The sequence below is a fragment of the Pseudomonas sp. NY15181 genome (assembly GCF_048068055.1).
Taxonomy (GTDB): Bacteria; Pseudomonadota; Gammaproteobacteria; order Pseudomonadales; family Pseudomonadaceae; genus Pseudomonas.
On record NZ_JBLUPT010000005.1, the window covers coordinates 163,253 to 219,248 of the forward strand.

A 55,996-nucleotide genomic window follows, 5' to 3' on the forward strand; every position below is an offset into this window, starting at 1 on the left:
GGACCTGGGCGGTCGCTTCACCAGCTTCGACCCGGCCACCGGCCAGCCCCTGCGCGAAGTGCCGGCGGCCACCGAGGAAGACGTCGACCACGCCGTGCGAGCGGCGCGCACCGCGTTCAATCGCGGCTGGGGCCAGAGCCGGGGCGCCGAGCGTGCCGAGTGGCTGGAGGCGCTGGCCGGCGAGCTTGAGCGCAACCAAGACTCACTGGCCGAACTGGAGGTGCGCGACAACGGCAAGCCGCTGCCTGAGGCGCAGTGGGACGTGGCCGACGCCATCGGCTGCTTCCGCTACTACGCGGAGCTGGCGCGGGAGCTGGACGAGCGCCAGGACCAGCTGCTGGCGCTGCCCGACGAGCGCTTCCGCTGCCGCATCCGCCAGGAGCCGGTGGGCGTAGCGGGGCAGATCATTCCGTGGAATTACCCGTTGCTGATGGCTTCGTGGAAGGTCGCGCCGGCCCTGGCGGCGGGCGCCACCTGCGTGCTCAAGCCGTCCGAGCTGACGCCGCTGAGCGCCCTGGAACTGGCAGCGGCGGCGGATGCCGTGGGCCTGCCGGCGGGAGTGCTGAATGTGCTGCCGGGCCTTGGCGCGGAGGCCGGCGGGCCACTGAGCCAGCATCCGGGCGTGGACAAGCTGGCGTTCACCGGCAGCGTGCCGACCGGTTCGCGGATCATGTCGGCGGCGGCCCAGGACATCAAGAACGTCAGCCTGGAGCTGGGCGGCAAATCGGCCTTCATCGTCTTCGACGACAGTGACGTCGAGGCGGCGGTGGAGTGGATCCTCTTCGGCATCTTCTGGAACCAGGGCCAGGTGTGCAGCGCCACCTCGCGCCTGCTGGTGCAGGAGGGCATAGCGCCGCGCCTGATCGAGCGCCTGGTGGAAGCGACCCGCGCCATCACCATCGGCAACGGCCTGGAGCCGGGTGTGCTGCTCGGTCCGCTGGTCAGCCAGGGACAGCACGAGAAGGTGCTCGGCTTCGTCGAGAAGGGCCGCGCCGCTGGCGCCCGGCTGCTCACCGGCGGAAAGCGCCCGGCGGGGCTGGAGCCGGGCTGGTTCATGGAGCCGGCGATCTTCGACGAGCCAGCGGAGGATGCGCTGATCTGGCGCGAGGAAATCTTCGGCCCGGTGCTTTGTGTGAAGCGCTTCAGGACGGAAGCAGAGGCCCTGCGCCTGGCCAACGACAGCCGCTTCGGCCTGGCCGGCGCGGTGATGTCGGGTGATCCGCAGCGCGCCGCACGGGTGGCCGACGGGCTGCGCGCGGGGATCGTCTGGGTCAACTGCTCGCAACCGACCTTCACCCAGGCGCCCTGGGGCGGCATGAAGCAGAGCGGCATAGGCCGCGAGCTGGGCGTGTGGGGGCTGGAGAACTACCTGGAGGTGAAGCAGGTGACCGAGTACATCTCGGATCAGCCCTGGGGCTGGTACTTGAAGTAGGTGTCTTGCCTGTAGGAGCGAGCTTGCTCGCGAACAAGGTTGGTGCGGAACACTTGAGTGGCCGGGAGGCTGTGTTCGCGAGCAAGCTCGCTCCTACGAAAAGCCGATTTCCCCTGTAAGCGGGTCATGCCCTTGATCAGGCCCGAAGGGCGGCTCACAGCGGCCGCTGCATGTAGCGGTGGCTGGAAACGCCGGGAAGCGTCGAGATGCGCTCGACCTGCACGCTGAAGCCAAAACGCTCGTAGAGCGCCTGGGCCTTGGGATTGGCCACCGAGACATCCAGCGCCGCCATCGGCACGCCGAGGTGGCGGCCATGGCGCAGGAAATGGTCGATCAACTGACTGCCCAGTCCTTCGCCGCGCCGGTCCGGGGTGACGCCCAGGTGCGCCAGGTACAGCGTGCGCCGCGGGGGCGGGCATATGATCCGCTCCAGTTGCAGGCCACGGACTATCACCCTTGGCGAGGCGAGCCCGAAGTAGCCGAGGATCTGCCGGGTGGCCGCGAGCATGTAGCCGAGGTTCACTTCGCCGCCGAACACGGTTCCCGCCGCCACCACTTCGCCGTCCCGTTCGCCGACCCAGTGCTGGCGCCAGCCGAACTGGCCGCCGCCCTGGAGGAAGGCATAGCGCAGGAAGTCCTGGGCGCTGTTGCGGCCGGGGCGGGCGAAGGCGTAGTCGAAGGCGTCGGGGCCGGAGCTGTAGATCAGCGGGATGGCGGCGTCGACATCATCGGGACGGGCACGGCGGAAGGTCAGTGACATGCAGACGACTCCTGAGCGGGAATCTGCAATCTAGCACTGTCGTTCCAGTTGTGCAGTGTTCAGTGCTTCCGCTGCAACCAATGCAGGGCGCCGAGGCCGGCGGCGCGACCGCTGGCGAAGCAGGCGGTGAGCAGGTAGCCGCCGGTGGGGGCTTCCCAGTCGAGCATTTCGCCGGCGCAGAATACGCCCGGCAGCGCCTTGAGCATCAGGTTCTCGTCCAGCGCTTCGAAGGTCACGCCGCCGGCGCTGCTGATGGCTTCGTCCAGCGGACGGGGGCGCACCACGGTCAGTGGCAATGCCTTGATCAGCGCGGCGAGCCGCTGCGGGTCGGCATAGTCGGCGGCTGTGGACAACTCCCGCAGCAGCCCGGCGCGTACGCCGTCCAGGCCAAGGCGACCGCGCAGGTGGTTGGCCATGGACTTGGAGCCGCGCGGCTGGGCAACGGCCTTGGCGACCTGCTCCAGGCTGCGGTTGGGCAGCAGGTCGAGATGCACCGTGGCGCTGCCGTGTTGTTCGATGCGTTCGCGGATCGCGGCGGACAGCGCATAGACCAGGCTGCCTTCGATGCCGCCGGCGGTGACCACGAATTCGCCCTGGCGAGGTTCGCCGCCTGCCACGGACAAGGCCACCGGCTTGACCGGCGCGCCAGCGAACTTGTCGCTGAAGAACTCACTCCAGCCCTCTACCTCGAAGCCGCAGTTGGCTGGGCGCAATGGCGAGATATCCACCGCGCGCTCGGCCAGCATCGGCACCCAGGCGCCGTCGGAGCCCAGGCGCTGCCAGCTGCCGCCACCCAGGGCGAGCACGGTGACGTCCGCAGTGATGCGCTGGTGGCCTTCCGGGCTGTCGATCAGCAGGGCGCCATCGGCGCCCCAGCCGAGCCAGCGGTGGCGGGTGTGGATAACCACGCCGGCCTCGCGCAGGCGCTTGAGCCAGGCGCGCAGCAGCGGCGCGGCCTTCATGTCGGTAGGGAACACGCGGCCGGAGGTGCCGACGAAGGTGTCGATGCCCAGGCCATGAATCCACTGGCAGAGCGCCTGGTTGTCGAAGGCATCGATCAGTGGCGCCAGGCTCGCGGCGCGCTGCCCATAGCGCGACAGGAAAGGCTCGCGTGCCTCCGAATGGGTGATGTTCATGCCACCCACGCCGGCCAGCAGGAACTTGCGCCCGACCGAGGGCATGGCGTCGAACAGCTCGACCTTCACGCCGGCGCCGGCCAGGACTTCGGCGGCCAGGAGGCCGGCGGGGCCTCCGCCGATGATGGCGGCGGTACGGGGAGCGGGGGCGGGGGTGTGGGTCATGCGGTGGCCAGGCGGGAAGGTGCGATCGGGGCGCAATTCTAGCGCAGCGGCCTTGCCTGCCGGCTGAACATTTTCCAGCCAGTGCCGCCGAACGCCGGGCGTATCGGAGGTGCACGCGCTTTCCCGCAGCTTATCCACAGGCTGCTCCACAGTTGCCGTGGACAACCCTGGGGCGCGAATCATTCACGGGAGCTGCGCGTCGTGCTGCTTTCTGGTTCTCACTCGAAGGTGATTGCGATAATTCCTACAAGGGATGAGGAGAGCACCTAATTCTGGCGCTTTTGTGAATCCGTCAGCATGCCGACCGGTTGCAAAAACGGTCCTGTCTGACGATGAAAGTGCGTGATTACCTCCGTGCCCATGAAGCCCACCTGTGGGGCGAGGGCAACGATACCCGAGTGCGCGTCAATGGCGTTGATATCGTCATTCGGCGGCTGCCCAGCGATGAGATTCGCGACCTGCTGAACGAAGCCGTGGCGCACATGCTGGTGCGCCTGGAAAAGAACATTCGGCAGTCGAAATTGAAATTCGAGCAGAAGCTGCTCGAACGCATCTCGCTGCAGGTGGCGTTGCATAACCTTTATGTGTTCACCAACTGGAGCCGCTTCCTGCCGCGTTATCTGGACTACGCGGGCCCGCTGCGAGCCCAGGAACTGCTCAAGCACCATGTGCCGGAGCAGGTGCTGGGCGTCTGCGAGAAAGTCTTCGGCGCGGATGCCCGGCAGCGCGCGGCGGTCCTGCTGGGGTTCTCCGAGCACGAGCTGGCACGCTGGGAGCAGCAACGCCTGCCCTCGCGCATGTGCACCAACAACTCGCGCTATCGGTCGAGCTGAAATTCCGCCGCCACCCGGCTGGCGCTGTGGTGCAGGATGCCGTGGCGCCGCGCCAGGGCATGGCGGTCCTTGTCGTAGCCGCCGCCGATCACGCCCACCACCGGGATGTCGCTGGAAAGGCAACGGCGGATGACGTGCTCGTCGCGGGCTGCAAGGCCAGCGTCGGTGAGCTGCAGGTAGCCCAGGGCGTCGTCCTTGTGCACGTCGACGCCGGCGTCGTAGAGCACGATGTCCGGCTGGTACAGCGGCAGCAGGTAGTCCAGGGCCTCGCGCACGACTTGCAGGTATTCGGCGTCGCCCAGGTGCAGCGGCAGGGGAATGTCCCAATCGCTCTGGGCCTTGCGCGCCGGGAAGTTCTTCTCGCAGTGCAGCGAAACGGTGACCGCGTCCGGCACGTTCTCCAGGATGCGTGCGGTGCCATCGCCCTGGTGCACGTCGCAGTCGAAGATCAGCACGCGGCTGGCCTTGCCGCTTTCCAGCAGGTACAGGCTGATCACCGCCAGGTCGTTGAAGATGCAGAAGCCCGAGGCGTGGTCGTAATGCGCGTGGTGCGTGCCGCCGGCCAGGTGGCAGGCCAGGCCGTGCTGCAAGGCCAGCTCCGCGCTCAGCAGCGAGCCGCCGACCGCCCGCACGGTGCGTCGGGCCAGCGCCTCGCTCCAGGGCAGGCCGAGGCGGCGCAGTTCCTCGCGGCTCATCTCGCCGCTGCAGTAGCGCTCGATGTAGTCACGGTCGTGGGCCAGGGCGAGGATGTCCGGCGGGCAGAGTTCCGGGCGCAGCAATTGCGCGTCTTCCACCAGGGCGCTGTCCACCAGGTGATCGCGCAGCAGGCGGAACTTCTCCATGGGGAAGCGGTGGTTGTCCGGGAAGGGCGGACTGTAGTCGTCGTGGTAGACCAGGGGCAGCGGCATGGCGTCGGTGGGGCAGGGGCGATGCAGCACAGGGTACGTCGCCGGGGTGCGCAGACGAAAGGGCCGGCAATGCGCCGGCCCTTGTGCAATCAACCTTCGCTGGAGAGCGCGGGGTTGCGTTGAGCGTTACGGCTGGTGGCTACCGCAATGGACCACAGCACGAAACCGCCGACGGCCAGCAGACTACCGACCCAGCCCGGCGAGGTCCACCCGTAGCCGGCCGTCAGGGCCAGGCCGCCGAGGTACGGGCCGAGGGCATTGGCGAAGTTGAACGCCGAGTGGTTCAGCGCCGCCGCCAGGCCCTGGGCGTCTTCCGCGACGTCCATCAGGCGGGTCTGCAGCACGGTGCCCAGGGCGCCGCCGAAGCCGACGAAGAACACGCAGATCGAGATGGTCCAGATGTTGCCGGCGGTGAACGGGAATATCGCCAGCACCACCGCGCTCCACACCAGCAGGCCGCCGGCGGTGGGCATCACGGCACGGTCGGCGAGTACCGGGATGAACAGGTTGCCCAGGGTCATGCCGATACCGAACACCGCCATGATCAGCGGCACGATGCTGGGGGACACCTGGGTCACCGCGCCGAGGATGTCCGCCAGGTAGGTGTACACCGCGAACAGCCCGCCGAAGCCGATGGCGCCGATCCCCAGGGTCAGCCAGACCTGGCCGCGCTTGAGCGCACCCAGCTCGCGCAGCGGGCTGGAGTCCGGCTCGGCCGGCGAGTAGGGCGCGAACAGGCGCACGCAGAGCATGGTCAGCACGCCCAGCGCGGCGACCAGGGCGAAGCTCCAGCGCCAGCCCACCGCCTGGCTCAGCCAGTTGGCCAGCGGCACGCCGATGACGGTGGCGACGGTGAGGCCGAGGAACATCCGTCCGACCGCCACGGTGCGCCGGTGCGACGGCACCACGGAGGCTGCGACCAGCGCGGCGATGCCGAAGTAGGCGCCGTGGGGCAGGCCGCTGATGAAGCGGAACAGCAGCATCCAGTGGTAGGTCGGCGCCAGGGCGCTGAGGCCGTTGCCGACGGCGAACAGCGCCATCAGCAGCACCAGCAGGGTGCGCCTGGGCAGGCGTGCGCCAAGCACTGCCAGCAGCGGCGCGCCGACCACCACACCCAGGGCGTAGGCGCTGATCACATGGCCGGCGGTCGGGGCGTCGATGCCCAGGGCCGGGGCGAAGTAGGGCAGCAGGCTCATGGTGGCGAATTCGGTGGTGCCGATGGCGAAGCCGCCGACGGCAAGCGCGAAAAGCACCAGGGCCGTACTGCGCTGCAGTCCGGTGGTGGAGGTCGTCATGGGGTTTCCTTGGTCTTTTTCGAGGTGCGCCGTGGCGGCGCGGCTGTCTGCTCGGAGCAGGGTCACGGCAGTGACCGACAGCGAGGGTGCGACAAAAATACCAGAAGCGGGCGGGACTTTGCTGAATCGATTGCGCTTGCCGGACGGACTGCGTCTGTCAGACATGTCTGCGGGTATCATGGTGCTCCTGATGAAAACGAAGGCCCGTCGATGGATATCCCCAGCCTGACTACCGAGCGCCTGCTGCTGCGGCCCTGGCGTGCTGCCGATCTGCCCGCTTTCGCCGCGCTGAACGCCGACGCCGAGGTGATGCGCCATTTCCCCGCCTGTATGAGCCGTGAGGACAGCGACCTGCTGGCTGCGCGCATCCTGCTGCACTTCGACGAGCACGGCTTCGGCCAGTGGATCGTCGAGCGCCGCGAAGACGGTGCTTTCATCGGTGTGCTCGGGTTGGCGCGAGTGTCCTTCGACGCACCTTTCACCCCGGCGGTGGAAATCGGCTGGCGCTTCAATACCGCTTACTGGCGTCAGGGGTACGCGCTAGAAGCGGCCCGCGCGGCGCTGGCGTTCGCCTTCGAGCGACTGGGGCTGGATGAAGTGGTGGCCTTCACCGTGCCGGCCAACCTGCCGTCCCAGGGACTGATGCAGCGCCTGGGCATGCGCCGCGATGCGACCGGTGACTTCGAACATCCACGCCTGCCGGAAGGCCACGCATTGCGCCAGCACGTGCTGTACCGAATCCGCCGGGAAGACCGGATATGACGCCAGAAGAGGGCGTACGCGCCTACCACGAACTGAGCCGGCACCGTCCGGAGCGCTTCGCCCCCGGCCCCGGCCAGCTCGACTGGGCGACGCAGCCGGCGCCGTTTCGCCGCTATGCCGGCGCTCGTCTCATCGAGCTGCTGCATCGGCCGCAGGAGGAGTCGCCCGGCTACGACGAAGTGTTCGCCGGGCCCATCGGCCAGCCGGCGCCGCTGAATCTCCAGAGCGTCTCGCAGCTGCTCTACGACAGCCTGGCGCTGTCGGCCTGGAAAGAGGCCGGCGGCAATCGCTGGGCACTGCGGGTCAACCCGTCCAGCGGCAACCTGCATCCCACCGAAGCCTATCTGCTGCTGCCTTCCGGCGCTGTGGATAACGCCGCGCTGCTGGCGCACTACAGCGCCGACGAGCACGTACTGGAAGTGCGCGGCGATCTGCCTGCGCCCCTGGCCGATCAGCTGAACGCAGCCTTGCCCGCCGGCGGTTTCCTGCTGGCGCTGGCCAGCATTCCCTGGCGCGAGGCCTGGAAGTACGGCGAGCGCGCCTACCGCTACTGCAATCACGACCTTGGCCACGCGCTGGCCTGCCTGAGCATCGCCGCGGCGATCCAGGGTTGGGAGGTGCGCTTGCTGCGCGGCGTGGCCGAGTCGCGGCTGGATGCGCTGATCGGCCTGGACCGTGAAGGTTTCAGCGAACGCGAAAGCGCCGATGCGCTGCTGTGGATCGGCCCGGCGCAGGCGGCCGAGTTCCCGTTGCCCGAGACCCTGCTCAAAGACCTTGCCGAACTGCCGCTGGCCGGCGTGTCCAATCGCCTGTCGCGGGACTATCGCCATTGGCCGGAGCTGGAGCGCGTGCATCACCTGTGTCGCGCGCCTTCGTTGCCCGCTCGGCAATGGCACGCCGCGAAAACCGATCCGGCTGTGGATAACCCCGGCCTGCCGCTGCGCCCGATCCTCCATCGCCGGCGCAGCGCGCAGTCCATGGACGGCCGCAGCGGCATCCACGCCGAGCTGCTCTACGCCTGGCTGCGCCGCCTGCTGCCCGAGCGCTCGCCCGTGCCCTTCGCCTGTACCGGCGAGCCGACGCGCATCGACCTGCTGCTGTTCGTCCACCGCGTCCAGGGCCTGGAACCGGGGCTGTACTGGCTGGGCCGTAGCGGCCGCGAGCCGGGTGGGCTGCGTGAGGATTACCTGTGGCAGCCGGTGGCGGAGAGCTGTGTGCCGCTGTACCGCCTGCTGTCCGGCGATGCGCGCGGGCTGTCGGCGTTTCTGTCCTGCGGGCAGGACATCGCCGGCGACGGCTGCGTCGCCTTCGCCATGCTCGCCGATCTCGACGCTGCCCTGGCCGACGGTGCCTGGACCTACCCGCGGTTGTACTGGGAAGCCGGGCAGGTCGGCCAACTGCTTTATCTCGAAGCCGAGGCGGCCGGACTGTCGGGCACCGGCATCGGCTGCTATTTCGATCCGGCGCTGGAAGAACTGCTGGGCGGGGGTTCGGACTGCCCGGTCAGCCTCTATCATTTCACCATCGGCCGCGCGGTATGGGACGAACGCCTCACCAGCCTTCCCGCCTACCCGGTGCCGCGCCGTCTCCCACTTCAGCAACACCGTACTTGAGGAAACAACGCGCATGACCCAGATCCTGGACAACCTGGTGGCTCTGCTGAGCCTGGAACAGATCGAAGAGAACCTGTTCCGTGGCACGAGCCAGGACCTCGGGTTCCGCCAGCTCTACGGCGGGCAGGTGCTTGGCCAGGCGTTGTCGGCGGCCAGCCAGACGGTGGACCCGGCGCGCCATGTGCATTCGATGCATGGTTACTTCCTGCGCCCGGGGGATGCGAGCAAGCCGGTCGTTTATCAGGTCGACCGCGTGCGTGACGGCGGCACCTTCAGCACCCGCCGCGTCACGGCGATCCAGAAGGGCCAGCCGATCTTCGCCCTGAGCACCTCATTCCAGACCGACGAGGAAGGCTTCGAGCACCAGATCACCATGCCCGACGTGGTCGGCCCGGAGAACCTGCCCACGGACCTGGAGCTCAAGCAGCGCAGCGCCCAGCAGTTCCCCGAGCGCATCCGCGACAAGCTGCTGTACCCCAAGCCCATCGAGATCCGCCCGGTCACCCAGAACGACCCCTACGACCCCCAGGTCGGCGAGCCGATCAAGTACCTCTGGTTGCGCGCCGACGGCAAGCTGCCGGACGTGCCGGCCCTGCACAAGTACATCCTCGCCTACGCCTCGGACTTCGGTTTCCTCACCACCTCGCTGCTGCCCCACGGTCGCTCGGTGTGGCAGAAGGACATGCAGGTCGCCACCATCGACCATTCCGTGTGGTTCCATCGCGACCTGCGCGCGGATGAGTGGCTGCTCTACGCCATCGACAGCCCGTGGGCCGGCAATGGACGTGGCTTCGTGCGTGGCAGCGTGTTCAACCGTGACGGCCAGCTGGTCGCTTCGGCGACCCAGGAAGGCCTGATCCGCCGCCGCGAGGACTGGTCGTGAGGCTCGATGAAATCCGCCACTGGGTGTTCGACATGGACGGCACCCTGACCCTGGCGGTGCACGATTTTCCGGCGATCAAGCGGGCCCTGGGCATTCCCCTGGAGCACGACATCCTCTCCCATCTCGCGGCATTGCCGGAGGACGAGGCGGCGGCCAAGCACGCCTGGCTGCTGGAGCACGAACGCGAGCTGGCGGTGGCGTCCACCGCCGCGCCCGGCGCGGTGGCGCTGGTGCGTGCGCTGCACGGCGCGGGCTATCGCCTCGGCATCCTGACCCGCAATGCCCATGAGCTGGCGCTGATCACCCTGGCAGCCATCGGCATCGGCGATTGCTTCCTCACTGAGGACGTTCTCGGCCGTGGCGAGGCCGATCCCAAGCCCAGCCCGGACGGCCTGCTGCGCCTGGCGTCACGCTGGGACGTGACGCCAGGTCGGATGTTGATGGTCGGCGACTACCGCTTTGACCTCGACTGCGCGCGCGCGGCTGGTGCGCACAGTGCGCTGGTGAACCTGCCGGAGAATCCCTGGCCCGAGCTGACCGACTGGCATGCGCGGGATTGCGCGGAGTTGGGGCGGATGGCGGGGGTTCTGGTTTAGGCCCGCTGCCGGGCGGGTTCGCGAGCAAGCTCGCTCCTACAGAAACCGGAGCGAACTGATCGATCGGGTCACGCCGAGCTGCTCTTCGTAGGAGCGAGCTTGCTCGCGAACCGATCCCCGCACCGTTGTTTTCTGTAGGAGCGGACCTTGTCCGCGAATTGCGGGCATGGCCCGCTCCTACGGTTGTCATCGGTGTGCTGTTTTTTACCCTCACCCCAGCCCTGGCTGCGCGCCCCGCTCCAGTGGGAGAGGGAGGCGTTTGGTGTCGCCGGAAGGCACAGCGTTCGCCGGATGCCCTGTCAGTCCCCTCTCCCTCCGGGAGAGGGTTAGGGGGCTCTCTTACAGCTCCGGCGTCCAGGTCACCGCCAGCAGCGCGGTGCGGCCCGGTTCGCGGTACGGGTGGGCCTCGCCCAGGTAGTCCGTCGGGCTGGTCGGACGCAGGTAGTCGCCCAGTGCGTAATCGCGGTCCAGCGCGTTATCCAGCTTCAGGTCGAAGCGAATCTCATCGCTGGCCAGCCAGCTGGTGCGCAGGTCGAGCACGCCGTAGCCGGACAGTTCGCGGGTGTTGGCCGCGTCGTCATAGCGCTGGCTGACCGCGCGCCAGGAGCCGCCGACGCCATAGGCGCCGAACTGCCGGTCGAGGTCCAGGCTCAGGGTGCGGCGGGCGCGGGTGGGCAGGGTGTGGCCGGTGTCGCGGTCGCGCGGATCGATCAGGCTCAGGCCCAGGTTCGCCTGCCAGCCCAGTACCTCGCGGGCGACGCTGGCCTCGAAACCATTGATACGCGCCTTGGCGATGTTCTCCGGCTGGTTGCTGGTGCTGTCCCAGGCGATCAGGTCGTCGACTTCGGTGCGGTACAGCGAGGTCTCCAGGTGGGTCCCGGAGAAGTCGCCGCGCCATTGCAGCTCGTAGGTCTTCGACGTTTCGGGCTTGAGGTTTGGGTTGCCGGCGCCGGGGTAGTAGAGATCGCTGAAGGTCGGTGCACGGAAGCCTTCGCCGTAGCTGGCGATCCAGGTCTGGTTGTCGCCCACCGGCAGGCTGAGGGCGGCGTTCCAGCTGTTCTGGGTGCCGTAGACCTGGTTGTCGTCGTGGCGCAGGCCCAGTTCGGTGCCAAAGGATTCGCCCTTGAAGCTGTGCTGGGCGAAGAAGGCGTGGTTCTCGCGCCGGTCCTCGGCAAACTCGGTGCTGCCTTCGACCCGGTCCTCGTACCAGTCGGCACCCAGGGCGAGCTGGTTGGCGGCGTCCAGTTGCAGGCGGTTGATCCAACCGGCCGAATGGCGGGTGGTTTCCAGCGTGCCGTTGTTCCAGCTGTCGGCGGCGCCCACGGCCTTGTTGCGGTCGAAGCTGCGGCCCAGTTCCAGGCGGCTGTTCCAGATGTCGCTGAGCTGGCCCTCGAGGTAGCCGCTGTAGCTGCTGACGCGGAACTCGTCGCGGGGCGAGCCCGGCTCGAAGTTGTAGGCGTCGTCGTATTCGTTCTTGCCGCGCTGGTCGTTGAGGTTCAGGCCGGCCTTCCAGTCCTCGCTGAAGCGGTGGTCGAGGTTCAGGTGCACGGCCTTGTTGCGCTGGGCGTCGTCGTCGCTGTCGGCGCCGACGTTGTCGCTGGTGCGGTCCCAGCCATCGCTCTCGTCGAGGCTGCCGCCGAGGTTGAAGGTGGTGCGCTCGTCGCCGCCGGACAGATTCACGCTGCGCTCGAAGGTGCCGTGGCTGCCGGCCGCCAGGCGGACTTCCGGGTGCAGTCCGGCTTCGCCGCGACGGGTGAAGATCTGGATCACCCCGCCGATGGCGTCGGCGCCGTACAGCGAAGAGCGCGGACCGCGGCTCACTTCCACGCGTTCGATATTGTCGATGCTCAGGTAGTCCAGGCGGGCGATGCCGCTGCTGGCCGAGGCGACGCGCTGGCCATCGACCAGGACCAGCGTCTGCGCGGTGCTGGTGCCGCGTACGGAATAGGAGACCACGCCGCCGGAGCTGCCCATCTGCACGCCGGGTACGCGGGCGAGCAGCTCGGGTACGCTGCGCACCTGCAGGCGTTCGATCTGCTGGCGGGTGAACACGCTGTTGGCGGAGGTGGCCTGGGCGCGCGGCTGGACATGGCGGCCGGAGGTGATCACCAGCGCGGGCAGGGCGTAGACATCGTCGGTCGGAACGGCGGTGTCGGCGAAGGCCAGGCCGGGCAGCAGGCCGGTGGCCAGGGCGAGTCGGGTCAGTTTCATGGAACGTCCTCAAAAGCGGTCGGATGACTTTCGAGGAGGGCGTGGCAAGGGCGGCAGGCCGCACTTGACGGTGCGGCCCTCCGCAACACCTGTCGGGGCGTTCGAGGGCGGTCTCCGGGCTGCCGACGTCACATCGCCGCCTTCCCGCATTCCTGCAGTGGCGCTGGCGATGCTGCGCTCTGCAAACGAGCGCGTCGGTTACCGTTGCGGGGGCAGCGCAGGCCTTTCACCTGCTTCCCGTTACCTCGAACGAAAACGGGCGCACCTTAGAGGGTGCGCCCGTCACTGGCAATACTCCGGGAGAGGGATGCGCTCAGCGGTTGCCGAGCGCCGCCAGGCGTGCGCCCACAGAGCATTCGATGCCGACGGCGTCGAGACCGCATTCGGCGAGCATCTGTGCGGGCTTGGCGTGCTCCACATAGTAGTCCGGCAGGCCCAGGTGCAGGATCGGCTGCAGGATGTTCTCGCGGGCGAGGAATTCGCTGACAGCGGCGCCGGCTCCACCCATCACCGAGTTTTCCTCGATGGTCACCAGCAGGTCGTGGCTGGCCGCCAGTTGGCGCACCAGTGCCTCGTCCAGCGGCTTGACGAAGCGCATGTCGGCGACGGTGGCGTCGAACGGCTCGGCAGCTTTCAGCGCCTCGGCCAGTTGCACGCCGAACACCAGGAAGGCGACCTTGCCGGCCTTGCCTTCGCGGCGCACCACGCCCTTGCCGATCTCTACCGGTTCCAGCGCCTGCTCGATGGGCGCGTTGGGGCCGGTGCCACGCGGGTAGCGCACCGCCGCCGGGCCTTCGAAGTGATGGCCGGTGGTGAGCAGCTTGCGCAGTTCGTTCTCGTCGCTGGGGGTCATCACCAGCATGCCGGGGATGCAGCGCAGGTAGGAGAGGTCGAAGCTGCCGGCGTGGGTCGGGCCGTCTTCACCGACGAGACCGGCGCGGTCGATGGCGAACAGCACGTCGAGGTTCTGCACCGCGACATCGTGGATCAGCTGGTCGTAGCCGCGCTGCAGGAAGGTGGAGTAGATCGCCACCACGGGTTTGGCGCCATCGCAGGCCATGCCGGCCGCCAGGGTCACGGCATGCTGCTCGGCGATGGCGACGTCGAAGTAGCGGTCCGGGAACTTGTCGGCGAAGGCCACCAGGTCCGAGCCTTCCTTCATCGCCGGGGTGATGCCGACCAGGCGCGGGTCCTGTTCGGCCATGTCGCACAGCCACTGGCCGAACACGCTGGAGTACTTGGGCCCGGACGGCTTCTTCGGTTCCGCCGGGGCCTTGATCGGCTCCAGCTTGGTGATGGCGTGGTAGCCGATCGGGTCGATCTCGGCCGGGCCGAAGCCCTTGCCCTTCTTGGTCACCACGTGGAGGAACTGCGGGCCTTCCAGGTCGCGCATGTTGCGCAGGGTGGCGATCAGGGTCGGCAGGTCGTGGCCGTCGATAGGGCCGACGTAGTTCCAGCCCAGCTCCTCGAACAGCGTGCCGGGGACCAGCATGCCCTTGGCATGTTCCTCGACCTTGCGCGCGATCTCCCAGGCGCCGGGCAGGCGCGAGAGGATCTTCTTGCTGCCCTCGCGCATGCTCGAATAGGTGCGGCTGGAGATGATCTTGGCCAGGTAGTTGGACAGGCCGCCGACGTTCTTGGAGATCGACATGTCATTGTCGTTGAGGATCACCAGCATGTCGGCCTTCACGTCCGACGCGTGGTTGAGCGCCTCGAAGGCCATGCCGGCGGTCATTGCGCCGTCGCCGATCACCGCCACCGACTTGCGCTTCGAACCCTGCATGCGCGCGGCGATGGCCATGCCCAGGGCCGCGCTGATGGAGGTGCTGGAGTGGCCGACGCCGAAGGTGTCGTACTCGCTCTCCGAGCGGCGCGGGAAGGCGGCCAGGCCGTCCTTCTGGCGCAGGGTGCCCATGCGCTCGCGGCGGCCGGTGAGGATCTTGTGCGGGTAGGCCTGGTGGCCGACGTCCCATACCAGGCGGTCGTCCGGGGTGTCGAAGACGTAGTGCAGGGCGACCGTCAGCTCGATCACGCCGAGCCCGGCGCCGAAGTGGCCGCCGGTCTGGCCGACGCTGTACAGGAGGTACTGGCGCAGTTCGTCAGCGAGGGTCAGCAGCTCCGCCTCGCCCAGCCGGCGCAGTTCGACCGGCGTGCTGGCGCGGTCGAGCAGGGGCGTGGCGGGGCGCTCGCGGGGAATCTCGTGGAACGTCGTGGGCATCAGGCTGATCGTTATGAGAAGGCAAAGATGCGGAAGTTTACCTGATGCTTGGGATTGGCCCAAGCAACGTGGGGATGATCCTTCGGACGAACGGCAGGTAGGGGGGCGCGTTGTCGCTGAATAGCTTGAGCGGTGGGTTGTGGCCCGTCATCGGCAAGGTGGCGAAGGCTGGCCAGCACCGTATCGTTGACGGTGAGGGAATGCCGCACGACGGAAAAAAACCGGGGCCTGGTGGGCAATTCCTCCAGGCCCCGGGGCCGGGTGCGAAGCAATCAGGCTGGCGGCGACCCGGTTGGCCGCCGCAGCCGCTGTTGTTCAGAGCACGTGGAGGTTGATGTTGTTCAGCTCTTCCAGCATGGCCGGACGCATGTCGAACTGGGCGTTCGACGTGGCGTAATGAGCCTCGTGGTTGCTCTGCCGAGTATCAATCTCCAGATGTCCAGCGCCCATTTCCAGCATGTCGCCCAGTTGCGGCAGCGAGGTGTTGCTACTGGACAGCAGATGTGCCGAGGACTTGTCGATGACCAGGTGGAAGGCGTTGCCCTCGGTGGCGCCGTGGCCGACGTGGAAGTCGTAGGTGCCTTCCTTGATGGCGAACGGGGTGGTGAACTGCCAGGTACCGTCCTGCTGAACGAGGGCGCTTCCCAGGTTCAGGATGACGTTCGACGTGGCATGACCGCTGGCATCCGTGGTAACGGCGCTGACGTTGAGCAGGTCACCCGGGGTGCCGGTGCCGTGGAAAGTCGGACGGGTGTCGTCGGTGGTGGCGCCATTGGCCAGTTCACCGGTCACCGGGCCGACGTGGTCGATGGCACCGAGGATGGTGGCGGTGCTCGGTAGCGGGTGCGGTTCTGGCTGCGGTTCAGGTTGGGGCTCAGGCTGGGGTTGTGGCTGAGGCTCTGGCTGAGGTTGCGGTTCGGGCTGCGGCTCTACCGGTAGCGAGCCGGCGGAGGATTTGTCGATGTCCAGGCGGAAAGCGGTACCCGTGCTGCCCTGGCCGGCATAGAAGTCGTAGGTGCCTTCGCCGATGGCGTGAACGGGTGTGAACTGCCAGGTGCCATCCTGCTGGACCAGTGCGGTGCCCACAATGATGACGATGTTCGAGGCGGCCTTGCCATCTGCTCCGATGGCGACGGCGCTGATGTTGATCAGCTCGCCCGGGTTACCGGTGCCGTGGAAGGTCGGGCGCGTGTCGTCGGTGGTGGCGCCGTTGGCCAGTTCACCGGTTACCGGGCCGAGGTGGTCGGTAGCGCCGATGAGGACGGTTTCCCGATGAACCGGCTCGACTGCCGGCGCGTCAGTGATGTTCAGCCGGAAGTTGGCCGACTGGCCCTGGCTGGAGCTGACCTGGAAGTCATAGAGGGCGCTCTGGGATACCTGTGGCACGCTGAACTGCCAGGTGCCATCTGCCTGGACCACGGTCTCGCCCAGGGAGTAACCGGTGAGCATGCGACCGGTGTTGTCCACGGCGGTGGCCCACAGATGCAGCGTCTCACCAGGGTTGCCGGTGCCGTAGAGCGTGGGGGTGGCGATGTTGGTCGTCTGGCCGTTGCCCAGGTTCCCCGAGGAGCTGTCGAGGGCCCCGAGGATTACGGTGGGCTCGAACTGAGTTACCGGCGGCAGCTGCGGGGCGGCGGGCTGCCAGGAGGTGTAGGCGGACGCGGGATAGGCGTCGCTGCCGTAAAGTGGGCTCGCGGAGAATGCTCTTTGGTAAAGAGAGCTGGAGTTATTGCTCATGGGGCTATTCCATCAAATGGGGTCAGTTGCTGACCGGAACGATCCGCGAAAGCGCTGTTGCTCTAGCTGGTTTCGCGCATCGGATGGTAGGGCGGCTGCGGGAGCCGCAAAGGCGGCGGCCGACGGCTGACGGAGCTTTGCTGGAATTTGTGATCCGATTGAGATTGCGTTTCTGGGGGGTGGAAGATTTTTTGAAAACTCAATGGGTAAGATTCTGAAACTCCCTTGAGTCATTGGGGCGACGTCGGGTTGCCGGGCCCCGTCTGCGGCAGCTCAGCCCTCGTCGCTGTTGTGCTGAATTCGTCTTCCGCGAGTGGGAATATGGTCAAGCGCTGCCCGGGCCGAACGGTCACTGTGAGCGATGCTGGTGGGGGTGCGCGTTCCGGCGGCCTCCGCTTCCATTCACTGAAAGAGGGAATCGAATCGTGGCCCGACTGAGCCTGGAAGAATTGCGTTCACTGGCGGTGGCGATCCTGCGCCGGCATGGTTTCAGCGAGCCCCACGTGCAGGCGGTGACCGACACCGTGCTGGCGGGCGAGCGCGATGGTTGCACTTCCCACGGCGTCTGGCGGCTGCTCGGCTGTATCCACACGGTGCGCGCCGGCAAGGTCTCGCGCGATGCGGTGCCGCAGCTGTCGGAGCCTGCGCCGGCGCTGGTGCGTGTGGATGCCAAGGGCGGCTTCTCGCAGTGCGCCTTCGATCTCGGCCTGCCGAAGCTGGTGGAGAAGGCCCGCGGCCAGGGCATCGCCGCGCTGGCGGTCAACCATTGCGTGCACTTCTCGGCGCTCTGGGTGGAGATCGAGCGGGTCACCGCCCACGGCCTGGTCGCGCTGGCGGTCACGCCGGCCCAGGCGTACGTGGCGCCGGCCGGAGGAACGCGGCCGCTGTTCGGCACCAACCCCATCGCTTTCGGCTGGCCGCGTGGCGAGCGCGATCCGTACGTGTTCGATTTCGCCACCACGGTCGTGGCGCGCGGGGAAATCCAGCTCCACGAGCGCGAGGGCAAGGCCATTCCGCTGGGCTGGGGCATCGATGCCGAGGGCAACCCCAGCACCGACCCCAGCGCCGTGCTCGAAGGCGCCATGCTGACCTTCGGCGGACACAAGGGCTCGGCGCTGGCGACCATGGTCGAGCTGATCGCAGGGCCCCTGATCGGCGACCTGACCAGCGCCGAGTCCACGGTGTTCGATGCCGGGACGAAGTCCTCGCCGTACCACGGCGAACTGCTGATCGCCATCGACCCCACGCGCTTCCTCGGCGCAGACGCCGCGCAGCACCTGGCGCGGGCGGAGACTCTGTTCGAGTCCATCGTCGACATGGGCGCGCGGTTGCCGTCGCAACGGCGCTTCGCCGCGCGCAAGCGCAGCCTGGCCGAGGGCGTGGAGATCAGCGATTCGTTGTATGCCGATTTGCGCAGACTGTTGGAATAACGCGGCGAGGCCGGACCTGTAGGAGTGGCATATCGGCGTGGCTCTTGTGGGAGCAACTGACTTCTTCTGGGGAGTCCGTGCCGATGCATCCCCCTCACCCCAGCCCTCTCCCTCAGGGAGAGGGGGCAGTCCGAGCCGACTGACGCGTAGGTTTCATCCTGCACCGAACGGTCCCTTCTCCCCCTGGGAGAGGGTTAGGGGGAGGGCCGACCCGAGCGCAGATATATCTCGTAGGAGCGGACTCCGCCCGCGATCTGTGCCGTGTCGGGCCCCGTCGCGGACGGAGTCCGCTCCTACACAGATCACATCCCTCCGCGCATAAAAAAGCCCCGGCGCAAGGCCGGGGCTGAGCATCGGCGCGGGACTGGCCGACAGTTCACTCCCGCGCCGACGAACCCTTAGCGAGACAGCGCTTCCCGCGTCGTCTCGCCATCCACCAGCCGGGCGATGCCCAGCGGATTGGCGTCCTTCAGCGCATCGGGCAGCAGCGCGTCGGGGTAGTTCTGGTAGCACACCGGTCGCAGGAAGCGGTCGACGGCCAGACTGCCCACCGAGGTGCCGCGTGCGTCGGAGGTGGCCGGGTAGGGGCCGCCGTGGACCATCGCGTCGCAGACCTCCACCCCCGTCGGGTAGCCGTTGAGCAGCAGGCGGCCGGCCTTGCGTTCCAGCAGCGGCACCAGCGCGGCGAACTGGGCGAGGTCGGCAGGCTCGGCGATCAGGGTCGCGGTGAGCTGGCCGTGCAGGCCCTCCAGGGCGCGGCGTAGCTGGGCCTCGTCGGCGACTTCCACCAGCACGGTGGTGGGGCCGAAGACTTCCTCCTGCAACAACTCATCGCCCTCCAGCAGCAAACGGGCGTCGGACTGGAACAGCTGCGGCCGCGCCTGCCGGCCCTCCTGTGCCTGTCCGGCGAGGTGACGCACGCCGGGGTGGGCGTGCAGGCGCGCCAGGCCGTTCGCATAGCTCTTCAGGGTGCCGGCATTGAGCATGGTCTGCGCCGGGCGCTGGCCGAGTTCGGCGATCAGCTGGGCGGTGAACAGGCTGAAGGCCGGCGAGGCGATGCCGATGACCAGCCCGGGGTTGGTGCAGAACTGGCCGCAGCCGACCACCACCGAGTCGGCCAGCTCGCGGGCGATGGCCTCGCCGCGTGCCTGCAGGGCCGCCGGCAGGACCAGTACCGGGTTGATGCTACTCATCTCGGCGAACACCGGGATCGGCTGCGGGCGGGCGGCGGCCAGGTCGCAGAGGGCGCGGCCACCTTTCAGCGAGCCGGTGAAGCCCACGGCCTGGATCGCCGGATGCTTCACCAGCGCCTCGCCGACGCCACCGCCGTAGATCATGTTGAACACCCCGGCCGGCATGCCGGTGGCTTCGGCGGCGCGGATGATGGCTTCACCGACCAGCTCGGCGGTTGCCATGTGGCCGCTGTGGGCCTTCACCACCACCGGGCAACCGGCCGCGAGCGCGGCGGCGGTATCGCCCCCGGCGGTGGAGAAGGCCAGGGGGAAGTTGCTGGCGCCGAACACCGCCACCGGGCCGACGCCGGTGCGGTACTGGCGCAGGTCCGGGCGCGGCAGCGGCTGGCGCTGGGGTTGTGCGCGGTCGATGCGGGCGCCGAGGAAGTCGCCGCGGCGCAGCACCTTGGCGAACAGGCGCATCTGGTTGGCGGTGCGGCCGCGCTCGCCCTGGATGCGCGCGGCCGGCAGGGCGGTCTCGCGGCAGACGGTGGCGACGAAGTCGTCACCCAGCGCCTCCAGTTCGCCGGCGATGGCGTCGAGGAATTCGGCGCGGCGCTCGGCGGACAGGCTGCTGTAGGTCGGGAAGGCGGCCTCGGCGGCGAGGGCGGCGGCGTCCACCTCCTCGGGCGTGGCCTGGAGGAATTCGCGGGGCAGGGCCTCGCCTGTGCTGGCGTCGAGGCTTTGCAGGCGGAGGCTGCCGGCGCCGCTGCGGCGGCCGGCGATGAAGTTGCGGGCGAGTTCGGATGTCATCGGGGGCTCCGGATCAGGATTGGGCGTGACGGGCGGCGGCTTCGGCGTCCACCTCGCGCAGCGACTTGCCGCGGGTTTCCCGGGTCAGGCCGACGGCGACCAGGGAGATGACCGAGGCGCCGACCAGGTACCAGGCGATCGGGGTGGAACTGTTGTATTCCTTGAGCAGGCTGACGGCGATCAGCGGCGCCAGGGAGCCGGCGAAGATCGGCGCCACCTGGTAGCACAGCGACAATGCGGTGTAGCGCACGTGGGTGGGGAACAGCTCAGCCATCAGCGCCGAGTAGGGCGCATAGGTCATCGACTCGATGGCCAGGCCCAGGGCGATGGCGGCCATGATCAGCCAGTCGTTGCCGGTGTCCATCAGCGGGAAGCCGACGAAGCCCCACAGCGCGGTGAGCAGCGCGCCGGTCAGGTACACCGGCTTGCGCCCGACGATGTCGGACAGGTAGCCCATCAGCGGGATCATGAAGAAGTGCAGCAGGTGCGCGCCGAACATCAGCAGGAGAATCTGCGAGGTGTCCTTGTGCACCACCAGCTTGAGGTAGGTGATCGAGAAGGTGACCACGGTGTAGTAGAGGATGTTCTCGGCGAATCGCGCGCCGATGCCGACCAGCACCGCGCGCCAGTGGCGGGTGACCACTTCCACCACGCCCAGCTGGGCCTGCTGTACGTGCTGCTGGCGTGCCTGGGCTTCCTTGAAGATCGGCGCGTCGTCGACCCGGCTGCGGATCCAGTAGCCGATCAGCACCACCACGGCGGAGAACCAGAAAGCCACGCGCCAGCCCCATTCGAGGAACTGCTGTTCCGACAGTCCGGTGGACAGCAGCAATAGGGCGACGGTCGCCACCAGGTTGCCGGCCGGCACCCCGGCCTGCGGCCAGCTGGCCCAGAAGCCACGGCGGTCGTCCGGGCTGTGCTCGGAGACGAGCAGGATTGCGCCGCCCCATTCGCCACCGAAGGCGAAGCCCTGGATCAGGCGCAGCAGCACCAGCAGGACCGGCGCGGCGTAGCCGATGGTCGCGAAGGTGGGCAGGCAGCCCATGAGGAAGGTGGTGATGCCGACCACGATCAGGCTGATCTGCAGCAGGTGCTTGCGGCCCAGCTTGTCGCCGTAGTGGCCGAACACCAGGCCGCCCAGCGGGCGGGCGAGGAAGCCCACGGCGTAGAGCGCGAACGCGGCGATGATGCCGTCGATGGGGCTGTCGGTCTGGCGGAAGAACAGCTGGCCGAAGACCAGCGCCGAGGCGGTGCCGTAGAGGAAGAATTCGTACCACTCGGCCACGGTGCCGGCCATGGCGGCGGCGACCACGCGCTTCAGGCCGGCGGGTGCGTGGGTGGTTTCGCGGGGCAGGTCACGGGGTGTGGCGGTCGTCGTGGAGGTCATGGCGTGGGGCTCCGGTGGTCCACGGTGGAAGGGGCGCTCGGGTGGCCCTCACCCCGCTATCTCCCGGAGGGAGGCGCGGGGTGAGGGGTTGGATCACAGCCCTACGTCAGGCAGCTTCGGCCGGGTGGCCAGGGCCTTGGCCATGATCCGCTCGACATGCTCGCGGTCGGCGCCTTGCAGCGCCAGACGCGGCGGGCGGGTGAGGGCGGTGCCGCGGCCGGCGATCTCTTCGCAGAGCTTGATGCACTGCACCAGGTCCGGACGGGCGTCGAGGTGGAGGATCGGCATCAGCCATTCGTAGATCGGCATGGCTTCTTCGTAACGGCCGGCCTTGCACAGGCGGAAGATGGTCTCGCCTTCCTGCGGGAAGACGTTGGACATGCCGGAAATCCAGCCTTCGGCGCCCACCGCGAGGCTTTCCAGGACCACGTCATCGAGGCCGGCGAAGAGGATGAAGCGGTCGCCCACTTCGTTGCGCACGTCGATGAAGCGGCGGGTGTCGCCGGAGCTGTCCTTGAAGCAGACGATGTTCTCGCAGTCGGCCAGGGAGATGAGGATGTCCGGGGTGACGTCGTTCTTGTAGATCGGCGGGTTGTTGTAGACCATCACCGGCAGGTCGGTGCTGGTGGCCACGCTGCGGAAGTGCGCGGCGGTCTCGTGGGGCTTGGACGAGTAGACCAGCGCCGGCATGACCATGATGCCGTCGACGCCGACCTTCTGCACCGCCTTGGCCACCTGGGAGGCGCCGTGGCTGGTGAACTCGGCGATGCCGCAGATCACCGGCACGCGGCCGCCGGAGGCGTCCTTGGCAACTTCGGTCACGGCCATCTTTTCCTCGATGGTCAGCGAGGTGTTCTCGCCCACGCTGCCACACACCACCAGCCCGGACACGCCGTCGCGCACCAGGTTGGAGATCACCTTGTGGGTGGCGTCCAGGTTGACCGAGAAATCGTCGTTGAACTGAGTGGTGACCGCGGGGAATACACCGCTCCAATTGACCTTCTTGCTCATGTTGCCTCCAATTAGTGTATTTCGTATACGAAATGGATTGGGGATATCCGCTGCATTTCGTCGTTCGACCCGTTGCGCGGGTCCGTTGGGTGCCGCTACGCGGCGAAAAGGGTTGGGCTGGAATCAGTAGCCGTTGGGCCAGGTGTCGGAGAGCCGGTAGCCTTCGGGCCACGGATCGTCCGGATCGAGCAGGTGCTGGTGGGTGCCGGTGATCCAGGCACGCCCGGCAATGCGCGGGTGGATGGCCGCCTTGCCGCCGACTTCGGTGAGACCGTCGATGCGGCAGTGGAACTGCGAGCCGATGATCGAGTGGCCGACGAAACGATCGCCGTCCTTCATCTGGCCCTTGGCATGCAGCACCGCCATGCGCGCCGAGCAACCGGTGCCGCAGGGGGAGCGGTCGATCTTGCCGGGGCGGATCACCACCGCGTTACGGCCGTGCAGCACGCCGTCGATGCGCTCCACCGGGGCGGCCAGCTGGCAGAAGGAGATGTGCGCCCAGTCGTGGTTTTCCGGGTGCTTGAAGCCCAGCTGCTGGTTCGCCGCGTGGGTGATCTTCAGCCCAGTGGCGACCAGGTCGGCGGCCTCCGAGGCGTGCAGGCTGAAGCCCAGGGCCTGGGCGTCGGCGATGACGAAACTGTCGCCGCCATAGGCGGTGTCCACCTGCAGCGAGCCGATGCCTTCCACCTCGATCCAGGCGTCGAGCTTGTCGGCGAAGGAGGGCAGGTTGCGCACTTCCACGCGTTGCACCTTGCCGTCCTTGCAATCGGCCACGGCCTCGATCAGCCCGCCGGGGGCTTCCAGGGTCAGGCGGGTCTGCGGTTCCTGCATCGGCAGGATGCCGCTGTCGAGCAGCACGGTGCTTACGCACAGCGAGTTGGAGCCGGACATCGGCGGGGTGTCCGCCGGCTCCATGACGATCCAGGCCATCTGCGCGCGCGGGTCCTTCGCCGGGACCAGCAGGTTCACATGGCGGAACACGCCGCCGCGCGGTTCGTTGAGGACGAAGTTGCGCAGCGTCTCGTCGCTGGCGATCCAGCGCGATTGCGCCCACACGGTGTCGCCCGGCGGCGGGGCGACGCCGCCGACGATGACGTCGCCGACTTCGCCTTCGGCGTGGCAGCTGACCACGTGGATGATCTTGCTCGAACGCATGTCTGTCTCCCTGATTTTGCGAAAGTTGCTGTGAGGGGCTCTTGTCAGTTCACCGACCGAAGGAACTCCGCCGTCTCCGCCCGCTGCGGGTTGCCGATCACCTGCTCCGGTGCGCCGATCTCATGCACCAGCCCGTTGCGGAAGAACGCCACGCGGTCGGACACATCGCGGGCGAAGCGGATCTCGTGGGTCACCAGCACCATGGTCATGCCTTCCTCGGCGAGCAGGCGCATGGTGTCGAGCACCTCGCCCACCAGCTGCGGGTCGAGCGCCGAGGTGGCTTCGTCGAACAGCATGTAGTCCGGCGACATGGCCAGCGCGCGGGCGATCGCCATGCGCTGCTGCTGGCCGCCGGAGAGCTTGTTGGGGAACACCCTGAGCTTGTCGCCAAGGCCCACGTGCTTGAGCTGCTTCACCGCCATCGCCTCGGCTTCTTCCTTGCTCTGGCCGAGCACCTTGCGCGGGGCCAGCATCACGTTCTCCAGCACGGTGAGGTGCGGGAAGGCGTTCCACTGCTGGAAGACGATGCCGATCTTCTGCCGCAGCTTGTTCAGGTCGGTGGTCCTGGCATGGACCTCGGTGCCATCGACGCGGATCTTCCCGCGCTGGATCGGCTCCAGGCCGTTGATGCACATCAGCAGGGTGGACTTGCCCGAGCCCGAGCCGCCGATGATCGAGACCACTTCGCCCTTCTTCACGGTCAGGCTCACGCCCTTGACCACTTCGAGGTCGCCGTAGGCTTTGTGCACGTTGTCGATTTCAATCATTTTCCTGCCACCTTGTTTCCAGACGGGTGCCGAGGCGCGCCACCACCCAGCTCATGAGGTAATAGATGACCCCGGCGATGCACAGCACCAGCAGGGGCTCCTGAATGCGCGTGACGATGGTTTGCGAGGCGCGCAGCAGTTCGACGATGCCGATCCACATGACCAGCGCGGTGTCCTTCATCACCCCCAGCACCAGGTTCAGCCAGCCGGGGAAGGCCACGCGGGTGGCCAGCGGCAGGACGATGTAGCGCAGGTCCTGCCAGTAGGAGAGGCCCAGCGAACGGCTGGCGCGGCGCAGGTTGGGCTGCACGGCGAGGATGCCGCTGCGGACGATCTCGGTGCAGTACGCCGCCGCGTAGATGCCCAGCACCAGGCAGCCGACGGAGAAGGCGCTCCAGTTCAGCCCGGCGATGCTTTTCAGCGAGTTGAACAGGACGAACTGGATCAGCAGCGGCACGCTGCGGAACAGGTCGAGGAACCAGCCCAGCGGCAGGCTGGCGCGTGGCAGCGTGGCGCGCAGCCAGCCCATCAGCACGCCGGCCAGGGTGCCGATGAGCATCGCGGCGATGGTCAGCTTGACGGTGACCCAGGCTCCCTGGAGGAGGAACTGCAGGTCGCCCGCGGTGAAGCTCGTTTCGAACATGAGTGGCCTCCTTTTCAGTAGCGGAACAGACGCCAGCCCAGCAGGCGGGCGGCCGCCACGATGACCTTGGCGATGATGTAATAGAGCACCGCGGCCAGGGCGAAGAACTCGAAGGTGCGGAAGGTGCGCACGTTGAAGTCCTGGGTCACGCCGGTGAGGTCGTTGTTGAGCCCCACCACCACGCCCAGGGAGGTCATCAGCACCGCCCAGACCATTTGGTTCGTCAGCGGGTAGAAGACGATGCGCAGCAGCTGCGGAATGACGATCAGCCGGTACGCCTGGAAGGCGTTCATGCCCAGCGAGCGGGCGGCGCGCATCTGGGTGTCCGGCACGGCCTTGAGGCCGCCGCGGAAGTTCTCCGCGAGGTAGCCGGCGTTGTTGAAGGTGATCCCCGCCAGCAGCGCCACCCAGGAGCTGACGTGCAGGCCGAAGGAGCCCAGGCCGAAGTACAGGATGTAGATCTGGAACAGCGACGGGGTGTTGCGCGCAATCGACACCCAGGTGTCGGCGAAGCCCTTCAGCCATGGGTTCTTCATCTGCCGCATGACGGTCAGCAGCAGGGCGATGAGCACCCCCAGGAACATCGACAGGGCGGCGGTTTCCAGGGTCACCCAGGCGCCGCCGAGCATGTCCGGCAGGGCCTGGAACGCGGAGCGCCAGTGGAAGCTGTAGTTGAACATCAGCGTGCCTCTCCGTTCAGCCAGGCCGGCACGCCGCCGTCGGCGCGGGCGCTGCAGGCCGCCTCGACGCACGCGGCAAGACTGCCGAAATGCACCTGGCGCCCGGCCAGCCCCGGACCGTAGTGGGCGTACTTCGCCGAGTTGGTGATCAGCGTGGTGCAGTGCGGCGGGATGATCGGTTCGCCGAGCATGCACCAGCAGGTGTCGTTGACCAGCAGCGCGCCGAAGTCCTGCAGCACCTGCACGTGGCCCGCCGCGCGCGCCTGCTCCTGCACGGCGCGGCCGAGGGTGATGACCAGCGCGACGTCCGGATGCTTGCGGCGTCCGGCCAGCAGCCGGGCGAGGCTGGCGCATTCGCTGGCGGAGAAGTGCGGGTTGCCCAGGGAGACCAGTTGCACGGTCGGCTCGCTGGCGCGGTCCAGTTCGTGCCAAGTGGCGACCAGGTCCGCCGGGGTGATGCGCAGCTGCTGGCGCGGCGCCTGGCCGCCGAGGGCGGTGGCCACGTCCGGTGCCTCCGGGGTGACCCCGGCGATGTGGAACATCGGCGCCGCCGAGGTGGTGGCGAAGGCCGCGCCGAAGGCTTTCAGTGCGTCGCTGTCCGGGGCCAGCGGTTGCAGGCCCTCGACCACCGGGATGCGGCTGCCGCACAGCGAACCGATGTGGTAGCCGAGCAGCGGGTAGATCGACTCGTCATGGGCTGCCGGCAGTTCGACATCCACCCGCAGCGCGGCCAGCCGCCCCTCGTCGCGGTGGCTGCCGACGTTCGGCGCGCGGCCGGTGAGGGCGATGCAGATATCCAGGTAGTCCGGGTATTTCAGGGTGCGCGCGCCGAGCACGCTGTTGGCGTACACCACGGCGTTGGACTCCGCCCAGACCACCTGGTCGCCGAGGCCGGGCGCGCTGTCCAGCAGGTAGGGCGCACAGGTGTAGCTGAGCTGCGCGCCCATCGCCATGTAGGCGTCGCCCACCGCGCTGGCCGGCTCGCCGAAGTCCTTGTCGACCCCCAGCTCGCGCCAGCGGCGGTGGTCCACGGAAATCGAATTGAGGGTGGTCGGCACGCGGACCTTGGCGCCCCATTCCACTAGCTGGCGGGCGAAGCGCAGGCTCGCGGGGCCGGTGTAGATGCAGCCGTCGATGTGCGCCTGGGTCACGTCCAGCAGGTCCTTGGCGCCCTGCAGCGCGGCCATGCGCAGGAGGATCTGCATGGCCGCCTGGGCGGCCTTGCCGTGTGCGCCATCGAGCAGCGCGCGGTCGTCGGCGTCCAGCGCCAGGCCCTCGGGCAGCGGCCCGGCATCGCTGGCCATCACGCCCCGCCAATCGTCGGCGGGGCGTTGTGGATGAAGTGTTACCCGACCGTCTTCGATGCGCGCCCAGACGCCGCCGGCAATCCGTTCGAACCCTTCGCGCCCCAGGCACAGCACCGGGATCGCGCGGCCGAACAGCACCTGCGCCACCAGCACGCCGAGGGTGAGGATTTCGTCCGGTTCGGCCAGCAGCAGGGCCGCCGGGGCGTGGCCGTTGAGCAGCATTTCCAGCATCACACTGCTGCCGGTGCAGGAGCCGCGTCCGCTGGGGATCGCCAGCACCCGGCCGGACAGCAGGCTGCCGCTGAGCGGGTGGTGGCGGTCGATGACTTCGCTTGTATAGGGATCAACGCCACCCCACAGGCTCAGCCCCGTCCCCGCGTACAACAGCGCCCCCTCGGCGCTGCCGCCCATCAGGACGCGGCCGGCGAGGGCCACGTCCGCAACGTCTGATGCATGCATCGAAGACATCATCGGTCCGCCGTCAGTAGTACACGTGGGGTACGGTGAGCTCGACCGGGCTACCGCCGACCCACTTCTCGTACAGCTCGGCGTAGCGGCCGGTGCGCACCTGCTGGTTGACGAACAGGTTGAGGTAGTTGATCAGACCGAACTCGTTGCGCTGGGCGGCCAGCGACACGTAGTCGATGACGTAGGGCGCATTGCCCGCCACTTTCAGGCCCTTGTACTTGCCGGACTTCAGGGTGGAGGCGGCGACGGTGTTGGTGACCACGGTGGCGTCGATGTGGCCCTGGGCGACGGCGAGGATGGTGTCGTTCTGGGTCTGGTAGGCGCGGAAGCTGCCGTTGCCCCACTTCTTCACGTCCTTTTCCAGGGCGATGGCTTCGTAGGTGCCGCTGGTGTTGCCCACCGGGCGGCCCTTGATGTCGTCGTAGCTCTTGATGCCGGTGTCTTCGCGGGTCAGCACCACCATCTGGAAAGCGAAGTAGGGCACGGTCATGCCCACGGTCTTGGCGCGCTCCAGGGTGTCGGAGGTGGAGGCGACGATGACGTCGGCGCGGCCGGAAACCAGCGCCGGGATGCGGTCGGGGAAGGGCGTCTCGACAACTTCGGCGGTAACGCCGAGGACTTTCGCCAGGTCGTTGCAATAGTCGACGTCGAAGCCCACCGGGTTGTTCTGCGCATCGCGCGAGCCCATGGGCGGGAAGTCCAGGGTCACCGCGCAGCGCAGCTTGCCGGATTCGATGATGTCGTCGAGCTTGTCGGCCTGGGCCTGGGTAACGAGAAAGGTACTGGCAACAGCGGTGAGGGCTACAGCGATTCGACTGAATTTCATGGGGGCCTCGCTCTGGTCAGTGTTGTGCAGTGATTTTTGTATTAGGGATTTCGTATACGATATTTTCTAGAGCAAGGCATGTGCCAGAAATTGCTCAAGAGGACGTCTTGGGGCGCAGGCCCCGCCGTTGAGGGCGGCGGACCATTCGGATGCGGAGAGACGGCTGAAGGATGCTTCTGAAGGCTGTTACCAAATGAAGCAGGAGAGTGTTCCGTTGCGCCGAATGGGAGCACTGCGCATCAGCGCAGCGTGGCCTGCGACTCGCGGTACTGGGTCGGCGACAGCCCGGTGAGGGCGCGGAATTGGCGGCTGAAGGCGCTGTGGTCGGTGTAACCGCAGCGCAGGGCGATCTCGGTGATCGGCAGGTCTTCGGCGAGCAGGCGGGTGGCGGCGCCGAGGCGGGCCTTGTGGATCATCTGCCGGGGCGTGAGCTGGAAGATGCGCTTGCAGTGACGCTCCAGCTGGGCGACGGACAGCCCGGCCAGCTCGGTGAGTTCACCGAGGTTGATCGGCTTGTCGAAGTGCTCGCGGATATAGGCGTCCACCGTGGCCAGGCGCTGGTACGCCGGATGGGTCGACTGCGCTGCCTGCAGGTCGCTGGAGATGCCGGCCATGCCGATCACTTTGCCGTCGGCATCGCGCAGCGCCAGCTTGTGGGTCAGGCACCAGCCGGGTTGGCGGGCGGGGTAGAGGTGCAGTTCCAGCTGGTCGCTGAGTTGGCCGCCGGACTCAAGCACGCGGCGGTCCTGCTCGGTGTAGACCGGGCCGAAGCGCGAGGGGAAAACCTCCTCGGCGGTGCGCCCGAGCAGTTCGCCGGCGTCCTTCACGCCGCAACGCCGCGCCAGGGTCTGGTTGACCAGCACGTAGCGGGCGGCGGTGTCCTTGATGAAGAACACCACGCCGGGCATGGCGTCGAGCAGCGGGGTGATCTGCCGCAGGGTCTGCAGCAGGCTGTCCAGGTCGCGGGCACCCTGGGGAATCAGGTCGTGCATCGGGGAACGGCTTGGCTGACGGAACACGGCTGAGGATACGGGGCGAAAGGGAGGGGGGGAAGTCACACGCGCACCCGAAGATGCGCGTGTGGGACTCAGTCGTCGGCGAGTTGCAGCAGCGTGTCGACGCGCGTCGGGCTGAAGGGCGGGCGCGGCGCCGGCGGTTGCCAGCCGAACAGTTGCTGCGCTGCCGCGCCGCACACGCGGCCCTGGCAGGCGCCCATGCCGCAGCGGCTGGCGAGCTTGGCGGCGGTCCAGTCCGGTTTGCCGGCCAGCGCCGAGTAGGACACGTCCTCGCAGCGGCAGACCAGGGTGTCCGGCGCGGCCAGTTGGTTCAGGCGCGGGTCGAGGGCGAAGTCGCAGCGCAGTGCATCGGCGAAGCCCTGCCAGCGCTGGCGCTGTGGCCAGAGTGCGCGGGCGCGCTCATGCTCGCCCACGGCCGCATGGCCGGCGATGCTGCCTTCCACCAGCGCCAGTTCGGAGCCGCCGAAACCGGTGCATTCACCCGCCGCGTAGATGCCGGCGCGGCTGCTCGCCTGCCAGGCGTCGATGCGGATCGCGTTGTTCTCGATGGCGCAGCCCAGCGCCTGGCCGAGCTGGGTGTTGGGGACCAGGCCGAAACCGCAGGCCAGTCGGTCGCACTCGATTTCCACGAGCTTGCCGCCCTGGTTCAGGCGCACGGCTTCGAGACGGTCGCTGCCCAGCGCGGCGACCACATGGCTGTCGGCGCGGTAGGTCCGGTCGTAGAGACCGAAGGACTGCAGCAACTTGTTCGGCCAACGCGGCAGCTTCAGCGCGAAGCGTGCCAGCGCGGGCCACGCAGCCTGCTCGGCGATGCGCAGGACGCGCGCACCATTGGCGCGGGCGGTGGCGGCGCTGGCCAGCAGCAACGGGCCGCTGCCGGCGATCACCACCCGTTGCCCGTCGACCGGCATGCCGCCCTTGACCAGTGCCTGCAAACCGCCGGCGCCGGTTACGTCCGGCAGCGTCCAGCCGGGGAAGGGCAGCAGCAGTTCGCGGGCGCCGGTGCAGAGGATCAGCTTGCGGTACTCCAGTCGCCAGCCGCGTTCGGCATCTTCCAGCAACAGCCCCTGTTCGCCGGCCAGCGCGACGACGCGGGTGCCGTTGTGAATGCGGATGTTGGCGCAGGCGCCGACCTTCTCGCGCAGCTCGGTGGCCGCACGCGGCAGATGCGCATTCGGGCCGTCGCGCCAGATCTGCCCGCCGGGCAACGGGTTGTCGTCGAGGATGACGATGCTGGCGCCGCTCGGCGCGGCGGCGAGGGCGGCGGACAGCCCGGCCGGGCCGGCGCCGACGATGACAATATCGGCTGCTGCGTTCATGGGCGGGTCTCCACTTGCATGCCGTCGCGGCACAGGGTCTGGCAGGCCAGGCGGCGCTGGCCGTCGATGCTCACCCGGCACTCCTGGCAGACGCCCATGCCGCACAGCGGCGCGCGGCGCTGGCCGCTGACCGAGGTACGGGTGGTGCCGTCGCCGCCCTGGGCGAGCGCGGCGGCCACCGTGGTGCCGGCGGCGACCCGCAGCGGGCGGCCATCGAGGATCAGGTCAGGCATGGACGGTGACTCCGAGGAAGCGGCGCGGGGAATAGGGTTCGGCGGCCAGCGGCAGCGGCTCGTCGCACAGCTGCGCGGCGAGCAGGTCGGCAGTGCCGGGGGCGGTGGTCACGCCCAGTCCTTCGTGGCCGACCGCCAGCCACAGGCCGGGGCGCCGGGGGTGCTCGCCCACCAGCGGCAGGCCGTCCGGGCTGGCGGCGCGGAAGCCGGCCCAGCTGCGGATCACGTTGAGGTTGGCCAGGCCCGGCATGTAGTCCACGGCGCGGCGCAGCATCTTCGCCAGCATCCAGCCTTCCACCCGTGGATCGGTGGTGCCGAACTGCCGCGAGGCGCCGATGAACAACTGGCCGGTCGGGCGCGGCTGGATGTTGCAGGCCACCGAGGGGCCGCTGGCGTTGTGCGCGCTGGTGACGTAGCCCAGCTCCACCAGCGTGCGGCGGACCTTGCCGGGGTACCGGTCGGTGATCAGCAGATGGCCCTTCTTCGGCTCGATGGGCAGGTCCGCGCACAGCTCGCTGGCCTGGATGCCGTTGGCCAGCACCACGGCCTTGGCGCTCAGCCATTGGCCGTTGTCCAGGCGCACGCGCGGCTCGTCGATTTCCACCACTTTCGCCTGGCGCTGGCGGATCGGCCTGGGCGCCGATTCCAGCAGCCAGGCGGCGGCGCGCGGCGCGTAGAGAATGCCGTCGCCGGTGATCTCCAGCCCGCCGTGCAGGTCGCTGCGCAGCTCGGGTTCTTCGCGCAGCAACTCGGCGCTGTTCAGCAGTTTCGCGGCGACGCCGTGCTCGCGCAGCACCGCGAACTTGCGCTCGGCTTCGGCCATCTCTTCGTCATTGGCCGCCAGCCACAGCGTGCCGTTGCTGCGATAGGCGCATTCGGCGGGCATGTCCCGGCCCCATTCGCGCCAGCGTTGCAGCGAGTAGTCGCTCAGCGCCAGCTCGGCGGCGTTGTCGTCCAGCACCAGCAGGTGGCCCATGCCGACGGCGGTGGCGCCGGGCAGGCGCGCGTCCAGCACCAGCACGTCCAGCCCGCGTTGAGCGAGGGCGTGGGCGCAGGCGGCGCCGACGATGCCGGCGCCGATGACGATGATGTCCGCATCGTTCACGAACGGATGCCCCAGGCGAAGGGATCGTCCTCTTCCAGCAGCAGGGTGGCCTCGGCGCTGAGGTTGGCGCGGCCACGGATGGTCGGGATGATGCGCCCCTCGGCCGGCTCGCCGGCCCATTCGAAACGCCCTTCGAACTGGCTGCCGATCACGCTCGCCTGGCGCCAGGGCTGGCCTGCCTGCAGCTTGCCGTCGGCGGCCAGGCACGCCAGCTTGGCGCTGGTGCCGGTGCCGCAGGGCGAGCGGTCGTAGGCCTTGCCGGGGCAGAGCACGTAGTTGCGGCTGTCCGCTTCGGGATCGTCGGCGAACAGCTCGATGTGGTCGATCAGCCCGCCGTCCTCGCCACGGATGCCCTGGTCTTCCAGCGCCCTCTGCACGGCCACCGTGTAGGCGGTGAGCGCTTCGAGGTTGTCGCCGGCCACACGCAGGCCGTGCTCGGATATCAGGAAGAACCAGTTGCCGCCCCAGGCGATATCGCCGCGTACCGTGCCGTAGCCGGGTACGTCCACGGGAACCTGCTTGCGGTAGCGGTAGGCGGGCACGTTGCGCACGCTCACCGAGCGGTCGTCGTGCAGGGTCGCTTCTACGGTGCCGACCGGGGTTTCGATCCTGTGCGTGCCGGGGCCGATGCGTCCCAGGTGCGCCAGCGAGACCACCAGGCCGATGGTGCCGTGGCCGCACATGCCCAGGTAGCCGGTGTTGTTGAAGAAGATCACTCCGGCACAGGCGCTCGGGTCCACCGGTTCGCAGAGCAGCGCGCCGACCAGCACATCGCTGCCTCGCGGTTCCAGCACGGCGGCGGCGCGCCAGTCATCGTGGTGTTCGGCCAGGCGCTGGCGGCGCTCGGCCATGCTGCCCTTGCCCAGATCGGGAAAGCCGTCGAGCACCAGGCGCGTGGGTTCGCCGCCGGTGTGGGAATCGAGAACCTGGATGCGTTTCATGCTGCCCCCTGGGGTGTCTTGTTGTTGACCCTAGGGTGGCGTGGCGGGGTAGGTGGGCGCTTGAGGATTTTCCCCTGTGCCGATGATGAAATCGGCACAGGAGCAGCGCGAGGGATCAGCTCGGGGTCGGCCGGTTTGGCAGGTGTTCGTAGAGCGTGCGGCAAACGCCGTTGATGTGTTCCTCGAGCAGCCGCGCGGCCAGTTCGCCGTCGCCGGCGCGGCAGGCGTCGAGGATGTCGTGGTGCTCGTGGTCGGCGCGTTCCTTGCCGGCGGACAGGCTCATCTGCATGCGCAGGTAGCGTTCCAGCTTGTCGTGGATCGAGCGGATCAGGCCGATCAGGTACGGCCGCTGCGCCGGTTCGTAGAGGCAGGCGTGCAGCTCCCAGTTCAGCTCGGCCCAGCGGCCCACGTCATCCTCGCCGACGAACTCGGCACAGATGCGCTCGGCGCGCTCGAAGGTCTCCGCGGTCATGTTCGGCACCGCCAGGCGGATCGCCTGGGCTTCGAGGATCACCCGCACCTCGAACATCTGCGCCAGTTCCGGCTCGGAAATCTTGGTCACCAGCGCGCCCTTGTTGCGCTGGAACTCCACCAGGCCCTCGGCCTCCAGGCGCTTGAGCGCCTCGCGCACGGGAATCTTGCTGACGTTGAACACCTGGGCGATGTCGTCCTGGCGGATCGGCTCGTTTTCCGGCAACTGGCCGGAAATGATCGCCTCGCGCAGATGCTTGGCGATGATCTCCGAGGCGGAAGGGGCGATGCCCAGGTTGGGCGCGTTGCGCAGGGGTAGCGTCACGTTGCGCTCCGGTCAGGTGAGTAGTGTCGAATATGGTATACGAAACGCCCGCAACACAGCGAGAGCCCGCTGATCGGGCGCTTCACGCCAATGGACACGCAAGGTGCGTGCCCGGTAACAGGGTCAGTTGCGGCGGTCGACGATATAGCGGGCCAGCGCGCGCAGCGGCTCGGCGGAGTCGCCGAAGCCTTCCAGTGCGGCCAGCGCCTGGTCGCGCAGGGTCAGGGCGTACGCCTTGGCGGCATCGAGGCCGAGCAGGGCGGGGTAGGTGGGCTTGTCGTGGGCCTGGTCCTTGCCCTGGGTCTTGCCGAGGGTGGTGGTATCGCTTTCCACGTCGAGGATGTCGTCCTGCACCTGGAAGGCCAGGCCGATGGCCTGGGCATAGCGGCGCAGCGCTTCCAGATCGGCGGCGCCGGCACGGCCGCTGGCCAGGGCGCCGAGCTGCACGCTGGCCTCGATCAGCGCACCGGTCTTGTGTCGGTGCATGGTTTCCAGCGCGGCCTGGTCGATCTTGCGGCCGACCGATTCGAGGTCGATCGCCTGGCCGCCAACCATCCCGGCGGAGCCGGCAGCGCGAGTCAGGGACAGCAGCATGTCCAGGCGGGTCTGGGCGTCCTGCGGATTGAGCTGGGCGTTACCGATCACCTCAAAGGCCAGCGTCTGCAGACCGTCGCCGGCGAGAATCGCGCAGGCCTCGTCGAAGGCGATATGGGTGGTCGGCTGGCCGCGACGCAGGTCGTCGTCGTCCATCGCCGGCAGGTCGTCGTGCACCAGGGAATAGGCGTGGATCAGCTCCACCGCGCAGGCCGCGCCATCGGCCCGCGCAAGCTCGCCACCCAACGCCTCGCAGGCCGCGTAGGCCAGCAGCGGGCGCACGCGCTTGCCGCCGTTGACCACGCTGTAGCGCATGGCGGCATAGATGCGGGTGAGTTCTTCACGGGGGGCGACGAACAGTGCTTCCAGCGCAGCATCGACGCGCGCCTGGCAGCGCGCCTGGTAGGCGGCGATCATGCGTCTTCGCCTTCCGGGTCGAAGGGCGCTTCGCTCAGCTCGCCGTCACGCTCCAGCAGGATCTGCACCTTCTGCTCCGCCTGGGTCAACGCTGCCTGGCAATCGCGGGTCAGGCGAATGCCCTGCTCGAAGGCGCCCAGCGAATCCTCCAGCGACAGATCGCCGCTTTCCAGGCGCTCCACCAGCGTTTGCAGCTCGGCGAGGGACTGTTCGAAGTCGAGGGAAGCTTTCTTGCGGGCCATGCGGACATCTCGGCGGGGGTATTCGGAAACCCCGCGACACTAGCAGAGACGGGGGCTGCGGGCAAACCGGGAAGCCCGTGCGGCTCCCGTCGTCCGCCAATCGCCCCTGGTGTCTGCATTTTTCTGAAGGACTGAGCTCGTGTCCTTCGGACGATTACACCGAATCGGTACTCCTTACGAGAAGCGCAAAAGTCCCACGGCCGCGATATCCCCGCATTGAACTTTCGAATTCTTACAGAAGCGTCCATGGCCAATGCCCGGAGACAGGGTAGGGGGCTTCCAAAATGCAGTGGGAAATCTCCTGAACTGCTCTGCCTCGCTGGTTTGCCGTCGGCGAGTTACTCCATCGTAAAGAAAGAGCCAAGGTCTTGCGGCGCGTCGCAGGGCATTGCTCGACCAATACCGAGAAATGGAATTCATGGGCCCTGGACTGATGGTATGAGCAGGGGCGCTGTTGCCGTGGATTCCAGTCACATATGCCTCCGTATCGAACGGCTGCTGCGGGGGAGTCTGGAGAAAATATGGCTTCGAACAGCTTCCAAAACGAAGTACCCAAGGCACGGGTCAACATCAAGCTCGACCTGCACACCGGCGGCGCCCAGAAGAAGGTCGAGCTGCCGCTGAAACTGATGGTGATGGGCGACTACAGCAACGGACGGGAGCAACGCCCGCTGTCCGAGCGCAGCAAGATCAACATCGACAAGAACAACTTCGACAACGTGCTCGCCGAGTTCTCCCCCAGCCTGAAGCTGGCGGTGGAGAACACCCTGGCCAATGACGCCTCGGAAGCCGCCGTCGAACTCGCCTTCAAGAGCATGAAGGACTTCGAGCCCGAGCAGGTGGCCCGGCAGATTCCGCAACTGCGCGCCCTGCTCGCCATGCGCAACCTGCTGCGCGACCTCAAGTCCAACCTCCTGGACAACGCCACCTTCCGCCACGAGCTGGAACGCATCCTCAAGGACGACGCCCTCAGCGACGAACTGCGCGCCGAACTGGCCGCACTTGCGCCGCACGACGCCCGCTAACGCATCCGGATAATCGAAGGAAGGTCACCCATGTCCGTAGAACATACGTCCGCCCCCACGCGCGGCGCCGCTGTATTGAACGAGGAAAACCAGGGCGTCTACGCCGCCCTGTTCAGCAAGATCAACCTCAGCCCCATCAGTGAGCTGGGTGGGCTCGAGGCCTACCAGAACACCGAGGCCCTGTCCGAGGCCTCCGCCGATGAGCGCGTCACCGCCGCCGTCAGCGTATTCCTCGACCTGCTCAAGAAGTCGTCGCAGAAGGTCGAGCGTCTCGACAAGACGCTGCTGGATGAACACATCGCCTCGCTGGACGCGCAGATCAGCCGGCAGCTCGATGCGGTCATGCATCACCCGGACTTCCAGCGCGTGGAATCCACCTGGCGTGGCGTCAAATCGCTGATCGACCAGACCGACTTCCGTCAGAACGTGCGCATCGAACTGCTCGATATCAGCAAGGAGCACCTGGTGCAGGACTTCGAGGACGTGCCGGAGATCGCCCAGAGCGGCCTCTACGTGCATACCTACACCCAGGAGTACGACACCCCCGGCGGCGAGCCCATCGCGGCGGCCATCTCCAACTACGAATTCGACCGCAGCCCGCAGGACATCGCCCTGTTGCGCAACATCTCCAAGGTCGCTGCCGCAGCGCACATGCCGTTCATTGGCTCGGTGGGGCCGGCGTTCTTCGGCAAGGAGTCGATGGAGGAAGTCGCCGCCATCAAGGACATCGGTAACTACTTCGACCGCGCCGAGTACATCAAGTGGAAGTCGTTCCGCGACAGCGACGACGCCCGCTACATCGGCCTGACCATGCCGCGGGTCCTGGGGCGCCTGCCCTATGGTCCGGACACCCTGCCGGTGCGCAGCTTCAACTATGTCGAGAGCGTCAAGGGCCCGGACCACGACCGCTACCTGTGGACCAACGCCTCGTTCGCCTTCGCCGCCAACATGGTGAAGAGCTTCATCAACAATGGCTGGTGCGTGCAGATTCGCGGCCCGCAATCCGGCGGTGCGGTGACGGACTTGCCGATTCATCTCTACGACCTCGGCACCGGCAACCAGGTGAAGATCCCATCCGAGGTGATGATCCCGGAAACCCGCGAATTCGAGTTCGCCAACCTGGGCTTCATCCCGCTGTCGTACTACAAGAACCGCGACTACGCATGCTTCTTCTCGGCCAACTCGAGCCAGAAGCCGGCGCTGTACGACACCGCCGATGCCACCGCCAACAGCCGGATCAACGCGCGCCTGCCGTACATCTTCCTGCTGTCGCGCATCGCCCATTACCTGAAGCTGATCCAGCGCGAAAATATCGGCACCACCAAGGACCGTCGCGTCCTGGAGCTGGAGCTCAACAAGTGGATCGGCGGGCTGGTCACCGAGATGACCGACCCCAGCGATGACCTGCAGGCTTCCCACCCGCTGCGCGAAGCGAAAGTGATAGTCGAGGACATCGAGGACAACCCGGGCTTCTTCCGCGTCAAGCTGTATGCCGTGCCGCACTTCCAGGTGGAAGGCATGGACGTCAACCTGTCGCTGGTTTCGCAGATGCCCAAGGCCAAGGCCTGATCCATCCCATAGGGAAACCACGTCATGTACATCGACCGCCCCCTATGGGCTGCGGGGACATTATTGTCCCCGCAGCAGTTCCAGCAGCAGGCGCGCTGGGAAGCATGGACCAACGAGTGCCTCGCCCACCTATCCCTGGTACACCCCTGGGGGGTGCTGGCGGTGGCGTTCGACATGGACGCCCTGCGCCTGGGGAAACTGAAGGCTTCGCGCCTGAGCGTTCGGATGCCGGATGGCACCCTGATCGACACCGACCGGGTCGATCAGCTTCCCCCGGCGCTGGAGCTTTCCCGGCTGTTACCGGACGGCACCCAGAGCGCGGAGCTGCTGCTGGCCCTGCCGCTGGAACAGGCCAACGGCAACAACTGCGTGCTCGAGGGTGGCAGGGCGGATCGCCCGACGCGCTATCGGCACGACTGGCGCCAGGTTCAAGACCTCTATGGCGACGAGTCGCAGTCGATCGGCGTGCTGGAACACCAGCTCAGTCTGCGCCTCTCCAGTGACGACAATGGCGACTACCTGACCTGCCCGATCCAGCGCTTGATGCGCGACGGCCACGGCGCCTGGACGCTGGATGCGGATTACGTACCGCCGCTGCTGAGCTTCGCCGCGCATCCCGGGCTGCTCACGCAACTGGACAATCTGCTGACCCAGCTGTCGGCCAAGCGTCAGCGGCTGATGGGCATGCGCCGCGAAAGCAACCAGCGCATGGCCGATTTCGCGGTGGCCGACGTCTCGCTGTTCTGGCTTCTCAATGCGCTCAACACCTACCAGCCCGTCCTGGCGGACCTCAAGGCCCACCCTGGTCGTCATCCCGAGCAGGTCTACCTGGAACTGGCAAAGCTGGCCGGCAGCCTGCTGACCTTCTCGCTGGAGCACGACATCGAGCGGATTCCGGCCTATCGGCACGAGCAACTGGAGACCGTCTTCCCGCCGCTGATGAGTACCATCTCGACCTTGCTCGAGGCCAGCCTGCCTTCGCGGGTCATTGCGCTGGTGCTGGAGTCCATGGGCGCCAACCGCTGGCAGGTCTCGCTCAACGACCCGCTGCAACTGGACCCGTTGCAGAGCGAATACCTGCTGCGCCCCATGCGTCTGCAGGACGGCCATACGGAAGTCTATTCGGTGGACCGGGTCACCGCCTCGCGGAACGCAGAGCGCGAGGACTATGTGCCCTTCACCAGCTTCCGCCACAAGGGCGGGATGCTGCGCGACGAGGCGCCGGAGCGCTACTTCCATACGCGCCTGCGGCGGGCCGCGAACGGTCTGCACGATACCTGGCTGATCCTCGGCGGCGAGGGCTTCGACGCCGACCGCCTGCGGCTGAACGAGAGTCTCTCGCTGCGACTGACCGGCACCAACGGCCAATTGCCGCGCAAGGCATTGCAGAGCACCTTGCTCGATACCCTGGTGCAGTCCACCCAGGCCGGTCTGCGGGTGCGCAACCTGTGCGCGCCGACGCTGCCCTGCTATCCGCCCAACCGCGACCGCTTTCATTGGCGGGTACTCAGCCACCTGGGCTCGAACTTCCTGCCGATGCTGGACAACGCCGACGTACTGCGCGGCACCCTTCGGCCTGCCCGACATGGGCCAGATACTCCAGGGACTGCCAGCCGCGGCGCACGGACTGATGGGCAGCCTGACCCACACGCTGCTCAAGTACGAGCCGCGCCTGGCGGAGCTGAACATCCAACTGCTGCCGCAGTCTCGGCCGGGGCACCTGGAATACAGCCTCGACGTACACCTGAAAAGCGGTGAGCGGGCGACCTTCGGCACCACCCTCGCGCCGGCGGGCAAGGTCCTGCTGCGCCACCTGAAACGGCAGAACTACCTGCCGCTGTAGCCCTCACGGATGGATGGGAAATGAGCGCCCTGGCTGAACTCGGAATCCGCCCCGGAAGCGACCCCCGTGGGCGTCGTGAATTCGCTGCGCTGTGCGAGGAACTGGCGAAGCTGAGCCATCCCGCCCGGCCGGACGTCGACTGGATGAAGGTCGAGCAGTATTGCCTGGGGTTGTTGCAGAGCAACGGTGGCGATCTGCAGACGGTTGCTTTCCTGGTCTTGGCGCTCGGCCATCGGCGTGGGATGGCCGGGATGGCCGAGGGGGTGGAGCTGCTGGAGCGGTTGCTGGCCGCCGGGACGGCGCGCCTGTGGCCGCCCCAGGTGTCGGCGCGGGCGGACATCCTGACGTGGTTGTTCACTCAGCTTCAGCCGTTGCTGCGGGGGCTGGAGGCCAGCGCTCGGGACTTGCCGGTGGTCAGCCAGGTGGCCGCGGGGCTGGCGCTGCTGGACGAGTCGCTGCGCCGGCAGAGCGAACGCCCGCTCGTGCCGCTCCAGGCATTCCGTCAGCAGGTTGACAGCCTCGCTGCGCGCCTGGAACGCTGCACCGGCACGCCGCCATCGAGTGGTCGGGTGGTGGGCCGGGTGGCGCTCGGTGAGCGAGCGACGCCGGCAGTGGTGACGGAGACGAACGTAGCGGCCACGCCCGTCGTACCTGCGCCGCCGGTGGCCGTGCTGGAGCCCTCGGTCCCGCCGCAAAAGCCTGGCGGGCCCGTGCGCTCCGGCGTTCGCCGAGGCCTGTGGTTGGCGGGCCTCGCGGTGGCACTACTGTTGCTCGGACTGCTGGGCTGGCTTCATGGGCAGTCCGCCTGGCGGGCGCAGCAGGCGACCGGGGCGCTGGAGCCGGTGTCTGTCGACACAGCCCCGGCCGCCGTCGCCGAACCGCTCCGGCTGGACAGCCGACTGTTGTTCGCCTCCGGCAGCGCGCAGCTCAAGTCCGATGCCACCAAGGTGCTGGTCAATGCGCTGGCGCACGTCAAGGCTAGGCCGGGGTGGCGGATCGTCATCGCCGGTCATACCGATGGCAGGGGCGATGTGCAGCGTAACCTACAGCTGTCGCGCGAGCGTGCCGCCGCGGTACGCGACTGGATGCAGAGCATGGGCGACGTGCCCGAGGACTGTTTCTCCGTTCAGGGCTATGGGGCGAGCCAACCGATCGAGAGCAACGAGACCGAGGCCGGTCGGGCGGCCAATCGACGCGTCGATATCCAGCTGCGGCCCGAGCCGGGGGCCTGTCAGGTCGGCGGGGAGTGAAGACGGGCGTCAGTAGCCCGGCTGGCGGATTCCCTGGTGCTCCGCTACCACCTTCAGCATCCGTAACGACTCGAACGGTGCATCCACTACGAACTGGTTCGCCAGCCACGACGGCACGCTGCCGCCGGGATCGCCGCGCATTTCGTAGGTGACTTCGGTGAGCTCCGGGCCCTTGGGGATCATCTGCCAGGTGCCGGAAAGTGTCGGCACGCGGATGCGCCCCTTCACCGGCGGAATGTAGTCCGGTGCGGCTTGCAGGCGGCGAATCATGCCGCCGTCCGGGGTGTCCTCGGTCTTCACCTGCAGCACCAGGTCACGGGGCGCGGCGGGCCAGGGGAGTTTGGTATCCAGGTAGACCCAGATCGCGTCGTCGCTGTACTTGAGCAGGCGCATCTGCGCGCAGGCATAGAGCCATGCGCAGGACACGCGCAGGTTCTCCTGCAAGTGCCCGAGGGTCGCGACATCGGCTCTTACCAGGGTCACGCCTCGGAAGCTCTTGTACGGCGAGCCCGGCACGTCGCTCAGGTAGACACGGATGCCGTTTTCTTCCTTCGCCAGTTGCCAGTGCTCCGCCTGGGCCTGGACGATGGCCGGGGCGGTCAGCAGCAGGACGATGAGCAGCGAGAGGTGTTTCATGGCGGCGCTCCCAAGGGGATAGCCCGATCTTAGGCGCTTTGGATGACGCTGGCGCAATGGCCGGCGAGCGGTCGCGGGGCTTTTCGCAGGCATTAAAAAAGCCGGCTTGTGGCCGGCTTTCAGGGGGTGGTCCAACCTTACTTCTGGTAAAGCAGACCGCCTTGATTCTGTGGCGACGCAGTGAGCTGCGTGCGGGGCGCAGATAGTAGCAAAGCCGGGACGAAAAGCCTAATCCCGGTCATGAAAAAGCCCCGCCTGGGCGGGGCTTTTCGCGGCGCGGATGATCCGCGCGACCATCACTTGCCCTGGTAGGCGGCGACGGCCTTGTTGATGTAGTCGTGGGCCTGAGCGGCATCGCCCCAACCTTCGACCTTCACCCACTTGCCCTTTTCGAGATCCTTGTAGTTCTCGAAGAAGTGCTTGATCTGCTCCAGCAGCAGGGCCGGCAGGTCGGTGTATTCCTTCACGTCCTTGTACAGGACGGTCAGCTTGTCGTGCGGTACGGCGATCAGCTTGGCGTCGCCGCCGGCTTCGTCGCTCATGTTCAGCACGCCGACCGGACGGGCGCGGATGACGGAACCCGGAGCAACCGGATAGGGGGTCACGACCAGCACGTCCAGGGGGTCACCGTCGTCGGCCAGGGTGTTCGGGATGTAGCCGTAGTTGGCCGGGTAGAACATCGGGGTGGCCATGAAACGGTCGACGAACAGGCAGTCGGTGTCCTTGTCGATTTCGTACTTGATCGGCGCGTGGTTGGCCGGGATCTCGATGGCGACGTAAATGTCGTTCGGCAGGTCTTTGCCAGCCGGGATGCTGCTGTAGCTCATGGACGACTCCAGATAGTGGTCGGGCCGAAAAAGTGCGGCGGATTATAGGCAGATTGCCGTGGCCAAGCCACAGACATCGCCTAGTGCGCCTGAGTTTCCTGATATTCGGGATGCTCGCCCTGCAGCTTGTGCAGGCGCGAAAGCGGATCTTGCCGGTAGAACAGCGAAAGCTGTTCATAGACTTTGGGATAGGCCGCGTGCAGCAGGTCGGGCGCGGTGAAGAAGTACTCGCTGGTGACGGCGAAGAATTCCGCCGGGTTCTCCGCGGCATACGGATCGATGGCGGTGTGTGCCTGCGGGTCGCGGTCGAGCCGGCGGTTCATGTCGTCATAGGCGCTCTGCATGGCGGAGGCCCAGTCGGTGACGCGCATGTCGCGGTGCAGCGGCGGCAGGCCGTTGGCATCGCCATTGAGCATGTCCAGCTTGTGCGCCAGTTCGTGGATCACCAGGTTGTAGGCGTCCCAGCCGCCGCCGTTTTCCACGCCGGGCCAGGCAAGGATCACCGGGCCTTGCAGCGAGGTCTCGCCAGCGCGCTCGTCGTCGAACTCGTGGATGACGCCCGCCGGGTCGCGGTGCTTCTGCGGGCTGACGAAGTCGTCGGGGTAGAGCACCAGCTCGTGGAAGCCCTGGTACCAGTTCAGCTCCGGCAGGTGCAGCAGGGGCAGTTGTGCCTGGGCGGCGAGCAACAGGCGACGGAAGTCGTTCAGCTCCACGCCGGGGAGGGCAGAGAGGTGCTTGTCGCGCAGGAAGAGCAGCGCCCGCTCGCCGAGCAGGCGCAGTTCGTCTTCGTTCAGGCCGTCGAGGATAGGTAGGTGCCGGCGAACCTGTGCCCACAGCTGCGCGTCGAGCGGATGGCGGGCGAGGAAGCGCCGGCGGCGCCAGTCGCTGAACGACCACATGGGCGATCAGCGCTCGCCGGTCTGGGCCTTGGCCGACGGGCGCAGTTTGTGGCGGATGATGCCGATGATCATCGGCAGCAGGGAGAAGGCGATGATGCCGATGATCATCAGCGAGAGGTTCTGCTTGATGAACGGCACGTTGCCGAAGAAGTAACCCAGGGTCACCAGGCCGCCGACCCAGGCGATGCTGCCGGCCACGCTGAAGGCCAGGAAGCGCAGGTAGGGCATGTAGGCCATGCCGGCGACGAAGGGCGCGAAGGTGCGCACGATGGGCAGGAAGCGCGCCAGGGTCACGGTCTTGCCGCCGTGGCGTTCGTAGAAGGCGTGGGTCTGGTCCAGGTAGTCGCGGCGGAAGACCTTGGAGTTCGGGTTGGCGAACAGCCGCTTGCCCAGCGTTCGACCGATCACGTAGTTGGTGCTGTCGCCGGTGATCGCCGCGAGCAGCAGCAGGCCGCCGAGCAGCCAGGGGTCCATGCCGCCGGCGGCGCAGATGGCGCCGGCGATGAACAGCAGGGAGTCGCCCGGCAGGAAGGGCGTTACGACCAGGCCGGTCTCGCAGAAGATCACCAGGAAGAGGATGGCGTAGATCCAGGTGCCATAGTTGGCTACCGCCAGCGACAGGTAGGTGTCGAGGTGGAGAATCAGGTCGATCGGGTTGAAATCCATGAGAAGCCTGTTTTGACAGCGGGGTGAACGGCCGGGATGCGCATTATAGGGACGGTTGCGTGCCGGAGACGCAGTTCTTCGCGTCCTGCGACGAACGTCAATTCAGGATATTACAGGTCGAAGGTGAAAATTCGGTTGGGGCGGTGGCAGAAATGCCCTGTGACAAATGGGCCGCCCGCTCAGCCTGACCGACGGCCGGTGTCAGAGCAGGCTCGCCTGCCAGCTCAACAGTTCTGGCCGGGCGGGCGGGGCATGGGTGCTGCCGAGGTGCTGCGCTGGCCGAGTGGCGGGCGCCGGCCGTTGTTCGACGACGGGGTGGTCCGCCACTTCGCGGGAGCGCATGGCGGTTTCCAGGTGCGCCTCGGCGATCAGTTGCTGCAGGCGCCCGCTGCGACGCAGGGTGCGCAGGCTGCGGTCGAGGCTGGCGGCCAGCGCTTCGCCTTCCGGGCGCTTCCTGGGGACCAGGACATAGAGCGGTTTGATGTCCAGCGGCGGCTCCACGAAGACCAGTTGATCGCGCAGCGCCGGGGCGTTCTGGGCGAGCAACTGATAGCCGGTATAGCGGTCCGCCACCGCCAGGTCGATGCGCCCGCGCAGGAGTTTTTCCAGGTTCTGCCAGTCGCTGCTGACCACTTCCTTGTTGAGATAGTCGGCGGCGTCGAAGGCGCTCTGGTTGACGTAGCCACGCACCACGCCAATGCGGTAAGGACGCAGGCTGTCGAGATCGCCGGGGACGATGGACACCGCGTGGTCGCGGCGGCGGAAGAAGCCGAGCTGGGAGTCCAGCAGCGGCATCGAGGTGTAGAAGTCGCGGCTGCGGTCGGCGGAGAGGTAAGCGGGCATCAGCGCATCGAAACGGCCTTCGCGGGTTTCGTTGAGCGCCCGCTGCCAGGGCAGGAAGACCAACTCGGCCTTGTCGCCATTGAGCGCCAGGGCTTCGTCGAGGATGCGGCTGGCCAGGCCGCGACCGGGCAGGTCGGGGCCGACGTAGGGAGCCCAGTCCAGCGTGGCAATGCGCAGGGTCTGCGCCTGGCTGCCGGTGCACAGGAGCGCGAAGAGGAGGCTGACGAGCAGGGGACGACGCATGGCTTCCCTTGGCTGGTGGATGCGGCGAAACGATGGCCGGTCATCACTCTAGTGCGCCCGGCCCGCTGATTCCAGCGGGCCTCGGGGGCGCCGTCAGGTCAGGTCGTCGCTGATCGGCAGAATGTAGTTCTTGAACTCGGTGTCCTCGTGGAAGCCGATGGACTCGTAGACCTTCTGCGCCACTTCGTTGTTGACGCTGGTGGAGACGCGCATGCGCACGGCCTGGGTCTCGCGGGCCATCTGTCGCGCGGCCTGCAGCAGGTGGTCGGCCACCAGCTGGCGGCGCGCTTCCTCGGCGACGTAGATGTCGTTGAGGATCCACACGCGCTTGAGGGACAGGGAGGAATAGCTCGGGTAGAGCTGGCAGAAGCCCAGCAGCTTGTCGTCGCTGTCGTCGGCCAGGGCCAGGTAGATCACCGATTCCTTGCGGCGCAGGCGCTTTTCCAGGAATTTCCGCGAGGATTCGGGGTAGGGCAGCTTGCCGTAGAACTCGCGGTATTTGATGAACAGCGGCGCGAGCAGATCGAGGTGGTCGAGCGTGGCTTGCACGATACGCATGGGCGGGCCTCGGCGTGGTGTGAATGGGCTGGTATGGCAATGCAGGGGCTATGCCAGCGGATAGCCAACGTTTCCGATGCTGCACTAGAAATTGTTGAAAGCGCAATCCAAGCAAGCGTTTGATCTGGACTAGTTGGCAGACCGTTCCCAACAGCCTGTAGGAGCGAGCTTGCTCGCGAAGTTTTGCGAGGTGGTTACGGGGCGACTATGGGTTGGCGACAGAACGCGGGGAATCCGTAGGGCGTACAACCGTTCGCGGTTGCACGCCGATACGCCGGGTCCCGTCGCTGACGCCAGGGCTGAACTCGGAGCGGCCTGAGATCAAGGTCAAACGGCGTATAACGCTGAGCGTTATACGCCCTACGTTCGTTCGACGATTCGCCGCCTCAGGTCAGCAGGAAGTTCGCCCCAGGCCCGGAGCCTTCCAGCGTCGGCAGTTCCGCCTCGTCCTTCAGGTTCACCCCCGACAGCTGCCGGCGGCACGCTTCGCGCATCAGGTACAGCAGGCGGTGGGTGGCCAGGCCGTAGCTCAGGCCTTCGAGCCGCACATTGGAGATGCAGTTGCGGTAGGCGTCGTTCAGGCCGACCTTCGGCGCCCAGGTGAAGTACAGGCCCAGGCTGTCCGGCGAGCTGAGGCCGGGGCGTTCGCCGATCAGGATGACCACCATCTTGGCTCGCAACAGTTCGGCCACTTCGTCGGCCACCGCGACCCGTCCCTGCTGCACCAATGCCACCGGCGAGAGGCTCCAGCCCTCGTTGCGCGCCTGTTCTTCCAGGCGCTCGAGGAAGGGCAGGCTGTGGCGTTGTACGGCCAGCGAGGAGAGGCCGTCGGCGATCACCACCGCCAGGTCGTAGCCCTGGGGATGGCGGTCGGCGTGGCGACGCAGCGTCTCCACCGACGCCTCATCCAGCCGGCGGCCCAGGTCGGGGCGTTGCAGGTAGGTGTCGCGGTCGGTGGCGGCGCTGTGCAGCAGCAGGCATTCGCGGCCGCGTTCGGCCAGCTGCGTGGCCAGACCTTCGCGGTCGAAGGGCAGGTGCACGGCATCGCGGGCCTGGGCATGGGCGAACTGGAAGTCCAGCTGGGCGCGGGTCGGCAGGCTGGTGCCGGCACGGCCCAGGGCGATGCGCGCGGAGGTCAGGCGGCGCAGTTCCTGCCAGGGGTTGGGGATGAAGCTGTCGCTCATCGGACGCTCCTCAGGTCAATTGCGCGAGTGCGTGGCGGAAGGCCGTGGGAAGCTGGCCGGCCATGTGCACGCGGCCGTCCTGCTGGCGGAGGATTTCCATGCGCTCCAGCCAGGCCTCGAACTCCGGCGCCGGTCTCAGACCCAGCGTCTGGCGCGCATAGAGCGCGTCGTGGAAGGACGTGGTCTGGTAGTTGAGCATCACGTCGTCGGAACCGGGGATGCCCATGATGAAGTTGATGCCGGCCACGCCCAGCAGGGTCAGGAGCATGTCCATGTCGTCCTGGTCGGCCTCGGCATGGTTGGTGTAGCAGATGTCGCAGCCCATGGGCACGCCGAGCAGCTTGGCGCAGAAGTGGTCTTCCAGGCCGGCGCGGATGATCTGCTTGCCGTTGTACAGGTACTCCGGGCCGATGAAGCCGACCACGGTGTTCACCAGGAATGGCTTGAAGTGCCGCGCCACCGCATAGGCGCGGGTCTCGCAGGTCTGCTGGTCGACGCCGTGGTGGGCGTTGGCCGACAGCGCGCTGCCCTGGCCGGTCTCGAAGTACATGAGGTTGTCGCCGAGCGTGCCGCGCTTCTGCGACAGCCCGGCCTCGTAGCCTTCCTGGAGAATCGACAGGCTCACGCCGAAGCTGGCGTTGGCCGCTTCGGTGCCGGCGATGGACTGGAACACCAGGTCCAGCGGCGCGCCCCGGTTGATCGCCTCGATGGAGCTGGTGACGTGGGTGAGCACGCAGGACTGCGTGGGGATTTCATAGCGCTGGATGATCGCGTCGAGCATCTCCAGCAGGGTGCAGATCGATTGCAGGCTGTCCGTGGCCGGGTTGATGCCGAGCATGGCGTCGCCGTTGCCGTAGAGCAGGCCGTCGAGCACGCTGGCGGCGATGCCGGCCGGGTCGTCCGTGGGATGGTTGGGCTGCAGCCGCGTGGACATGCGCCCGCGCAGCCCCATGGTGTTGCGGAAGCGGGTGACCACGCGGATTTTCTGCGCCACCAGCACCAGGTCCTGCACGCGCATGATCTTTGACACCGCCGCCGCCATTTCCGGCGTCAGCCCCGGCGCCAGGGCGCGCAGGCTGTGCTCGTCGGCCGCATCGCCGAGCAGCCAGTCGCGCAGGCCGCCCACCGTGAGGTGGCTGACCGGTGCGAAGGCTTCACGGTCGTGGGTGTCGATGATCAACCGGGTGACTTCGTCGCTCTCGTAGGGGATCAGCGCTTCGTCGAGGAAGCGCTTGAGCGGGATGTCGGCCAGCGCCATCTGCGCGGCGACGCGCTCGGCGTCGCTGCCGGCGGCGACCCCCGCGAGGCGGTCGCCGGAGCGCGCCGGGCTGGCCTTGGCCATCACCTCGCGCAGGCTGTCGAAGCGCCAGGTCTGGCCCCCGACGCTGTGGACGAATCCGGACATGCAGACCTCTCTCAGCCTTGGCTGGCGAAGGATGCGTCGGTGCCGCGATTGAGGCTGACCACGATGCTGCAGCAGGAGATGCCGCCGATCATCAGCACCAGGAACACCGAGGCGATAACGCTATTGAACCAGAGCATCGCGGCCAGGCAAAGCAGCGCCAGGGCCAGGGCGATGCCGGGCACCAGCGGGTAGCCCGGGGCGCGGAAGCTGCGCTCCAGGTGCGGCTCGCTGCGGCGCAGCTTGAACAGGCTGAACATGCTCATGATGTACATGACGATGGCGCCGAACACGCTCATGGTGATCATCGCGGCGGTCAGGGTCATGCCCTGCAGGCTGACCAGGCCGTCGCTGAAGATCGCCGCGATGCCCACTACGCCGCCGGCGAGGATCGCCCGATGCGGGGTCTGGAAACGCGAGAGTTTCGCCAGGCCGCGGGGCAGGAAGCCGGCGCGGGCGAGGGCGAAGAACTGCCGCGAGTAGCCCAGGATGATGCCGTGGAAGCTGGCCACCAGGCCGAACAGGCCGATCCATACCAGCATGTGCATCCAGGAGGAGTTGTTGCCGACCACGGCCTTCATCGCCTGCGGCAGCGGGTCGTTGATGTTGGACAGGGTGCGCCAGTCGCCCACGCCGCCGGCGAAGATCATCACGCCGATGGCCAGCGCGACCAGGGTCAGGATGCCGCCGATGTAAGCGCGCGGGATGGTGCGTTTCGGGTCCTTGGCTTCCTCGGCGGCCATGGCCGCGCCCTCGATGGCGAGGAAGAACCAGATGGCGAAGGGGATCGCGGCGAAGATGCCGGCCATGGCCGGGGCGCCGAAGACGTCGGAGCCGGCCCAGCCATTGAGCACGAAGTTGCTGAAGCTGAAGCCCGGCGCCACCACGCCCATGAACACCAGCAGCTCGGCCACCGCCAGTACGGTCACCACCAGCTCGAAGGTGGCGGCGATGCTGACGCCGAGGATGTTCAGGGTCATGAAGATCACGTAGGCGCCAGTGGCCGCCCACTTCGGATCGAGCCCGGGGAACTGCACGTTGAGGTAGGCGCCGATGGCCATGGCGATGGCCGGCGGGGCGAAGACGAATTCGATCAGGGTGGCGACGCCGGCGATCATCCCGCCGGTCTTGCCGAAGGCCCGCAGGCTGTAGGCGAAGGGCCCGCCGGCGTGGGGGATGGCGGTGGTCAGCTCGGTGTAGCTGAAGATGAAGCAGGTGTACATCACCGCCACCAGCAGGGTGGTCACCAGGAAGCCGAGGGTGCCGGCTGCGGCCCAGCCGTAGCTCCAGCCGAAGTACTCGCCGGAGATCACCAGGCCCACGGCGAGCCCCCAGAGATGCAAGGTTCCAAGCGTCGGTTTTAGTTGTGATGCGCTCATCGTGATTCCTCTTTCCCCTAGGGGCGTGGACGGATACCTGAGCCTCGATGGTAGTGGCGCAAAGCCCCGCGAGACTTGACCGCGGGAGCCGGCTTTCGCCGCGCAGGGTCAACTTGCTGTTACCCATCGCCCCACACAGGGCGTCGCGCCCGATCATGGTGCCGGAATCGTGCCAGGTGCCCCATGCTGTGGCAGCTGCAGGCCAGGCGCGGCGCTGGGTTCGGCGCCTGGCGCAATGGGCGCGAGGCACGGGATTTGCTTTGTAAATCGGTCCCCGTTTTCCCGGGGGCGACGTGCCTTGCGTGTTTCATAACAAGATCGGTAACCGTCATGAGCCAGCCCCTGTTCTCCCATCCCGGCCTGAGCGTGCCTCTGGCCAACAACATCGGTGTGCTGTCCGCTGCGGCCAGCGGCCTGGGCCGCTTCATCGGCGACCAGGGTGGCGACATCGATCGGGTCTTCGGCCGTGCGGGCATCGATCCGGAGCGCCTGCTGCATCCCACCCTGAGCCTGGCGCTGACCAACTACTGCCAGGTGCTCGAAGAGGCGGCGCGGCAGTCGGGGTGCGATAACTTCGGCCTGCGTTACGGCGAGCAGTTCCGCCCCCGCGAGCTGGGCCTGCTGGGCTACGTCGGGCTCTGCTCGGAGACACTGGAGGACGCGCTGAAGAACTTCGCCGCGGCCTTTCCCTATCACCAGCACGACACCCTGATCCGCCTGGTGGATTGCGGCGAGTGCTACCGCTTCGACTACCAGGTGCGCCACGGCGCCATCCTCGAGCGCCGCCAGGACGCCGAGCTGACCCTGGGCATGGCGCTGAACCTGATGCGCCATGCGCTCGGCCAGGACTGGGCGCCGCGCGCGGTGAGCTTCGAGCACGCCCGCCCGGAAGGCTGGCAGGAACACTCGCGGGTGTTCGACGCGCCGGTGCTGTTCCAGCGGGGCTGCAACTCCATGCTGATTCCCAAGCGCGACCTCTACGGCCGGCAGATGCCCGAGCGCGACGCCAATTTGCTGTTCCTGGTGCAGGACGTGATCCGCCGCCTGGGCGAGCAGGGCGGGGCGCCGAACCTGGTGGAGGATGCCGGCACGCAGATCCGCCTGGCGTTGAGCGAGGGCGAGCCGTCGCTGGAGATCATCGCCGAGCAGCTCGAACTCACCACTGCGGGCCTGCAGCGCCGCTTGCGCGAGGCTGGGCTGAGCTTCAGCCAACTGGTGGAAAACACCCGTCGTGAGCTGGCGCTGCACTACATGCGCCAACGGCAGCGGCCCATTTCCGAGCTGGCGCCGTTGCTCGGCTATTCCGAGACCAGCGCCTTCTCCCGCGCTTTCCGCCGCTGGTTCGGGGTCAGCCCCCGGCAGTGGCGCAGTGATGCGGAGTGAGCGGCGTAGGGCGTACAACCGTTTGCGGTTGTACGCCGATACACCGTGCTCACCATCAGTCCCGTGGCCAAGCCCGGAGCGCCTTGCAGCCGCGGCTTCGTGATCGGGGCCAGCATGCGCTGAAATCAAGGTCAAACGGCGTATAACGTCGAACGTTATACGCCCTACGTCCATGCTCGCGCGGACGGTTTTCCCGGGCATAAAAAAGCGCGGCCCGCAGGCCGCGCAAAGAGAGATCGGGGGCCGCCCGGCTCGCGCCGGGCGGGTGGATCAGAAGAAGCCCAGCGGGTTGATGTCGTAGCTCACCAGCAGGTTCTTGGTCTGCTGGTAGTGGTCGAGCATCATCTTGTGGGTCTCGCGACCGACGCCGGATTTCTTGTAGCCACCGAACGCGGCATGCGCCGGGTACAGGTGGTAGCAGTTGGTCCACACACGGCCGGCCTTGATGCCACGGCCCATGCGGTAGGCACGGTTGATGTCGCGGGTCCAGAGGCCGGCGCCCAGGCCGTACTCGGTGTCGTTGGCGATCGCCAGGGCTTCGGCTTCATCCTTGAAGGTGGTGACGCCGACCACCGGGCCGAAGATTTCTTCCTGGAACACGCGCATCTTGTTGTTGCCCTTGAGCAGGGTCGGCTGGATGTAATAGCCGCTGGCGAGGTTGCCTTCGAGCTTCTCGACCGAGCCACCGGTCAGGATCTGGGCACCTTCCTGCTGGGCGATGTCGAGGTAGGAGAGGATCTTCTCGTACTGCTGCTGCGAGGCCTGGGCGCCGACCATGGTGTCGGTGTCCAGCGGGTCGCCGCGCTTGATCGCCTTGACCTTCTTCATCACCACTTCCATGAACTGCGGGTAGATGGACTCCTGCACCAGCGCGCGGGACGGGCAGGTGCACACCTCGCCCTGGTTGAAGAAGGCCAGCACCAGACCCTCGGCGGCCTTCTCGATGAAGGTCGGCTCGGCCTGCATGATGTCTTCGAAATAGATGTTCGGGCTCTTGCCGCCCAGCTCCACGGTGGACGGGATGATGTTCTCGGCGGCGCATTTCAGGATGTGCGAACCCACCGGAGTCGAGCCGGTGAAGGCGATCTTGGCGATGCGCTTGCTGGTGGCCAGCGCCTCGCCGGCTTCGCGGCCGAAGCCCTGGACGACGTTGAGCACGCCCTTGGGCAGCAGGTCGCCGACCAGCTCCATCAGCACGCAGATGCCCAGCGGGGTCTGCTCGGCCGGCTTGAGCACGATGCAGTTGCCGGCGGCCAGGGCCGGGGCGAGTTTCCAGGCGGCCATCAGCAGCGGGAAGTTCCACGGGATGATCTGCCCGACCACGCCCAGCGGCTCGTGGATGTGATAGGCGACGGTGCTGTCGTTGATCTCCGCGGCGGAGCCTTCCTGGGCGCGGATGCAGCCGGCGAAGTAGCGGAAGTGGTCGGCTGCCAGCGGGATGTCGGCGTTGAGGGTTTCGCGGATCGGCTTGCCGTTGTCCCAGGTCTCGGTGATGGCCAGCAGTTCCAGGTTCTGTTCGATGCGGTCGGCGATCTTCAGCAGGATGTTGGAGCGGTCCTGTACCGAGGTGCGACCCCAGGCGTCGGCGGCGGCGTGGGCGGCGTCCAGCGCCTTGTCGATGTCTTCGGCGGTGGAGCGGGGGAACTCGGCGATGGCCTGGCCATTCACCGGCGAGGTGTTGGTGAAGTACTGACCCTTCACCGGCGGGACGAACTCGCCGCCGATGTAGTTGCCGTAGCGCGCCTTGAAGGAAACCTTGGCGCCTTCGGTACCGGGGTGGGCATAACGCATGGTCGAATCTCCTGGGTCTTGTGCTTGTTGGGGAGGACGTTGATCAAGCGTAGAGCAAGGGCCGGGCCATGCCAGTGCAAGCCGCGCCGCGCAAGGCTTCGGGGCTTTCGCCCGGTCAGCCCGGAAAGCCCGTTGTGACGCGTCTGGGACAGTGCGTCGTGACACTTTGTCCCGTATTCGTGACAGTCGTGACCTGACGGTCGGCCAGGCGTTGCATTGCCCGGACACGTGGAGGATGCTGTCCGAGGTTCGTGGTCGCTTCATGACGGCGACGGACCTTCGGGGCTGCCTCCCCGTCCCCATTGCGGAGAACAACAAGAATGCGTGCCAACGATATGAGCCGCCACGCCCGCCAGGTCATGACCGTCGCCGAGGGCCGGGTTCGTGCCGGCGATCCCGGCGCCGACCCGTCGATCGCCCGTTCCTGGCTGCGCTGCCTGGAGCAGTACCACCTGGACCCTTCGCAGACCATGGCGCCCACGGTGCTGGAACATGCCCGCATGCTGGAGCGCCGCGAGCGCCTGCAACAGGTGCTGGAAATCGCCAGCGGCGAGATGAGCAGCCTGCACCAGCAACTCTCCGGCGCCGGCCATGCGGTGCTCCTTACCGATTCGCGCGGGGTCATCCTCAACTGCATCAGCGAGGCCGCCGAGCGGCGCACCTTCGAGCAGTCCGGGCTGTGGCTCGGCGCCGACTGGAGCGAGGCGAGCGAGGGCACCAACGGCATCGGCACCTGCCTGGTCGAGCGCCAGGCGCTGACCATCCACCAGGACGAACACTTCCGCAGCCGCCACACCGGGCTGACCTGCTCGGCCAGCCCGGTATTCGACCCCCAGGGCGAACTGCTGGCGGTGCTCGACGTGTCCTCCGCGCGCCGTGAGGTATCGCGGCAAAGCCAGTTCCACACCATGGCCCTGGTCAACCTGTCGGCCAAGGCCATCGAGAGCTGCTACTTCCTGCGGCATTTCGAGGACCAGTGGCTGCTGCGCTTCCACCTGCAGCCGGACGGCCTTGGCCTGTTCAGCGAAGGCATGCTCGCCTTCGACGGCAACGGCCGCATCCTGGCGGCCAACCAGAGCGCCATCAACCTGCTCGGCAGCCATCGCGAGAGCCTGCTCGGGCGCTCGCTGGAGCAGTTCTTCGACTGCCGGCTGGACGACCTCTTCAGCCGCGCCGATCCCCAGCCCAATGCCAGCTGGCCGCTGCGCACCCATTCCGGCCGCACGCTGTTCGCGCTGTTGCGCGGGCAGCGCCCCGTGCCGGCCGCGCCCGTGTTGCCGCGTGCGCCCTTGGCGAAGGGGGTGTGCATCGACGATCCGCAACTGGCCCATGATTTCCGCCGTGCGCTGAAGGTCTACGCCCACGACGTGCCGCTGCTGCTGCAGGGCGAGACCGGTACCGGCAAGGAGGCCTTCGCCCGCGCCGTGCACCAGGGGGGCGAGCGCGCCAGCAAGACCTTCGTTGCGCTGAACTGCGCGGCGATCCCCGAATCCCTGATCGAGAGCGAGCTGTTCGGCTACCGTGGCGGCAGCTTCACCGGTGCGCGCAAGGAAGGCATGCGCGGCAAGCTGCAACAGGCCGACGGCGGCACCCTGTTCCTCGACGAGATCGGCGACATGCCGCTGGCCTTGCAGACGCGCCTGCTGCGCGTGCTGGAGGAACGCCAGGTGGTGCCCATCGGCGGCGAGCCGCAGGACGTGGACATCCGCCTGATCAGCGCCAGCCACCGCGACCTGGAGGCGCTGGTGGCTGCCGGGCAGTTCCGCGAGGACCTCTACTACCGGCTCAATGGCCTGGTGGTGGCGTTGCCGCCGCTGCGTGATCGCGAGGACAGAGGCGCATTGCTCGACCATCTATTGGCCGAGGAGAGCAAGGGCCGCGCAGTGCGGCTGGACGACGACGTCCGCCGTCACCTGCTGGATTACCCCTGGCCGGGCAACGTGCGCCAGTTGCGCAATGTGCTGCGTACGCTGTGCGCGTTGTGCGAGGGCGGGCGCATTCAGATGGCCGACCTGCCGCCGGACCTGCGTCGTGTGGCGGCTCCCGCTGCCGTCGCGCCGGCTGTTGTGAGCGAGGAGGGTGGCGACGCATTGGGCAATGCCGAGCGCCTGGCGCTGCTGGAGGTGCTGGAGGCGCATCACTGGCATGTCAGCCGTGTTGCCCAACAGCTGGGCATCAGCCGCAATACGCTGTACCGCAAGCTCAATCGCCACGGACTGAGCCGCAGGACCTGAACGGGACGGTCACCGTAGAAGCGGACTCCGTCCGCGATCTCTTCGAAGCGGGGCTTATCGCGGGCGGAGTCCGCTCCTGCAAGAGCCCCTCACCCTAGCCCTCTCCCGGAGGGAGAGGGGACCGTTCGGCGCAGGGGAGATCCTTGGCATCAGCCGGCACGAGGGAGAGGGTTGGGATGAGGGGGCGCAGGCACTGACTCTCCGGCAGAAAGCTGGAATGTAGGGCGTATAACGTTCGGCGTTATACGCCGTTTGACCTTGATCGCAGGGTGCTCCGGGCTCAACCAGGCGCTGGCGGCAAACAACGGTGTATCGGCGTACGCACGCGAACGGTTGTACGCCCTACGGTTCGTTCCCGTTACAACATTCCCCGCCCGCCGGGAACCGCCTCTCCACCTCGTCGTCTGATGCCCCGGCGGCGGGCCGCGCGGGGGCGCGCTGTGCTACTCTGCCGCCCATTCGAAGCGCCTTGAAAGGCTTGATTGCAGGAGTCTGCATGCATATCCACATCCTCGGCATCTGCGGCACCTTCATGGGGTCGCTGGCCGTCCTGGCCAAGGAGCTTGGCCACCGCGTGACCGGTTCCGATGCCAACGTCTACCCGCCGATGAGCACCCAGCTCGAAGCCCAGGGCATCGAGCTGATGCAGGGCTATGATCCGGCGCACCTCGAACCGGCACCGGACCTGGTGGTAGTCGGCAACGCCCTGTCGCGCGGCAACCCCGCTGTGGAATACGTCCTGAACAAGGGCCTGCCCTATGTCTCCGGCCCGCAGTGGCTGGCCGACCACGTATTGCAGGGCCGTTGGGTCCTGGCCGCCGCCGGTACCCACGGCAAGACCACCACTAGCAGCATGCTGGCCTGGGTGCTGGAGCATGCCGGCATGAGCCCGGGCTTCCTGATCGGCGGCGTGCCGCAGAACTTCGGCGTCTCCGCGCGCCTGGGCGGTACGCCGTTCTTCGTGGTCGAGGCCGACGAGTACGACAGCGCCTTCTTCGACAAGCGCTCCAAGTTCGTCCACTACCACCCGCGCACGGCGATCCTCAACAACCTGGAATTCGACCATGCGGACATCTTCCCCGACCTCGCCGCCATCGAGCGGCAGTTCCACCACCTGGTGCGGACCATCCCCGGCGAGGGCCTGGTCATCCATCCCGCCTCCGAAACCGCGCTCAAGCGCGTGATCGACATGGGCTGCTGGACCCCGGTGCAGACCACCGGCGAAGGCGGCCAGTGGCAGGCGCGCCTGCTCAGCGAAGACGGCTCGCATTTCGAGGTGCTGTTCGATGGCCAGGTGCAGGGCTCCGTGGACTGGGAACTGACCGGCCAGCACAACGTCGCCAACGCCCTGGCTTGCCTCGCGGCGGCCCGCCATGTCGGCGTGGTGCCGGAG

General features: G+C 67.4%; 47 protein-coding genes, 2 pseudogenes and 1 riboswitch (2 of these 50 cut by a window edge). Of the genes and pseudogenes, 15 read left to right on the top strand and 34 right to left on the bottom strand.

All coding sequences use genetic code 11. The features are described 5' to 3' along the window. A protein-coding gene (locus tag ACNFBT_RS14480; RefSeq protein ID WP_416750368.1) for an aldehyde dehydrogenase family protein crosses the window boundary here: on the top strand, window positions 1–1,432 show its 3' portion. It extends 41 nt beyond the left edge of the window; the window shows 1,432 of its 1,473 coding nt (coding positions 42–1,473); its start codon lies off the left edge, out of view; it ends in the stop codon at window positions 1,430–1,432. 154 nt (window positions 1,433–1,586) lie between these two features. Here the strand turns inward: ACNFBT_RS14480 and ACNFBT_RS14485 are convergent, their stop codons facing one another. Further along, window positions 1,587–2,192 carry a GNAT family N-acetyltransferase gene (locus tag ACNFBT_RS14485; protein WP_416750369.1) on the bottom strand — a complete coding sequence of 202 codons (606 nt, stop codon included), beginning with the start codon at window positions 2,190–2,192 and terminating at the stop codon, window positions 1,587–1,589. A gap of 59 nt (window positions 2,193–2,251) precedes the next feature. After that, complete coding sequence (locus ACNFBT_RS14490) at window positions 2,252–3,493, bottom strand: TIGR03862 family flavoprotein (protein WP_416750371.1); 1,242 nt, start codon at window positions 3,491–3,493, stop codon at window positions 2,252–2,254. A 332-nt stretch (window positions 3,494–3,825) separates the two neighbouring features. Between ACNFBT_RS14490 and ACNFBT_RS14495 the strand changes: the two genes are divergently transcribed. Further along, window positions 3,826–4,326, top strand: a complete 501-nt coding sequence (locus ACNFBT_RS14495; RefSeq protein ID WP_416750373.1) for a hypothetical protein — start codon at window positions 3,826–3,828, stop codon at window positions 4,324–4,326. On the opposite strand, the gene ACNFBT_RS14500 is transcribed toward ACNFBT_RS14495, so the two are convergent. Both ACNFBT_RS14500 and ACNFBT_RS14505 read right to left on the bottom strand, forming a co-directional pair. Next, complete coding sequence (locus ACNFBT_RS14500; protein WP_416750664.1) at window positions 4,311–5,234, bottom strand: histone deacetylase; 924 nt, start codon at window positions 5,232–5,234, stop codon at window positions 4,311–4,313. The two genes, ACNFBT_RS14495 and ACNFBT_RS14500, sit on opposite strands and share 16 nt — an antisense overlap. 89 nt (window positions 5,235–5,323) lie before the next feature. After that, entirely contained in the window at window positions 5,324–6,529 is a 1,206-nt protein-coding gene (locus tag ACNFBT_RS14505) for an MFS transporter (protein WP_416750375.1), read from the bottom strand. 210 nt (window positions 6,530–6,739) lie between these two features. On the opposite strand from ACNFBT_RS14505, the gene ACNFBT_RS14510 reads away from it, so the two are divergent. The 4 genes from ACNFBT_RS14510 to ACNFBT_RS14525 are packed head-to-tail and all read left to right on the top strand — an operon-like array spanning window position 6,740 to window position 10,383. Further along, on the top strand, window positions 6,740–7,291 hold the full coding sequence (locus ACNFBT_RS14510; RefSeq protein ID WP_416750377.1) for a GNAT family N-acetyltransferase: 552 nt from the start codon (window positions 6,740–6,742) through the stop codon (window positions 7,289–7,291). Further along, the gene (locus tag ACNFBT_RS14515; RefSeq protein WP_416750379.1) at window positions 7,288–8,904 is read left to right on the top strand and encodes a nitroreductase family protein; all 1,617 of its coding nucleotides are present in this window, start codon (window positions 7,288–7,290) and stop codon (window positions 8,902–8,904) included. Before ACNFBT_RS14510 ends, ACNFBT_RS14515 begins: the two co-directional genes overlap by 4 nt. Window positions 8,905–8,917: 13 nt before the next feature. After that, window positions 8,918–9,787 carry an acyl-CoA thioesterase II gene (gene tesB / locus ACNFBT_RS14520; RefSeq protein ID WP_416750381.1) on the top strand — a complete coding sequence of 290 codons (870 nt, stop codon included), beginning with the start codon at window positions 8,918–8,920 and terminating at the stop codon, window positions 9,785–9,787. Between the two features lie 32 nt (window positions 9,788–9,819). Next, window positions 9,820–10,383, top strand: coding sequence for an HAD family hydrolase (locus ACNFBT_RS14525; RefSeq protein WP_416750666.1), 564 nt, complete (start codon window positions 9,820–9,822; stop codon window positions 10,381–10,383). A 339-nt stretch (window positions 10,384–10,722) separates the two neighbouring features. On the opposite strand, the gene ACNFBT_RS14530 is transcribed toward ACNFBT_RS14525, so the two are convergent. From ACNFBT_RS14530 to ACNFBT_RS14540, 3 genes are all read right to left on the bottom strand, one after another. Continuing rightward, on the bottom strand, window positions 10,723–12,594 hold the full coding sequence (locus tag ACNFBT_RS14530) for a TonB-dependent receptor domain-containing protein (protein WP_416750383.1): 1,872 nt from the start codon (window positions 12,592–12,594) through the stop codon (window positions 10,723–10,725). Between the two features lie 87 nt (window positions 12,595–12,681). Continuing rightward, window positions 12,682–12,879, bottom strand: a riboswitch (cobalamin riboswitch). 28 nt (window positions 12,880–12,907) lie between these two features. Continuing rightward, window positions 12,908–14,812 carry a 1-deoxy-D-xylulose-5-phosphate synthase gene (gene dxs / locus ACNFBT_RS14535; protein ID WP_416750385.1) on the bottom strand — a complete coding sequence of 635 codons (1,905 nt, stop codon included), beginning with the start codon at window positions 14,810–14,812 and terminating at the stop codon, window positions 12,908–12,910. Window positions 14,813–15,127: 315 nt separating this feature from the next. Further along, on the bottom strand, window positions 15,128–16,549 hold the full coding sequence (locus ACNFBT_RS14540) for an Ig-like domain-containing protein (protein ID WP_416750387.1): 1,422 nt from the start codon (window positions 16,547–16,549) through the stop codon (window positions 15,128–15,130). A gap of 425 nt (window positions 16,550–16,974) precedes the next feature. Here ACNFBT_RS14540 and ACNFBT_RS14545 point away from each other — a divergent pair, with 425 nt between their 5' ends. Further along, window positions 16,975–17,979, top strand: a complete 1,005-nt coding sequence (locus ACNFBT_RS14545) for an Ldh family oxidoreductase (protein WP_416750389.1) — start codon at window positions 16,975–16,977, stop codon at window positions 17,977–17,979. A 398-nt stretch (window positions 17,980–18,377) separates the two neighbouring features. Here the strand turns inward: ACNFBT_RS14545 and ACNFBT_RS14550 are convergent, their stop codons facing one another. The 17 genes from ACNFBT_RS14550 to ACNFBT_RS14630 form a co-directional block, all read right to left on the bottom strand. Continuing rightward, on the bottom strand, window positions 18,378–19,964 hold the full coding sequence (locus ACNFBT_RS14550; RefSeq protein ID WP_416750391.1) for an aldehyde dehydrogenase (NADP(+)): 1,587 nt from the start codon (window positions 19,962–19,964) through the stop codon (window positions 18,378–18,380). Between the two features lie 13 nt (window positions 19,965–19,977). Further along, a complete protein-coding gene (gene abaF, locus ACNFBT_RS14555; RefSeq protein WP_416750393.1) occupies window positions 19,978–21,351 on the bottom strand; it encodes a fosfomycin efflux MFS transporter AbaF in 1,374 nt (457 codons plus the stop codon). A 93-nt stretch (window positions 21,352–21,444) separates the two neighbouring features. Next, window positions 21,445–22,362, bottom strand: a complete 918-nt coding sequence (locus ACNFBT_RS14560) for a dihydrodipicolinate synthase family protein (RefSeq protein WP_416750395.1) — start codon at window positions 22,360–22,362, stop codon at window positions 21,445–21,447. Between the two features lie 123 nt (window positions 22,363–22,485). Continuing rightward, a complete protein-coding gene (locus tag ACNFBT_RS14565; RefSeq protein WP_416750397.1) occupies window positions 22,486–23,517 on the bottom strand; it encodes a trans-3-hydroxy-L-proline dehydratase in 1,032 nt (343 codons plus the stop codon). Window positions 23,518–23,561: 44 nt separating this feature from the next. Continuing rightward, the gene (locus ACNFBT_RS14570) at window positions 23,562–24,284 is read right to left on the bottom strand and encodes an amino acid ABC transporter ATP-binding protein (RefSeq protein ID WP_416750399.1); all 723 of its coding nucleotides are present in this window, start codon (window positions 24,282–24,284) and stop codon (window positions 23,562–23,564) included. Beyond that, window positions 24,277–24,927, bottom strand: coding sequence for an amino acid ABC transporter permease (locus tag ACNFBT_RS14575; protein WP_416750401.1), 651 nt, complete (start codon window positions 24,925–24,927; stop codon window positions 24,277–24,279). The genes ACNFBT_RS14570 and ACNFBT_RS14575 overlap by 8 nt, the downstream gene beginning before the upstream one ends. Before the next feature lie 14 nt (window positions 24,928–24,941). Then, on the bottom strand, window positions 24,942–25,607 hold the full coding sequence (locus tag ACNFBT_RS14580) for an amino acid ABC transporter permease (protein ID WP_416750403.1): 666 nt from the start codon (window positions 25,605–25,607) through the stop codon (window positions 24,942–24,944). Continuing rightward, window positions 25,607–27,373, bottom strand: a complete 1,767-nt coding sequence (locus tag ACNFBT_RS14585) for an aconitase X (protein ID WP_416750405.1) — start codon at window positions 27,371–27,373, stop codon at window positions 25,607–25,609. The genes ACNFBT_RS14580 and ACNFBT_RS14585 overlap by 1 nt, the downstream gene beginning before the upstream one ends. A gap of 22 nt (window positions 27,374–27,395) precedes the next feature. Continuing rightward, complete coding sequence (locus ACNFBT_RS14590) at window positions 27,396–28,208, bottom strand: transporter substrate-binding domain-containing protein (RefSeq protein ID WP_416750407.1); 813 nt, start codon at window positions 28,206–28,208, stop codon at window positions 27,396–27,398. Window positions 28,209–28,447: 239 nt separating this feature from the next. Then, window positions 28,448–29,200, bottom strand: coding sequence for a helix-turn-helix domain-containing protein (locus ACNFBT_RS14595; protein WP_416750409.1), 753 nt, complete (start codon window positions 29,198–29,200; stop codon window positions 28,448–28,450). Between the two features lie 95 nt (window positions 29,201–29,295). Further along, window positions 29,296–30,543 carry an FAD-dependent oxidoreductase gene (locus tag ACNFBT_RS14600; RefSeq protein ID WP_416750411.1) on the bottom strand — a complete coding sequence of 416 codons (1,248 nt, stop codon included), beginning with the start codon at window positions 30,541–30,543 and terminating at the stop codon, window positions 29,296–29,298. Next, window positions 30,540–30,776 carry a 2Fe-2S iron-sulfur cluster-binding protein gene (locus tag ACNFBT_RS14605; protein ID WP_416750413.1) on the bottom strand — a complete coding sequence of 79 codons (237 nt, stop codon included), beginning with the start codon at window positions 30,774–30,776 and terminating at the stop codon, window positions 30,540–30,542. The genes ACNFBT_RS14600 and ACNFBT_RS14605 overlap by 4 nt, the downstream gene beginning before the upstream one ends. Next, window positions 30,769–31,881: an NAD(P)/FAD-dependent oxidoreductase gene (locus ACNFBT_RS14610; protein WP_416750415.1), complete on the bottom strand. Its 1,113-nt coding sequence runs from the start codon at window positions 31,879–31,881 to the stop codon at window positions 30,769–30,771. Before ACNFBT_RS14610 ends, ACNFBT_RS14605 begins: the two co-directional genes overlap by 8 nt. Then, entirely contained in the window at window positions 31,878–32,822 is a 945-nt protein-coding gene (locus ACNFBT_RS14615) for a 4-hydroxyproline epimerase (protein ID WP_416750417.1), read from the bottom strand. Before ACNFBT_RS14615 ends, ACNFBT_RS14610 begins: the two co-directional genes overlap by 4 nt. A gap of 115 nt (window positions 32,823–32,937) precedes the next feature. Beyond that, window positions 32,938–33,606, bottom strand: coding sequence for a GntR family transcriptional regulator (locus ACNFBT_RS14620; RefSeq protein ID WP_416750668.1), 669 nt, complete (start codon window positions 33,604–33,606; stop codon window positions 32,938–32,940). 135 nt (window positions 33,607–33,741) lie between these two features. Then, complete coding sequence (gene ispA / locus ACNFBT_RS14625; protein WP_416750419.1) at window positions 33,742–34,629, bottom strand: (2E,6E)-farnesyl diphosphate synthase; 888 nt, start codon at window positions 34,627–34,629, stop codon at window positions 33,742–33,744. Next, window positions 34,626–34,871 carry an exodeoxyribonuclease VII small subunit gene (locus ACNFBT_RS14630; protein ID WP_416750421.1) on the bottom strand — a complete coding sequence of 82 codons (246 nt, stop codon included), beginning with the start codon at window positions 34,869–34,871 and terminating at the stop codon, window positions 34,626–34,628. The genes ispA and ACNFBT_RS14630 overlap by 4 nt, the downstream gene beginning before the upstream one ends. 521 nt (window positions 34,872–35,392) lie before the next feature. Between ACNFBT_RS14630 and tssB the strand changes: the two genes are divergently transcribed. The 5 genes and pseudogenes from tssB to ACNFBT_RS14655 all read left to right on the top strand — a co-directional run bounded on the left by tssB (window position 35,393) and on the right by ACNFBT_RS14655 (window position 40,558). Beyond that, entirely contained in the window at window positions 35,393–35,896 is a 504-nt protein-coding gene (gene tssB, locus ACNFBT_RS14635; protein WP_416750423.1) for a type VI secretion system contractile sheath small subunit, read from the top strand. Window positions 35,897–35,926: 30 nt separating this feature from the next. Next, the gene (gene tssC / locus ACNFBT_RS14640; RefSeq protein ID WP_416750425.1) at window positions 35,927–37,465 is read left to right on the top strand and encodes a type VI secretion system contractile sheath large subunit; all 1,539 of its coding nucleotides are present in this window, start codon (window positions 35,927–35,929) and stop codon (window positions 37,463–37,465) included. Window positions 37,466–37,489: 24 nt separating this feature from the next. Continuing rightward, window positions 37,490–39,037 (top strand): annotated as a pseudogene (tssK, locus tag ACNFBT_RS14645) (type VI secretion system baseplate subunit TssK); the annotation flags it as partial. Further along, a pseudogene (locus ACNFBT_RS14650) lies at window positions 39,036–39,308 on the top strand (type VI secretion system baseplate subunit TssE); the annotation flags it as partial. The pseudogenes tssK and ACNFBT_RS14650, both read left to right, overlap by 2 nt. Window positions 39,309–39,328: 20 nt before the next feature. Further along, window positions 39,329–40,558, top strand: coding sequence for an OmpA family protein (locus tag ACNFBT_RS14655; protein ID WP_416750427.1), 1,230 nt, complete (start codon window positions 39,329–39,331; stop codon window positions 40,556–40,558). A 9-nt stretch (window positions 40,559–40,567) separates the two neighbouring features. Here the strand turns inward: ACNFBT_RS14655 and ACNFBT_RS14660 are convergent, their stop codons facing one another. From ACNFBT_RS14660 to eat, 9 genes are all read right to left on the bottom strand, one after another. After that, window positions 40,568–41,194, bottom strand: coding sequence for an START domain-containing protein (locus ACNFBT_RS14660; protein WP_416750429.1), 627 nt, complete (start codon window positions 41,192–41,194; stop codon window positions 40,568–40,570). Between the two features lie 296 nt (window positions 41,195–41,490). Continuing rightward, window positions 41,491–42,021: an inorganic diphosphatase gene (gene ppa / locus ACNFBT_RS14665; protein ID WP_416750431.1), complete on the bottom strand. Its 531-nt coding sequence runs from the start codon at window positions 42,019–42,021 to the stop codon at window positions 41,491–41,493. A gap of 80 nt (window positions 42,022–42,101) precedes the next feature. Further along, window positions 42,102–42,920: a zinc-dependent peptidase gene (locus tag ACNFBT_RS14670; RefSeq protein WP_416750433.1), complete on the bottom strand. Its 819-nt coding sequence runs from the start codon at window positions 42,918–42,920 to the stop codon at window positions 42,102–42,104. Window positions 42,921–42,926: 6 nt separating this feature from the next. Then, window positions 42,927–43,586 (bottom strand): DedA family protein, encoded by a 660-nt coding sequence (locus ACNFBT_RS14675; RefSeq protein ID WP_416750435.1) that lies wholly within the window; start codon window positions 43,584–43,586, stop codon window positions 42,927–42,929. 201 nt (window positions 43,587–43,787) lie between these two features. After that, the gene (locus tag ACNFBT_RS14680; RefSeq protein WP_416750437.1) at window positions 43,788–44,672 is read right to left on the bottom strand and encodes a substrate-binding periplasmic protein; all 885 of its coding nucleotides are present in this window, start codon (window positions 44,670–44,672) and stop codon (window positions 43,788–43,790) included. A gap of 93 nt (window positions 44,673–44,765) precedes the next feature. Further along, window positions 44,766–45,230, bottom strand: coding sequence for a GNAT family N-acetyltransferase (locus ACNFBT_RS14685; RefSeq protein ID WP_416750439.1), 465 nt, complete (start codon window positions 45,228–45,230; stop codon window positions 44,766–44,768). 386 nt (window positions 45,231–45,616) lie between these two features. Continuing rightward, the gene (eutC, locus tag ACNFBT_RS14690; protein ID WP_416750441.1) at window positions 45,617–46,414 is read right to left on the bottom strand and encodes an ethanolamine ammonia-lyase subunit EutC; all 798 of its coding nucleotides are present in this window, start codon (window positions 46,412–46,414) and stop codon (window positions 45,617–45,619) included. 10 nt (window positions 46,415–46,424) lie between these two features. Next, window positions 46,425–47,819, bottom strand: a complete 1,395-nt coding sequence (locus ACNFBT_RS14695) for an ethanolamine ammonia-lyase subunit EutB (protein WP_416750443.1) — start codon at window positions 47,817–47,819, stop codon at window positions 46,425–46,427. Window positions 47,820–47,830: 11 nt separating this feature from the next. Then, window positions 47,831–49,195: an ethanolamine permease gene (gene eat / locus ACNFBT_RS14700; protein ID WP_416750445.1), complete on the bottom strand. Its 1,365-nt coding sequence runs from the start codon at window positions 49,193–49,195 to the stop codon at window positions 47,831–47,833. A 330-nt stretch (window positions 49,196–49,525) separates the two neighbouring features. Here eat and ACNFBT_RS14705 point away from each other — a divergent pair, with 330 nt between their 5' ends. Then, complete coding sequence (locus tag ACNFBT_RS14705; RefSeq protein WP_416750447.1) at window positions 49,526–50,578, top strand: AraC family transcriptional regulator; 1,053 nt, start codon at window positions 49,526–49,528, stop codon at window positions 50,576–50,578. Between the two features lie 270 nt (window positions 50,579–50,848). Here ACNFBT_RS14705 and ACNFBT_RS14710 read toward each other — a convergent pair whose 3' ends face one another. Continuing rightward, a complete protein-coding gene (locus ACNFBT_RS14710; RefSeq protein WP_416750449.1) occupies window positions 50,849–52,369 on the bottom strand; it encodes an aldehyde dehydrogenase family protein in 1,521 nt (506 codons plus the stop codon). 320 nt (window positions 52,370–52,689) lie between these two features. On the opposite strand from ACNFBT_RS14710, the gene ACNFBT_RS14715 reads away from it, so the two are divergent. Together ACNFBT_RS14715 and mpl are read left to right on the top strand one after the other, a co-directional pair. Then, complete coding sequence (locus ACNFBT_RS14715; RefSeq protein WP_416750451.1) at window positions 52,690–54,603, top strand: sigma-54-dependent Fis family transcriptional regulator; 1,914 nt, start codon at window positions 52,690–52,692, stop codon at window positions 54,601–54,603. A gap of 496 nt (window positions 54,604–55,099) precedes the next feature. Beyond that, window positions 55,100–55,996: the 5' portion of a UDP-N-acetylmuramate:L-alanyl-gamma-D-glutamyl-meso-diaminopimelate ligase gene (gene mpl / locus ACNFBT_RS14720; protein ID WP_416750453.1), read on the top strand. Its footprint extends 456 nt past the window's final position; the window shows 897 of its 1,353 coding nt (coding positions 1–897); the start codon lies at window positions 55,100–55,102; its stop codon lies beyond the right edge, outside the window.

Excerpts from the sequence above, each read along its gene's own strand:
- ACNFBT_RS14525 (WP_416750666.1), top strand. The coding sequence starts at position 9,820 with ATGGACGGCACCCTGACCCTGGCGGTGCACGATTTTCCGGCGATCAAG.
- ACNFBT_RS14685 (WP_416750439.1), bottom strand. The coding sequence starts at position 45,230 with ATGCGTATCGTGCAAGCCACGCTCGACCACCTCGATCTGCTCGCGCCG.
- ACNFBT_RS14490 (WP_416750371.1), bottom strand. The coding sequence starts at position 3,493 with ATGACCCACACCCCCGCCCCCGCTCCCCGTACCGCCGCCATCATCGGC.
- ACNFBT_RS14630 (WP_416750421.1), bottom strand. The coding sequence starts at position 34,871 with ATGGCCCGCAAGAAAGCTTCCCTCGACTTCGAACAGTCCCTCGCCGAG.
- ACNFBT_RS14500 (WP_416750664.1), bottom strand. The coding sequence starts at position 5,234 with ATGCCGCTGCCCCTGGTCTACCACGACGACTACAGTCCGCCCTTCCCG.
- ACNFBT_RS14670 (WP_416750433.1), bottom strand. The coding sequence starts at position 42,920 with ATGTGGTCGTTCAGCGACTGGCGCCGCCGGCGCTTCCTCGCCCGCCAT.
- ACNFBT_RS14695 (WP_416750443.1), bottom strand. The coding sequence starts at position 47,819 with ATGTCCGGATTCGTCCACAGCGTCGGGGGCCAGACCTGGCGCTTCGAC.
- ACNFBT_RS14550 (WP_416750391.1), bottom strand. The coding sequence starts at position 19,964 with ATGACATCCGAACTCGCCCGCAACTTCATCGCCGGCCGCCGCAGCGGC.
- ACNFBT_RS14560 (WP_416750395.1), bottom strand. The coding sequence starts at position 22,362 with ATGAGCAAGAAGGTCAATTGGAGCGGTGTATTCCCCGCGGTCACCACT.
- ACNFBT_RS14540 (WP_416750387.1), bottom strand. The coding sequence starts at position 16,549 with ATGAGCAATAACTCCAGCTCTCTTTACCAAAGAGCATTCTCCGCGAGC.
- ACNFBT_RS14570 (WP_416750399.1), bottom strand. The coding sequence starts at position 24,284 with ATGATTGAAATCGACAACGTGCACAAAGCCTACGGCGACCTCGAAGTG.
- ACNFBT_RS14565 (WP_416750397.1), bottom strand. The coding sequence starts at position 23,517 with ATGCGTTCGAGCAAGATCATCCACGTGGTCAGCTGCCACGCCGAAGGC.
- ACNFBT_RS14715 (WP_416750451.1), top strand. The coding sequence starts at position 52,690 with ATGCGTGCCAACGATATGAGCCGCCACGCCCGCCAGGTCATGACCGTC.
- ACNFBT_RS14515 (WP_416750379.1), top strand. The coding sequence starts at position 7,288 with ATGACGCCAGAAGAGGGCGTACGCGCCTACCACGAACTGAGCCGGCAC.
- ACNFBT_RS14495 (WP_416750373.1), top strand. The coding sequence starts at position 3,826 with ATGAAAGTGCGTGATTACCTCCGTGCCCATGAAGCCCACCTGTGGGGC.
- ACNFBT_RS14710 (WP_416750449.1), bottom strand. The coding sequence starts at position 52,369 with ATGCGTTATGCCCACCCCGGTACCGAAGGCGCCAAGGTTTCCTTCAAG.
- ACNFBT_RS14530 (WP_416750383.1), bottom strand. The coding sequence starts at position 12,594 with ATGAAACTGACCCGACTCGCCCTGGCCACCGGCCTGCTGCCCGGCCTG.
- ACNFBT_RS14505 (WP_416750375.1), bottom strand. The coding sequence starts at position 6,529 with ATGACGACCTCCACCACCGGACTGCAGCGCAGTACGGCCCTGGTGCTT.
- ACNFBT_RS14615 (WP_416750417.1), bottom strand. The coding sequence starts at position 32,822 with ATGAAACGCATCCAGGTTCTCGATTCCCACACCGGCGGCGAACCCACG.
- ACNFBT_RS14600 (WP_416750411.1), bottom strand. The coding sequence starts at position 30,543 with ATGAACGCAGCAGCCGATATTGTCATCGTCGGCGCCGGCCCGGCCGGG.
- tssB (WP_416750423.1), top strand. The coding sequence starts at position 35,393 with ATGGCTTCGAACAGCTTCCAAAACGAAGTACCCAAGGCACGGGTCAAC.
- ACNFBT_RS14705 (WP_416750447.1), top strand. The coding sequence starts at position 49,526 with ATGAGCCAGCCCCTGTTCTCCCATCCCGGCCTGAGCGTGCCTCTGGCC.
- ACNFBT_RS14660 (WP_416750429.1), bottom strand. The coding sequence starts at position 41,194 with ATGAAACACCTCTCGCTGCTCATCGTCCTGCTGCTGACCGCCCCGGCC.
- ACNFBT_RS14580 (WP_416750403.1), bottom strand. The coding sequence starts at position 25,607 with ATGTTCAACTACAGCTTCCACTGGCGCTCCGCGTTCCAGGCCCTGCCG.
- eat (WP_416750445.1), bottom strand. The coding sequence starts at position 49,195 with ATGAGCGCATCACAACTAAAACCGACGCTTGGAACCTTGCATCTCTGG.
- ACNFBT_RS14655 (WP_416750427.1), top strand. The coding sequence starts at position 39,329 with ATGAGCGCCCTGGCTGAACTCGGAATCCGCCCCGGAAGCGACCCCCGT.
- ispA (WP_416750419.1), bottom strand. The coding sequence starts at position 34,629 with ATGATCGCCGCCTACCAGGCGCGCTGCCAGGCGCGCGTCGATGCTGCG.
- tesB (WP_416750381.1), top strand. The coding sequence starts at position 8,918 with ATGACCCAGATCCTGGACAACCTGGTGGCTCTGCTGAGCCTGGAACAG.
- ACNFBT_RS14510 (WP_416750377.1), top strand. The coding sequence starts at position 6,740 with ATGGATATCCCCAGCCTGACTACCGAGCGCCTGCTGCTGCGGCCCTGG.
- ACNFBT_RS14680 (WP_416750437.1), bottom strand. The coding sequence starts at position 44,672 with ATGCGTCGTCCCCTGCTCGTCAGCCTCCTCTTCGCGCTCCTGTGCACC.
- ACNFBT_RS14595 (WP_416750409.1), bottom strand. The coding sequence starts at position 29,200 with ATGCACGACCTGATTCCCCAGGGTGCCCGCGACCTGGACAGCCTGCTG.
- ACNFBT_RS14675 (WP_416750435.1), bottom strand. The coding sequence starts at position 43,586 with ATGGATTTCAACCCGATCGACCTGATTCTCCACCTCGACACCTACCTG.
- ppa (WP_416750431.1), bottom strand. The coding sequence starts at position 42,021 with ATGAGCTACAGCAGCATCCCGGCTGGCAAAGACCTGCCGAACGACATT.
- abaF (WP_416750393.1), bottom strand. The coding sequence starts at position 21,351 with ATGACCTCCACGACGACCGCCACACCCCGTGACCTGCCCCGCGAAACC.
- dxs (WP_416750385.1), bottom strand. The coding sequence starts at position 14,812 with ATGCCCACGACGTTCCACGAGATTCCCCGCGAGCGCCCCGCCACGCCC.
- ACNFBT_RS14585 (WP_416750405.1), bottom strand. The coding sequence starts at position 27,373 with ATGCATGCATCAGACGTTGCGGACGTGGCCCTCGCCGGCCGCGTCCTG.
- ACNFBT_RS14575 (WP_416750401.1), bottom strand. The coding sequence starts at position 24,927 with ATGTTCGAAACGAGCTTCACCGCGGGCGACCTGCAGTTCCTCCTCCAG.
- tssC (WP_416750425.1), top strand. The coding sequence starts at position 35,927 with ATGTCCGTAGAACATACGTCCGCCCCCACGCGCGGCGCCGCTGTATTG.
- ACNFBT_RS14605 (WP_416750413.1), bottom strand. The coding sequence starts at position 30,776 with ATGCCTGACCTGATCCTCGATGGCCGCCCGCTGCGGGTCGCCGCCGGC.
- eutC (WP_416750441.1), bottom strand. The coding sequence starts at position 46,414 with ATGAGCGACAGCTTCATCCCCAACCCCTGGCAGGAACTGCGCCGCCTG.
- ACNFBT_RS14485 (WP_416750369.1), bottom strand. The coding sequence starts at position 2,192 with ATGTCACTGACCTTCCGCCGTGCCCGTCCCGATGATGTCGACGCCGCC.
- ACNFBT_RS14590 (WP_416750407.1), bottom strand. The coding sequence starts at position 28,208 with ATGAAATTCAGTCGAATCGCTGTAGCCCTCACCGCTGTTGCCAGTACC.